Here is a 41,669-nt window from a genome sequence, read left to right as displayed (position 1 = left end):
CGATCAGTTGGGGACTGTCGGGCAGCTTGAGCTTGGGGTACTCGTCCATGAGGCGGAACCCGAGGCGAGGGGCCCTTCAGTGTAGACCAGTGCGCCCGGCTGCGACTGTGTCCGCGCTCGACGCGTCAGCCCCGCGTGCGACGCGTGTACGCAAAAAAAACCCCGCGGCGAGCGCGGGGCCTTCTTCACGCCCGGGTCGGGCGTGCCACTGTGTGCCGAGCCTTAGCTCAGCGCTTCCGTGCTGGTCTTGATGATCGCGGCTGCGACCTTGTACGGGTCCGCGTTGGACGCCGGACGGCGGTCTTCGAGGCGGCCTTTCCAGCCGTCTTCGATGGTACCAACCGGAATGCGGATGGACGCGCCGCGGTCCGAGACGCCGTAGCTGAACTGGTCGATCGCCTGGGTCTCGTGCTTGCCGGTCAGGCGCTGGTCGTTGTCCGCGCCATAGACGCTGATGTGGCGTTCGATGTTGCGTCCAAAGCCTTCACAGATCTTGTTGAACACGTCTTCGCTGCCCGCGGTGCGCATGGCGCCGTTCGAGAAGTTGGCGTGCATGCCCGAGCCGTTCCAGTCGGTGTCGCCGAGCGGTTTGGGGTGCCAGTCGACCGAGACGCCGTATTTCTCGGCGGTGCGCTCGATCAGGTAACGCGCGAGCCAGATTTCATCACCGGCGCGCTTCGCGCCCTTGGCGAAGATCTGGAATTCCCACTGGCCAGCGGCCACTTCGGCGTTGATGCCTTCGACGTTCAGGCCAGCCTCGAGGCACATGTCCAGGTGCTCTTCGATGATTTCACGGCCAAATGCGTTGGCGCCACCGACGGAGCAGTAGTAGGGACCTTGCGGCCCGGGGTAGCCATTGGCCGGGAAGCCGAGCGGCAGTTTGGTCTCGGTGTTCATCAGGAAATACTCCTGCTCGAAACCGAACCAGAAATCGTCGTCGTCTTCTTCGATGGTGGCGCGGCCGTTGGATTCGTGCGGTGTGCCATCGGCGTTGAGCACCTCGGTCATGACGAGGTAGCTGTTCTTGCGATCCGGGTCGGGAATGATCGCTACCGGCTTCAGCAGGCAGTCTGAATCGTTGCCCTCGGCCTGCTCGGTCGAGCTGCCGTCGAAGGACCACACGGGGCAGTCTTCGAGGTTTCCGCTGAAGTCATTTCTGACCATCGTCTTGCTGCGGAGGCTTTGAGTCGGCTTGTAGCCGTCGAGCCAGATGTACTCTAGCTTGCTTTTCATGATCGCGTTTCTCCAATGATCATCGAGTGAAATCCGGTATCCCGTCGCCAGCGAGCGCTGTCAGCCGTGTTCGGGGCTGCGCCGTCACCCGATTCGGGTGGCGGTCCGCTGGTGATGTGCGATACAGTCTGTGTGCGCTCTGCACCAAAATGAAGCAGCCCGTGGGCATTTCATTCAGGCACAACAGATCAAGTCTGCCAGATTCCGTCGGAATGCAGCAACCGCGTTGACGTGATGTGACGTGGCGCCGGTTTTCACGGCACGCTTTCTCTCGCACTCACCCGCGAATTTCCCGAAAAAACGCAGCTCCGTCCCCGGCCGGCTCGTCCTTCATTTGTGTTAACCCGGTACTGGTCTGTTTCTGGTACTGGTAGATAAAATGTTTTGATACAGAGACTTAGCGAAACTCTGGTGGCATGCGCTTCGTCACGCGCCCGGCGCAGTGCGGTGGTTCCCCCGTCCTCGTGCGTTCACACGTCGCCGTGCCCCGCCTCGTGTCGGCAACCGCGATTTCTCAGTGCAACTCGCTCTCGGAGGTGACAGGTGGGGCGGTAGACTTTTTTCTCGGGTCGTCGCCAACCGCGCCAATCGGCTGCCGGAGGGCCAGGTGAATCCGTTGAATTTACACGGATTGCACCAAAGAGGTGCATTTCAGACTTTTCCGCACAGCAGCAGTGCATGGCGCGTGTGCCAGTCAATAACGCATTGAAAAAGCAGAAAAAGCCGATTCAGAAAGCTGGTACACAACCTGCTCCGGCGTGTTGTGACGTCGTCTGGGCACTACGCTCCTCTGTGGTGCCCGCGCGACCCGCGCGTTACCACCACTTGCGTGGCGCGACTAACCGCCTTTCCCACGCTTCACGATTCAGGAGACAAGACCCCCATGGTTGAGATTGGTAGCGAGGTCATCGACCTCATACGTGACAACGACGTGCGCTTCGTTGATCTGCGGTTCACCGATACGCGGGGTAAGGAACAGCATGTGTCAGTGCCGGCCTCGGTGGTTGACGAGGACCTGTTCGAGGACGGGCAGATGTTTGACGGTTCTTCGATATCCGGCTGGAAAGGCATTCAGGCGTCGGACATGATCATGTTGCCGGACGCAAGCTCTGCGGTCATGGACCCGTTTACCGAGGAGCCGACGCTCAACTTGCGGTGCGACATCATCGAGCCGTCGACCTTGCAGGGGTACGAGCGGTGCCCCCGATCGGTGGCCAAGCGCGCCGAGGCGTACCTGCAGTCAACGGGCATCGCCGACACCGCTTACTTCGGGCCGGAGCCGGAATTTTTCGTGTTCGACGACGTGCGTTTCGGCACACGGATCGGCGACACCTTCGCGAAGATCGATTCTGTCGAGCTCTGCACCAACACGGCAAAGACCTACGAGGAAGGTAACTATGGGCACCGGCCTGGCATCAAGGGCGGTTATTTCCCGGTGCCACCCGTCGACTCGCTCTACGACATGCGCGCGGCGATGTGCGTGGTGCTCGAGCAGATGGGCCTGGATGTGGAAGTCCACCACCACGAAGTGGCGACCGGTGGGCAGTGCGAAATCGGCACCAAGTTCAACACACTGGTGCGGCGCGCTGACCAGAACCAGGTGCTGAAGTACGTTGTGCACAACGTGGCGCACCAGTACGGCAAGACCGCCACCTTCATGCCCAAGCCTCTGGTCGGCGACAACGGCAGTGGCATGCATGTGCACCAGTCGCTGTCGCTCGGTGGCGAGAACATCTTTGCCGGCGACCTCTACGGTGGCCTCTCGCAGACCGCGCTCTACTACATCGGCGGGGTGATCGCGCACGCCAAGGCCATCAACGCCTTTGCCAACGCATCGGTCAACAGCTACAAACGCCTGGTGCCGGGCTTCGAGGCCCCTGTGATGCTGGCCTACTCTGCACGCAACCGCTCGGCGTCGATTCGCATCCCCTACGTCTCCAGCCCGAAAGGCCGGCGCATCGAAGTCCGCTTCCCGGACCCCACGGCCAACCCCTATCTGTGCTTCACGGCCCTGATGATGGCGGGACTCGACGGGATCAAGAATCAGATCAATCCGGGCGACGCGATGGACAAGGACCTCTACGACCTGCCGCCCGAGGAGGAAAAGGCGATTCCCCAGGTGGCGCGCAGCCTCGGTGACGCGCTGGAGGCGCTTGACCAGGACCGCGGCTTTCTGACCGCCGGCGGCGTCATGAGCGACGACATGATCAACGCCTACATCGACCTCAAGCAGGAGGAGGTCACCGAGATGAGCTTGCAGGTGCACCCCAAAGAGTACGAGCTGTACTACAGCGTGTAAGCCGCCTGTTGCGGGCGGCGGCGTATGCGCTGCCCGCGCAGAAAAAGCGAACGCCCGCGACTGTGCGGGCGTTTTTTTTGCACCTAAAGTGGCAACACACCCGCGTAACCCGGAAGCCCTGCCCATGAAATTCAGCCTGATAGTGCTTGCAATGATCAGCGGGCAGGCGTTGGCCACCGTGTACAGCTACCGCGACGCCGACGGCAACCTGGTCTACACCGACGAGCCCCAGGGCACACAGGCGACGGAGGTGGTGCTGCCGGACAACCTCACCGTGTTGCCGGCGTTGCGTCAGGCTGAGCCCGACGTGTCCGACGAAGACGCGGCGTCAGACGGCACCTGGGTCAGTTGGGGGAGCGAGTCTGGCGCGACGGTTGCGCCCGAGGCTCAGGAGGTCTCGGCCGTGGTGCCCGATGTCGAAATCCTGTCACCGACCGCAGGCGAAGCCTATTGGAGTGGCGGCGGTGCGCTTCAGGTCACCGTCTCGGTGTCGCCCGGGCTCGGTGCGGATCAGGAATTGGCGGTGCTTCTGGACGGGCGCGAACTGGCGCGTGGACGTGCCAACGTGTTGACACTGCAGGGCGTCGACCGCGGCTCGCACACCTTGCGCGTGGATGTGCGGGATGGCGCCGACCAGCGCGTTGCCACCAGCGGAGAGCGCACGGTGCATGTCTTGCGGCCGAGCATCATCAACCGCCAGTCCGGACTGATGCACCCCAGCGTCACCGATGCCGTGCGACCGGAGACGGCCGTGCCCGCAGAAGCCTTCCCGAACACCGATTGACCTCAGCCTGACGGCCTTGATGCGCACCCTATTGGGGCGCAAAATGCACCTATAGAGTGCATCGCGAATCGTCTGAACGGCTGAAACACGCGAATTTCCGCGTTGGTTTTTCTACAACTCATTGAAATAGATATAAAAAATTCCAATTCGGCCAGACGGTCCAAAAATCGCACCATAACGGACATGCGATGATTGAATGGCTGGCAACGGATGGTTGACTTGCGTGAGTGGGACACGGTGGCGGTGCTCGATGCACTCGGCACGGCTGTGCTGCAGCTCTCGCACGACCTGGTCGTGGAATCGATGAATTCTGCGGCAGAAGAGCTGTTGTCGATCAGCATGCGTATGGCCATGGGCCAGCCTGTCATTGCGTTGCTCGGCATGCCGGACAAGGTGGTTGCCCACCTCGAAGAGTCGGCGGCAACCGGCCAACCGCTGACCGAGCGCGAAACCCCCCTCGAATTGCGCCACGGTGGCCGTGTGATTGCCGATGTGCGCGCTGCACCGCTGCTCGACAGCGGTGTGTTGCTCGAAATCAGCTCGCTCGATCGGCAATTGCGCATCGCGCGCGAGGATGCGTTGCTGGCGCAGTCCGAGTCGAGCCGGCTGTTGCTTCGCGGCCTCGCGCACGAGGTGAAGAACCCCCTCGGTGGGCTTCGCGGTGCGGCACAGTTGCTCGAGCGCGAGCTCGACGAAGACGGCCTGAAGGAATACACGCGCATCATCATCGACGAGGCAGACCGTCTGCAGCGCCTGATCGATCGGTTGTCGGGGCCGGCCGACCGGCCCAACCTCGCGCCGCTGAACCTGCATCAGGTCACCGAGTACGTGTTGCCGCTGCTCGAATCCGAAGCGTCCGAACAGGTCGAAATCGAACGCGACTACGACCCCTCGCTGCCGCCGTTGAACGGCGACCGCGAGTGGCTGGTGCAAGCCCTGCTGAACGTCGGACTCAACGCCCTGCAGGCGATCGGTGAGGCGGGCGTCCTGACCCTGCGAACCCGGGTGGTGCAGAACTTCACCATCGGGTCCTCGGTGCACCGGCTCGTCGGTGTCATCCAGGTGTGCGACACCGGCTCCGGCGTGCCGCCAGAGATCGCCGACACCTTGTTCTTGCCGTTGATCACCGGCCGTGCAGACGGCACCGGACTCGGGTTGCCCATAGCGCAGTCCTTGATCGGGCGACACGGTGGCCTGATCGAATGCCACTCCGTGCCCGGCAACACGGTCTTTTCACTATATTTACCTCTGGAGTCGGATGCATGAGCGCTGACACCGTTTGGGTCGTCGACGACGACCGGTCAATCCGTTGGGTGTTGTCGCGCGCACTGGAGAAGGCGGACATCAGTGTGCGCACATTCGAGCACGGTGAAGAAGTCATCGACCAGCTCGATGCGTCGCCGGCACTCCCGGACGCAATCATCACCGACGTGCGCATGCCCGGTATGGACGGGATCAGCTTCATGCGGACGGTGCAAGGTATGCACAGCGACCTGCCCGTGATTGTCATGACCGCCCACTCGGACCTCGACAGCGCGGTCAACGCCTACGAGGGCGGTGCCTTCGACTACTTACCCAAACCGTTCGACATCGACGCCGCGGTCGAGCTGGCGCAGCGCGCAGCGGCCCACAGCCGGTCCAGTCGGCACACGGCGGTGGCCGAAGATGCCACCCCTGACACGCTGACCGACATCATCGGCGCGGCGTCCGCCATGCAGGATGTCTTTCGTGCCATCGGGCGGCTGTCCCGCTCCAACATCACCGTGCTCATCAACGGTGAGTCGGGCACGGGCAAGGAGCTCATCGCCCGCGCCCTCCACCGTCACAGCCCGCGGGCTGCCAGCCCGTTTATCGCTTTGAACATGGCGGCCATTCCCCGCGAGTTGATGGAGTCCGAGCTGTTTGGGCACGAGCGGGGTGCCTTTACCGGTGCGCAAACCCAGCGCATTGGGCGTTTTGAACAGGCGAACGGCGGCACGCTGTTCCTCGATGAAATCGGCGATATGCCGAGTGATTTGCAGACCCGGCTCCTGCGTGTACTGTCCGACGGCGAGTTCTTTCGCGTGGGCGGGGCGCGGCCGCTGCAAGCGGACGTCCGGATCGTCGCGGCGACGCACCAGGACCTGGAAACCCGGGTTGCGAACGGCGAATTTCGCGAAGACCTGTTCCACCGGCTGAACGTGATCCGCTTGCGGGTCCCCCCCCTGCGTGAGCGGCGTGAGGACATCCCGCTGTTGCTCGAACACTTTCTCACGCACTCGGCCACCGAACTCGGCGTGACCCGGAAGCAACCGACGCAGGAGGTGTTGGATTACCTGTCCCGCTTGTCCTGGCCGGGCAATGTGCGCCAACTCGAAAACACCGCCCACTGGCTTACAGTGATGGCCAGCGGCCGTGAATTGCACATTTCCGACCTGCCGGACACCCTGCGCAACCCGGACACCGACGACACCACCACAGCCGGTGACTGGACAACCCTGCTCAGGCAGTGGGCCGATGGCGCGCTGTCCAACGGGCAGACCGGCCTGATGACCGACGCGACCAAGTCGCTCGAACGCACGCTGATCGGCGCGGCACTCACGGCGACCGGTGGCCGGCGCCAGGATGCCGCCCGCTTGTTGGGCTGGGGCCGTAACACCCTGACGCGAAAGATCAGCGAGCTCGATCTCTGAGGTCTGCGAGCCACCTCAGTGTGAACTGCGTCACAGTCTGCGCTTTGCCCACGTCGAATGCGCCCGACCGCGCTCAAAAAGCGCCCACGGCGACCGTTACATGCCCTGAGTGGCGGTCTTTCCACGGAAACACCGGCCACGGCGTGCAACCCGTTCGAATCGAGGCAGTTCCATGGACATTTCCACTCTGTTGATCGGCGCCATCGTCGCCGTTGCGTTGATCTGGCTGGTCCAGATCTACAACCGCTTGGTTCGCGTCAAGCACAATGTGTCGGAGGCCTGGAGCAACATCGACGTGCTGCTGCAACAGCGCCACGACGAGCTGCCGAACCTGGTGGCGACCTGTCAGCAATACATGGCGTACGAACGCGACACACTCGAAGCCGTGGTCAATGCGCGCGCGGGTGTGGAGCAGGCGCGTGAACGGGGCGATGTCGGCGCGCTCGGGGCCGCAGAGGCGCTGTTGGGCTCGAGTCTCGGCGGGCTGTTTGCGCTCGCTGAGAACTACCCGGAGTTGAAGGCCGACGAGTCCTTCACCCACTTGCAGAGTCGGGTCAGCACGCTCGAAGACAGCATCGCCGACCGGCGCGAGTTCTACAACGCGTCGGTGAACGCGAACAACATCGCCATCGCCGAGTTTCCGGCCGTGATCGTGGCGCGCGCTTTCGCGTTCGTCTCTGCCGACTTGCTGGTGGTGCCCGAGGCCAAGAAGGCCGATGTCAACGTGGCCACGCTCTTCAACCCGGTTGAGGACATTCGGCGCGCCTCATGAAGGAGCTGCTCGGTGTCGCCGGGGACGTCGATGTCGCGGCGGTTCTGCGGTCGGGTCAGTCGGCCTCGCGCATGCTGCGCCGTGAGGTCGCGCGGGTGGGCGGCAGCGCGGCGGTCGCCGCGGCGGTCTACGTAGCCCTGCAGGCCCGTGTGATGGTCATCCTGCCCTATGCAGGCTGGTCGGTTGTGGTCGGGCTGGTTGCGCTCGGTGTCGCTGGCTTCTACTTGCTGCGGGGCACGCAGCACCGTCGCAAAGCGCACCTCATCACCGACACCCCCACAACAGCAATTGCAACTGCGGCACAAGGCCACGTAGCGGTGCAGGGTGTAGCGCGGGCGCGGGAGGGTGTCCAGCACCGGCCATTTCGCGGCATGCCCGAGTGTGTGTGGTTTGCCGTGAGCGTGGTCGAGGTGCGTCGGAACCGCAGCGTGTTCGCGAGCCTCACGGAGTGGGTCGGCGGCTACGGCGACTTGCCCACCGCGTCGGACATGCCCGCCGGCTTCGTCATTGAAGACCCGAGCGGTCACTGCGTGGTTCGCACCGCGCCGGGACGCGTCCACTGCCTGAGCGCTGACGTCTGGGAGGAGCGCATCGGCAACAGCATCTACACCGTGCAGTACCTGCGCCCGGGTGCGCCGGTTTACGTGTTGGGTCGGTTTTCGAGCCACCGCCCGGACACGGGCGCCGAGGTGCGCAAGGCGCGCTGGCTGGACCGCTTGCGCGCGTTGAAGGCCAACCGTCGTGAGCTGCTTGCGCGCTTTGATGCGAATGCCGACGGCGACATCGACCAGCACGAGTGGCAGGCGGCGAAGGACGCGATCCAGCACGATGTCGACGCCGAGTTGCGCGAGGACTCGATTCGGTCGGCGCGTCACCGAATCGAGCCCTCTCACGACACACCGCTTGTGGTTTCCAACCGGCGGCCCGATGTCGCGGCGGGCCACCACGCCACGTTGTCGCTCGTCTACAAGGCCACGGCGATCGTGCATTTCGTCGGTGGAGCGAGCCTGTTGGCGGGGTGACGCCGGCGCCGGTTCGCGACGCGCCGGTGTGACCGGAGCCCATCAGAAGCCGATCCACGCACCACTGCAGCTTGCCGATGCGGCGTCCACTTTCCAGGCGCCGTCGCTGGTGCACGCGTCATCGGCGGGGAAGCTGATGAACGCCCCCGTGTCCGGGTCACCATCGTCGATTTTCAGATCCAGCTGCAGCAGAGCGGCGGGTGAGATGTTGGCGCCGGTGATGAGATGCACCGTACCCGTACCGTCGGTGCCACTGCTGAGTTTGAAGAAACCGCCGTAGGGGTTCTGTGGGCACGTGCTGGCGGCGCACTCGGTGTCTCCTGTTGTGCCCGCGCTCTCGGCATTGCCGTCGAAGCGACCGGAAATGAAGCCGCCGCTGGCGAGGTGTTGCCACACCAGCGCCACTTCCTGAGCGCTGTTGACCTTGCCGTTGCCGTCGCCATTTGCAAGGGCGGTATCGAGTTGGGTGCTGGCGGTGGTGAGATCGCCGGGGAGGGCGCGGTAGCGGTCAATGAAGGCATACCAGGCCGCGTTGATGCCGTGGATCTGGTTGGCCAGCGAGCGCACGCGCGCGTTTTCGATCACCGATTGCCCCTTGAGCACGCCGCCGAGGATGAGACCCACCACCACCAACACCAGTGCGATCTCGATCAAGGTGAATCCGCGTTGTGTTTTCATGTCAGTTCTCCGTTGTGGTGACTGAGCCTGCCCGGCCGCGCTGCACGGGGAAAGCACGCGGCGCCGACGCCGGTGGCAGAACAGGTTTGCTCTGCTTGGTGCTGTCGCTTTACTGCAACGCCAGCCCGTCTACTACACTTCGGCTCGCACGCCTTGCCGAGTTCACCGGTGTTCTTCCGACTGCTGATATCCCTGATGCTTCTCCACGCGCCGCTGACCCACGCCCAGGCGGCCTGCGACAGCGCGCACATTGCCGGCGGGCTCCGCGATGCCGTGGTCAAGGTGGCCGTGTCCGATGGCATTCAACAGTCCGGTGTGGTGGTTGCACACGACCGCGTGGTCACCGTCTGGCACGGGCTGGTCGGCAACCCGCAACCGCAGGTGCACATCGACGGCGCCTGGTACGCCGCGTCCCACGTGCAGTACGACGCCGAACGTGACCTGGCCTTGCTGACGGTGCCAACCTTGCGTGCGACACCGGTGACCCTGCTTGACCGCACGCTTCAGGCGGGTGAAGCCGTCTGGGCCTTCGGCTGGCCCGCGGGGCAGTTTCAGACCGTCGGCGAGGGCGTCTACCTCGGCGATTGGCGCGGCGCAGCGCGTATCACGCCGCTGGTCGAGGCCGGTCAATCCGGAGGCGCCCTGATCGCCTGTCACGCTGGCCGGGCGCTGCTTGCGGGCCTGGTGACCGGCTTCGGTGCGCGTGACTTCGAGGGCACCCTGCAGCGTGAACCGAACATGTCGCTGGCGGTCCCAGCCAGCGTGATGCTCGAGTTTTTCGAACAGTCGCACGCTGTGTCGGTAGCCCGCGAATCTGACGGCTGAGGGCCGGCGCCGCGCGCGTAACGCCGTGACCGACGGCGCTCTGCCGTCCTGCACCGGTGGTGCTGGCGATGGCCGGGTCTGTGGTCTCGGTCGTCTTTTGGCCGTGTGGGTGTTGGTACACTCACACCAGATGGGCTGAGGAGTCTCGCTATGTTCCCCTTTTCCAAGCAACGCATGATCTCGGCGACGTCAGCGCTGCCCGACCGGCCCACGCCCATCCGAATCGACCGGCTGCACGTGGTGCTCGGCACGGATCTCAACGACCCCTTTCCCTCGGACTGCGACGTCATCGATGTGGGTATGGGGTGTTTCTGGGGGGCGGAGCGGCGCTTCTGGCAACAGCCCGGTGTGCATGTGACCGCCGTCGGCTACGCAGGCGGATTCACGGCCAACCCGTCCTACCGGGACGTGTGTTCTGGTTCGACGGGCCACACCGAGGTGGTGCGCGTGGTGTTCGACCCGGCACAACTGCCGCTCACGTCACTGTTGAAAGTCTTTTGGGAAGCACACGATCCGACCCAGGGCATGCGACAGGGCAACGACGTCGGCACCCAGTACCGTTCGGCCATCTACTGCCAGGACAACGCGCAATGGGAAACGGTGCGTGCCTCCTGTGCGGCGTACGAGGCGGCGCTGCGCGGCAGTGGTATCCACGCTGCGATCACCACCGAGATCGGCCTGGCCGGTCCCTTCTACTACGCCGAGGACGAACACCAGCAGTACCTGGCGAAGAACCCCGGGGGCTACTGCGGCTTGCGTGGCACCGGTGTGAGCTGTGCGATCCCGGCGCCTGTGGAGTCGGGTGCATGAGCAGCCGGGTCAAGAGTGCCTGGCGCGTACCGCGGCAGGACGATTGGCGCCTGGCCGATCAGCCGACGCGCATCGCAGACGAGACGCTGGACCGCAAGGCGCTGAAGAAGAAGCTCAAGGGCGAGGTCAAACGTATCAGTGCGCTGCAGGAGAAGCTCTACGCGCACGATCATTTCGCGTTGTTGTGCGTGTTTCAGGCGATGGACGCGGCCGGCAAGGACAGCACCATCCGTGCGGTGTTCACCGGTGTCAATCCGGCGGGTTTCCAGGTCTCGAGTTTCAAGAAACCCAGCGACAACGAGCTCGAACACGATTTTCTCTGGCGCACTGCGCGCGCGCTGCCGCAGCGCGGTCGCATCGGTGTCTTCAATCGCAGCTACTACGAAGAGGTGCTCGTGGTCAGGGTGCACCCCGCTATCCTGTCCTCGCAACGGCTGCCGGCGGACAGCCTGGGCGATGACATCTGGCGCCGTCGTCTGCGTGCCATCGCAGACCACGAGCGGCATCTGGTCGAGAACGGCACACAGGTCATCAAGTTCTTTCTCAATGTCTCGCGTGAAGAGCAGGCCGCACGCTTTCTCTCGCGCCTCGAGGAGCCGGAAAAAAACTGGAAGTTCAGCGCCAACGACCTCAACGAGCGGCAGCACTGGGAGCGCTACATGTCGGCCTACGAGGCTGCGATGCAGCGCACGTCAACGCGGCGCGCGCCGTGGTATTCGATTCCCGCAGACGACAAGCCACGCATGCGCTACGAGGTGGCCAAGGTCATCCGCAAGCACCTCGAGGCCCTGCCGCTCGAGTGGCCGAAAGTCAGTGGCGCCAAGCGCCAGACGTTCCAGTCCTACGCAGATCAGCTGCGCTCCGGCGAGCTCTGACACCCTGCGGCTGATCGTCGCGAGTCCAGAACCAGGGGCCTGTTGGCGACAGCACGAGCGGGCGCAGCGCCCGGCGTAGAGGCGCTTCGAACAGCAGCGCGATGCCGGCGCACACCACCAGCAACGCCGCGAGCAACAGCACACCGAGGAGCGTGTCGTCGACCGAGGAACCCCAGCGGCTGAACACGGCGTAGCCGACGTTCTGGTGCAGCAGGTACAGCGGGTAGCTGAGGGCGCCGGCGAGGCCCGCGAGCGGCACAGCCACGTGACGACCGGATTGCACCACGGCGACAAAACCGACGAACGCGAGACCGGTCAGCACCCCGGACGCGGTTGTCGACACGGTGGCGTCGAGCAGCGAACTCATGTGTGCGGCAGCCGCCGTTGCCTGCCACAGGCACAGCATCAATGCCCAGCACCAGAGCGCCGCTGACACGCGGCGGTGGATTCGCGTCTGCCAACAGTAGAGTGTGCAGCCCGCGACGAAGTAGGGAGACCAGTCGGGCTGGGTCAGCAGGTAGATGGCGCGGGGCACGCCGAGGCTGTGGTGCACCGTCGCAGCGGCGAGCAGTGCGACCGCGAGGACGGGCAACCAGTCCAGCCGGCCGACCAGCAGCAAGCCGAACACCCAGGCGTAGAACATCAGCTCGACCGTCAGCGTCCAGTAGACGCCGTCGACGTGGGGTGTCGCCAGGTAGCCTTGCACCATGGTCAGGTTGATCGCCAGGGTTTGCAGGGACGGCGGGTCGATCGCCGGCACCGCGTGGGCCGCGATCGCCGCGATGGGCACAGCAAGCCAGTAGGCCGGGTAGAGACGCAGCGCCCGCAGTCCGGCGAATTGCAAGGCGGTGCAGCGTTGGGCCGACTGCAGGATCACGTAGCCGCTGATCAGGAAGAAGAACGGGACACCGAGGTAGCCGTAGCGGAACAGCGGTTCCAGCCCCGGGAACGCACTGCCGCCGGTCAGCCCGTTTGCGGGACCGTAGGCAGTGTAGTGGTAGCCCACGACGGCCAGCGCCGCGAGCAGCCGTGCCACGTCGAGCAAGGGGTTTCGGCCCGGTTGAACCGGGTGGGGCAGAGGCATGTTCCGGGGTGCCTGTGAGCGGGTTCCCCCTCAGCAGTCCACGGTTCATGCCACGGCGCGGGTCAGGCGTTTGAGTACCTCAGAGTGCCGCGCGCAGGGCTGCGCGCACGCGCGCCGTCTCGGGCCTCACACCGCGCCAGCGTTCGAAGCTCTCGGCCGCCTGCTCGACCAGCATGCCCAGGCCGTCGAACGCGGCGCGCGCGCCGTTCGTGCGACTCCAGGCCTGAAACGGCGTGGCCGCGTGGGCGTAGACCATGTCGTAGCTCACAGCGCCTCGCACGCACTGCGGTGCGAGCGCGGGCACGTCACCGGACAGCCCTGAAGAAGTGCCGTTGATGACAACGTCAAAATCCTGCGTTGCAGGCGCGTCCAGTGGGCAGGCCGTGATCGGACCGAGGTCCGCGAAGGCGGCGGCAAGCTTTTCCGCCTTGTCGGCGGAGCGGTTGGCGATCACCACCTGCGCGGGTTGCTGGGCGAGTATCGGTTGCAGCACGCCGCGCACCGCACCACCCGCGCCGAGCACGAGAACACGCGCCGCGCGCAGTGCCACGCCGCAGTGCGTGCCGAGGTCGCGCACGAGGCCGATGCCGTCGGTGTTGTCTCCGAGCAACCCGCGCTCGGTTCGGATCAGTGTGTTGACCGCGCCGGCGCGGCCGGCCGCATCCGTCAGATCGTCGGCGAAGGTGGCGGCGTCGAGCTTGAAAGGCACCGTGACATTGCAGCCGCGGCCCCCGTCGGCGAAGAAGCGCGCTGCGGCGTCGGCAAAGCCGTCCAGTGGCGCCGTTTCGGCGGTGTAGACGAGGTCCTGGGCGGTGTCCTCGGCAAAGCGCTGATGAATGAACGGCGAGCGGCTGTGTGCGATCGGGTTGCCGAACACGGCGTAGTGGTCGGTCACGGGACACGGGCTCTGGTGGGCGGTGCAGCGCAGTGTAGCAGGCGTGGGTTCCCAGCCCGCTTCGTGCCACGCGGGCCACCGGTCGACGCCGCTGCCGCAACGCGCACGCTGCGCGGTACACTTCGCGCTCACCGAGCCCAGCTGGCCACACAGAGCGAGTGCAATCCCATGGCCCCCGTGTTTCCCGGTCGCTACCCGACTACTCGCATGCGCCGCATGCGCCGTGACACGTTCTCGCGCGATCTCATGCGCGAGAACACCCTCCTGGCCGAGGATCTGATCCTCCCGGTTTTCGTGCAGGAAGGCGCCGGGCGACGGGACACGATTGCCACCTTGCCCGGTGTCGAGCGTGTGTCCGTGGACCTGCTGCTGGAGCAGCTTCACACGCTGGTGCCACTGGGCCTGCGCGCGATCGCGCCGTTTCCCGTGGTCGGGCCCGAGGGCAAGAGCGATTGTGCGTCCACGGCTTGGGACCCTGAGGGGTTGTTGCAGCGGGCCGTCCGCGCCGTCAAGGCCGAACTGCCCGAGCTCGGTGTGATGACTGACGTCGCACTCGACCCCTACACCTCGCACGGTCAGGACGGTCTGCTCGGTGCCGATGGCGACATCGAGAACGACCCCACCGTGGCCGCGTTGGTCAAGCAGGGTCTCTCGCACGCGGCGGCGGGTGCCGACGTCCTCGCGCCCTCGGACATGATGGATGGCCGGGTCGGCGCGCTGCGAGCCGCACTCGAGGCCGAGGGCCATGTCAACGTGCGCATCCTGAGTTACGCGGCCAAGTACGCGAGCAGTTTCTACGGCCCGTTTCGCGACGCAGTGGGGTCGAGCGGGAACCTCGGGTGGGGCAACAAGCACACCTATCAGATGGACCCTGGCAACGGCGACGAAGCGCTCAGGGAAGTCGCGTTGGACCTCGACGAGGGGGCCGACATGGTCATGGTCAAGCCGGGCATGCCGTACCTTGACGTCGCGCGGCGTGTGAAAGACACCTTCGGGGTGCCGACCTTCGCCTACCAGGTCTCCGGGGAGTACGCCATGCTGGCATGCGCGGCCGAGGCCGGCGCGCTCGAACTCAGGCCGTGTGTGCTCGAGGCGCTGCTCGGGTTTAAACGCGCGGGTTGTGACGCCATATTGACGTATTTCACCCCCAGCGTGTTGCGCTGGTTGGCGGAGGATCGACCGTGAAAACAACGCTCTACCAAACCCAGTTGTGCGGCTTTTGCGGCATGGTCAGGCGCGCTGTTGCGCAGCTCGGCCTGAGCGATGTGGTGGCAGAACGCTACCTCGAGTCGGACGCTGATGGCGTCAGGGAGCTGTCCGAGGGCGGTGGCCTGGTTCAGGTGCCGTGTCTCAAGATCGAACGCGACAACGAGCCCGTTCAGTGGCTCTATGAATCGATGGATATCGTTGATTTCATAAAGGAAAACGCGGAAAAATTGCGCGTTTGAGTATGCCTGTGGGCGGAGATGACATCAGGCAGACCGGACACACCCCTGGTGCAGTCGGCCAAAAAACCTTGAACCATACGGTTCAGGTGGGAGGCGAAGGGACTGATTTAGGCTTTCCGCCGTGGCGGACGTGCTCACTGTCAGTCGCACACTGCTTCCCTGGGTAGTGAATTAAGGCTCAAGGGTATACCCAGCCGACCGTGATTCACCAGGGGGTGTCCTTGAGACCGATAGTAGCAGTTTGCTGGCCAACCACGCCGGCCGGCGCCTCAGGAGGCCGGGGTGGCTGGCGTGCTGTGATCGACGTCTTCGACCGGGTCGGTGCTCGCTTCAGCAACCCCCTCGGCGTCGGTGCTCAGTGCGGTCTCCACGGTGGACTCGATGCTGCCGAGGATGTCGACCACGGTGTCGATGTCAGGCCCGCCGTGCTGTGCCCTCAGCAGCTGGCTGGTCATGTTCATGGCAGCGACCAGCGCGAGCTTTTCGGGTGAGCTGGACGCGGCGCGCTTGCGCAGGTCTCGCAGGTGCGCGTCGAGGTGCTTGGCGGCGGCGTGCAGGTTGTCGACTTCCTCGGGGGGGCAGGCGAGCTTGATGTCGCGTTCGAGCAGCTTGACAGTGACAGCCGTGTTGTCGCTCACGAGTTTGACTCCAGTGAGCGCAGGCGCGAGATCATCGCATCGACGCGGACCTTGGCGAGCTCGTTCTTCTCTTTCAGCTTCGCGCGTTCATCGAGCAGGCCTTCGCGCTGCGTCAGTAACGAGCGGTTTTCTCGCCGCAGGCGTTCGAGTTCACGGGCCATGTCGTCGACGCGAGACGCCAGGCGCGAGAGCCGCGTGTTGAGAGGATGAGAGGGGTCCATAAGCAGAGCGTCGCCGTACCGATCACGATTTGCCAAATCGGGCACAATCCTACCAGATGACACAAAGCGGTAAACGGCAATTCGGGTCGAGTAGAATGCACGCATGAACACAGCCGCCGATTACGCAGAATTGATTCAGGCCGCCGACGAGCTCGAGTGCAACGTCAGCGTGGCGGAGAGCCACGGTGTGTTGGTCGGTCTCGCGTGTGGTGAGGCCGCGCCCGGGTTCGAGCGCTGGTTCGACGAGCTCTTTGTCGTGCCGGAGGACGACGACGCGCTCGGCCAACGGCTCAAAGGCAGCTTGCGCGCCTTGTACGACCGCACGCTCTCGTCGCTCGCCGGTGACGAACTTGACTTCAGCCCCTTGCTGCCGGACGACAGCAGCAGCCTCATCGAACGGGCAGATGCGCTGGCGGACTGGTGCCGGGGCTACGCCTACGCCCTCTCGCTCAGTGCGCTGCAACCCGATCGGGTCCTGAGCGAGGAGGCGCGCGAGCTGCTCAACGACGTCGGCGCCATCGCGGCCGCCGGCCACGGTGCCGACGACGACGATGCCGAGGCCGAGGATGCCCTGATCGAACTCGAAGAGTACGTGCGTGTCGGTGTCATGCTCGTGTTCGAGGAAATGCAACCGGTGCTCGCCGCCAGTCGGAACAGCGTCCACTGACGCCTGCACCGGCTGCGTGGCTTCACCCCCACAGACCCCGTCGAAATGCTTCAACCATGGCTTCAACGCAAACCCTACTGAACGAACGCGCGCGCCGTCGGCGCCACCTGTTGCGCGCTGTGGGCACCGGCGGCATCGCCATTCTGCCCGCGGCCGCCGAGCAGGTGCGCAGCCGTGACACGCACCACAGCTACCGACAGAACAGCGACTTTTTCTACTTCACCGGTTTCGAGGAGCCGCACGCGGTGGCGGTGTTCATTCCCGGCCGCAAACAGGGTGAGTACCTGATCTTCTGCCGCGACCGCGACCCGCAGCGCGAGCAATGGGATGGCAAGCGCGTCGGCGTGATGCTCGCGCCGCAGGTGCTCGAGTGCGACGACGCTTTTCCGATCGACGATATCGACGAGATCCTCCCGGGCCTGATCGAGGGCTGCGATCAGGTCTACCACACCTTCGGGCTGGACAGTGAGTTCGACGCGCAACTGATGAGCTGGATCAACCAGGTCCACGCCAAGACCCGGGGTTGGCAAAACACGCCAACGGAGTTCGTCGCACTCGACCCACTCATGCACGAGATGCGCACAGGCAAATCGCGCACCGAGATTGCCCAGATGCGTCGGGCAGGGCAGCTGTCGGCGGGCGCGCACGTGCGTGCGATGCAGTGTTGCGAACCCGGCATGATGGAGTACGCGCTCGAGGCCGAACTCGGCTACCACTACCGCCGTGCGGGTGGGACCCACGCCTTCGAGCCAATCGTGGCCGGTGGTGAGAACGCCTGCACCCTCCACTATGTCAGCAACCACCAGCCGCTGGAAGACGGCGACCTGGTGTTGATCGATTCCGGGGCGGAGCTGGACGGATACGCCGGCGACATCAGCCGCACCTTTCCCGTCAACGGCCGCTTCACCGACCCGCAACGCGAGGTGTACGAAGTGGTGCTCTCGGCCTACCGTGCCGCCATGGACGCGGTGCAGCCGGGCAACGCCTTCTGTGACCCACACGATGCCGCCGTCACGGAGCTGACCCGCGGCCTCGTCAAGCTCGGTATCCTCAAGGGCCGCGCGAACAGCCTCATCCGGGCCGGCGAACACACACGGTACTTCCCGCACCGCACGAGCCACTGGCTGGGCCTCGATGTGCACGACGTGGGCGAGTACAAGACGGACAAGGCCTGGCGCGAGCTCGATGTGGGCAACGTGCTCACGATTGAACCGGGCCTGTACATTCCCTCCGGCCCGGGTGTGCCGAAGGCGTACCGCGGAATCGGCATTCGCGTGGAAGACGATGTTGCGGTGGCGCGCGACGGCGCGGATGTCATCTCGGCAGGGGCGCCGCTCACGGTCGAGGACATCGAGCGCACCATGGCGACGTCCGTTGGCGAGTGAGCCTTTCGACGTCGCCGTGGTCGGCGGCGGGCTGGTTGGTGCCAGTCTGGTACACGCGCTGTCCGCGACCGCACTGCGGATGGTGTGGATCGACCGTCGTGCCCTGTCGAGCAGTGTCGAGGACCCCCGCAGCACGGCACTGGCACTGGCCTCGCAGCGGTTGCTCGACGCCCTGGGTCTCTGGGACGAGATCGCCGACGACACCTGCGCCATCCGCTCCGTGCACGTGTCTCAGCAGCACCACTTTGGCTCCGTCCTGCTGACCGCTGAGGACATGGCGGTGCCGGCGCTGGGCTACGTCGCGCCCAACCGAGCCCTGGCGGCGGCATTTGGCGACCGGATCGCCGGGGCCGATCGGGTGACCGTCATGAGCCCGGACACCGTTCGTGCCTTCACTCAATCCGAAGACGGTACCCGGCTCGAACTCGACAGCGGCGAAACCGTGTACAGCCGTCTCGTGGTGGCGGCCGACGGGGCGCAGTCCGCGCTGCGGGAGGCTGCCGGCATCGGTCTCAAGCGCGATATCCGTTTCGATCAACACGCCGTGGTGACCGAGGTGACCGGCCGGGGTTGGCCCGCCGGCCGCGCCTGGGAGCGTTTCTGCAATTTCGGTCCCCTGGCGTTGTTGCCGCTCGACGCAGACACGCTGTCAGTCGTCTACACCGTGCCGGATACCCAGCTCGACGGCGTGCTCTCGGCGAGCGACGACGCGTTTCTCGCCGATATCCAGGCGCGTGCCGGCTTCGTCGGCCGCTTCGAGGCGGTGTCGCAGCGCGCGCATTTCCCACTGGTCTCGGTCGAGGCCGAAGCGAGCTGGCGGCAGCGCCTGGTGTTGCTTGGCAACGCCGTGCGTACCCTGCACCCGGTCGCCGGGCAGGGCTTCAACCTGGCGCTGCGCGACGCCCTGACCCTCGCGGAGCTGCTCGGCGAATTCGCGCCGGGCCAGGACCCGGCAGCAGAGCACATCGCCCGGCGTTACCAGGGGCTGCGCCGGGTGGACCAAGTGGCCACGCGCGCGGGTACCGAGGCCTTTGCCCGGCTGTTTCGGGGTGACTCGACGCTGCTTGGGCACCTGCGGGGTGCGGGCCTGGTGCTCACCGACCGGGCCGCGCCACTGCGACGTCGGCTGGCCAGGCAGTTCATGGGACTTGCCGGGCGGCTGCCGCGGGTGCCGGATCCGGTCTGAATCGACTGCCTTGGGCGCCAACGGATTGGCTCGGTTGATTTATCATAGAGGGTTGTCGCAACGAACACTGGCCCTCTCCGATGCAAGCCGAAATCAACGTCCGCGCGGTCGAGCGCGACGCGCAGGCCTACTGGCACACCCACGCGTCCTTCGCCGTCAGCGAGGACTCGAACAAGCCGAAGTACTATTGCCTGAGCATGTTGCCCTATCCCAGCGGCAAGCTGCACATGGGCCACGTCCGCAACTACACCATCGGCGACGTCATCAGCCGGTACCGTCGGATGAACGGCTACAACGTGCTCCAGCCGATGGGCTGGGACGCGTTCGGCATGCCGGCAGAGAACGCCGCCATCGAGCGGGGCCGACAGCCCGCCGAGTGGACCTACGCCAACATCGACTACATGAAGCAGCAGATGCAGGCACTCGGTTTCGGTTTCGACTGGGCGCGCGAGGTCACCACCTGCAAACCCGACTACTACCGCTGGGAGCAATGGTTCTTCACCGAGCTGCTCAAGCGGGGAGACGCCTACCGCAAGAACGGTGAGGTGAATTGGTGCGAGACCGACCAGACCGTGCTTGCCAACGAGCAGGTCGAGGACGGCTGCTGCTGGCGCTGTGGCAACCCGGTCGAGCGCCGCGAGATTGCCCAGTGGTACCTGCGCATCACCGATTACGCACAGGAACTGCTCGACGGACTCGACACGATCGATTGGCCCGACATGGTCAAGACGATGCAGCGCAACTGGATCGGCCGTTCCGAAGGCGTCGAGTTCGATTGGTCCCTGCCGGCGCAGGACGCTACCGTGCGCGTCTACACGACCCGCCCCGACACCATCATGGGTGTCACCTTCATGGCGGTGGCCGCCGAGCACCCGGTTGCCCAGGCGGTCGCCGAGCAGAACCCGGCCGTGGCCGCGTTCATTGCCGAGTGCAAGCGCACCGGCACATCAGAGGCGGTGATCGAAAAACTGGAAAAGAAAGGCATGGCACTGGGAGTCGATGTGACACACCCGGTGTCCGGCCAACCGGTGCCGGTCTGGGTCGGCAACTACGTGTTGATGAGCTACGGTGGCGGTGCCGTGATGGGGGTGCCCGGGCACGACCAGCGCGACCACGACTTTGCCCGCACGTACGGCATCCCGATCGTGCAGGTGGTCGATGCGGCCGACGGCTCGGTGAACGTGGAAGACGAGGCCTTTATCACCAAGGGTGACACGGTGCTGGTCAACTCCGGCGCGTTCGACGGACTGGACCACGACGCCGCCCTCGCGGCGACCGCGGACTACCTTGTGGAACACGCCAACGGCGAGCGCAAGGTCAACTACCGCATGCGCGATTGGCTGGTGTCACGCCAGCGCTATTGGGGCACGCCGATCCCGGTCGTGTACGACGCGGCGGGCGAAGCCTACCCGGTGCCGGCGGAAGACTTGCCGGTGGTCTTGCCCGAAGACGTGCACTTCGAGGGTGTGACCTCGCCGCTGCAGAAGGACGAGGCCTTTCTCGGTGCCACGCTGCCCGACGGCACGCCGGGCCGCCGCGAAACCGACACCTTCGACACCTTCTTTCAGTCGAGCTGGTACTACGCCCGCTATTGTTGTCCCGGTGCCAACGGGATGCTCGACGAGCGCGCGAACCACTGGCTTTCGATCGACCAGTACATCGGTGGTATCGAGCACGCGGTGATGCACCTGCTGTACTTCCGCTACTTCCACAAACTCATGCGAGACATGGGTCTGGTTGATTCCGACGAACCGGCCTTGCGCTACCTGCCACAGGGTATGGTGGTGTCCGAAACCTTCTACCGCGAGGACACGGCTGGCAAGAAGACCTACTTCGCGCCGAACGAAGTGGCGTTGTCACGCGACAGCCGTGGTGCCATCGTCGGCGCGACCTTGCTCGAAGACGGTGACGCGGTCACCGTGGGCAAGATCCAGAAGATGTCGAAGTCGAAGAACAATGGCGTTGACCCGCAGGAGATGATCGACCGCTATGGCGCCGACACCGTACGGCTCTTCACCATGTTTGCCTCGCCCCCGGACCAATCGCTCGAATGGAAAGAAGCGGGCGTGGAGGGCATGCACCGGTTCATCAAGCGGCTCTGGCGGGCGGTGCACAACCATGTGACAGAGGGCGGGGAGCAGCCGGTGGCTGCGCTCGACGTCAACCTGTGTTCGGACGACGACAGGGCTTTGCGCGCAAAGACGCACAGCACCATCAAGAAAGTGTCCGACGACATCGGCCGACGCTACACCTTCAACACCGCGATTGCCGCCGTCATGGAGCTGGTCAACGAGATCGGGCGCTTCAAGGGCGAGGGCGCCCAGGCCCACGCGGTCGTGCGCGAGGCTCTGCAAACGGCCGTCGCACTGCTGTCGCCGATCACACCGCACACCGCTCACGCGCTGTGGCCGGCCATCGGCGGCGAGGGCGCAGCGGTGGACATCGCGTGGCCCGAAGCCGACGAATCGGCGCTCGTGGCCGACACGGTCAGCATGGTTGTGCAGGTCAACGGCAAGGTGCGTGGGCAGATCGAAGTGCCCACTGACACCGACAACGACACCATCGAGCAGACCGCCAAGGCCGAGGAGGGGGTGCAACGCCACCTCGAGGGCAAGACGGTGCGCAAGGTCATTGTCGTGAAGGGTCGGCTGGTCAATATCGTCGTCGGCTAGACCTGGCCACGCGCAGAGCGGCCACAGGCCAGGTGCGTTCGGCGGGCTGCCTTGACACCCTGCGGGTTCGCTGTTACGTTAGCTTACTAACGATAAAGCTGTGCGGATTGTCGTGATGAGAGTGGACTTCCGAAAACCTGGGGCAGTGACGAGATCAGCGAACGCGACGGGGACAGGGCGGCCTCAGCTCCGATGCGCAAGGCCGTGGCGGTGATCGACAGCGTCCGGCCGCGGCTCCGGGTCGGTGGCCTCGACGCCGCTTGGGTGAAGGGCGAGCACGGACTGCGTTGGTGCTCGGCGCGGTGACAGGGCGCGGTGCGCCGTGTGCACCGCTGAATCCACCCGGGTCCAGCAGAATGCGGACACGACAGAGCAAAGGTTGAGTGCGTCATGACGGAACATACGGCGTTGATCATTGTGGATATGCAAAACGATTTCTGTCCGGGCGGCGCATTGGCCGTGGCCGGTGGCGACGAGATCGTCGACGAGATCAACAGTCTGCAGGCGGACTATGCAACCGTGGTAGCGACCCAGGACTGGCATCCGGCAGGCCACGGCTCCTTTGCCAGCAGCCACGGTGCCGACCCGTTCTCGACGACCACGCTTTTTTACGGCGAACAGGTGCTCTGGCCTGACCACTGCGTGATCGGAACGGAGGGCGCGGCGTTTCACGCCGGACTCGACCTCGACCGTGTCGGGGCCATCATCCGCAAGGGCAGCAACCCTGCGATCGACAGCTATTCAGCCTTCTTCGAAAACGACAAACGCACGCCGACCGGTCTGCACGGCTTCTTGCAGGAGCGTTCGGTGTCGTCGTTGGTGATGGTGGGCCTCGCGACGGATTTCTGTGTCGCCTACTCGGCGCTCGATGCGGCTCGGTTGGGCTACGCGGTCACTGTGCGAACCAGCGCTTGCCGTGCCATCGACATGAACGGCGAAACGCTGGCCAGTGCCACCGTGCAGATGCATCAAGCAGGTGTTTCGGTCATCTGACTGTCGTGTCCCGATCGCAAGATCCGACCGGCGTTCAGTCAGCGGGCAGCGCAGCCAGATACGGTCTGACACGCCACCGTCTCTGTACCGGGGGAGGCGGATCACCAGCCGGTCAACAGCAGACGGCAACGGGTTCAGGAGATCTTCTTCAGCAGCGCGAGTAAGGTGGCCCGCTCACTGTTGTCGAGCGGCTCGAGCGTTTGGCGGGTGATTTCCTTGCCGCGCCGTTTGAGTCGATTGACCAGCACCGCGCCCTCGTCCGTGAGTTGAATCTTCCGGCGGCGCACGTCGGTCTCGTCGACGACACTCGAGATCAGGTTCTTTTTGCGCAAGCGGTCTACCACACCTTTGGTCGTGGCGACGTCCATACCCACCAGGCGCCCCAAGTGGTTCTGCGAGCTGGCACCGACTTCACTCAAACGGATCAGCGTCGAGAATTGAGTGGGCGTCAGTTCATCCTCGATTATCTCCTGGAAAATCGCGGTGTGCCGCTGACCCGCCAGTCGGAGTGCAAAGCCGATTTGCTCGTCGAGTAGGTAGCTTCCGCTCATGGTGCGCGCGCCGAAGATCCGAGGGCGACAGTATACGGTCGCAGCCGGACTCGCAGGGTGTGCGGTGGGCATTATTGACAAACCGAAAACCTGTTCGACGCTGCGACTCAGACGCCGAGATAGGTGTCGAGCAGGGAGCGGTCGTTCTGCAAGACTGAAGCGTCGACGGTGTCACGGCTGTAGCCGTTCTCGATGAACACGACGCGGTCGGCAGTGGTCAGGACCGCGTCGAAGCGCTGCTCCACCATCAGGATGCCGACGCCTTCACCGGCAAGCTGTTTCACCACGTCGCGGATCAGCGCCACCATCGACGGTTGCAGGCCCTCGGTGGGCTCGTCAAGCAACAGGTAGCGAGGCTGGGTGCACAGAGCCCGGCCGATCGCAGCCATCTGCTGCTCGCCGCCCGACAGCGTGTTGGCCAGCTGATCGAGACGTTCGCTCAGCTGCGGGAACAGCTCGAGCACCCAATCGAGTGTGTCGGCATCCCGCTTGCGCGCCATCAGGCCGATCTCGAGGTTCTCGCGCACCGTGAGTTCCGGGAAGAGACGCCGTCCCTGCGGTGTGTAGGCGACTCGGTGTTGTACCACCTGATCGGCCGAGAGCGTGTCCATGCGCGTGCCATCGACCGAGATCGCACCGTCGACCAGCGGCAGCAGACCCATGATGGCTTTCATCGTCGACGTCTTACCAGCACCGTTGCGGCCGAGCACACAGACGACTTCGCCGGCGTCCAGCGCCACCGACACGTCGTGCAACACCCGGACGCGACCGTAGGCCGCGGCGATACCGTCGAGCGTCAACACCTCAGCCTCCGAGGTACGCTGCCTGTACAGCGTCGTTGGATTGAATGCTCGCCGGATCACCGCTGGCGATCACGGCGCCGAATTGCAACACCGTGATCGTGTCTGCGCAGGCCATGACAACGTCCATATTGTGCTCGATCAGCAGCAGCGTGGTGTCGCCGCGGAGCTGCTTCAGCAAGTCGACAAACCACGCCACTTCGGCGTCGCCGAGGCCCTGCGTCGGCTCGTCGAGAATCAGCAGTGCCGGTTCCTGCACGATGCCGAGTGCGATCTCGAGCAGGCGCTGGTGCCCGTAGGCGAGGTCGCCGGCGAGCTGGTCGCGTCGCTCGAGCAACCCGACCGTGTCCAGCGCCTTGAACACGGCGGCCTCGACGGCCCGGTCGTCGGGCTGGTGCACCAGGGCGGCGATCTCGACGTTGGCGGCGAGCGTCATGTTAGGGAACACCGAGGTGATCTGAAAGGTGTAGGCTAAGCCGCGCTGGACGCGTTGGTGCGCGGGCAGGTGGGTGATGTCGTCGCCCTGCAGGTGCACGGTACCGCTGTCGGGCGCGATGCGCCCGCTCAACTGATTGACCAGCGTGGATTTGCCTGCGCCGTTCGGGCCAATCAGCGCGTGGATCGTGCCGGGCTCGACCGACAGGTCGACGTTGTCGGTGGCCCTGAGGCCGCCAAAGGCTTTGTTCAATCCCCGGGCTTCAAGCAATGCCATCGTCAGGGTCTCACTGAATCCACGGGGCGACGCGCCGACGCAACGTGCCGACGATACCCTCGGGCACGAACAGGGTGAGCAGCACGAGCGTCACGCCGGCGATCAGCATGTAGGCCGATGTCAGCCCGCTGCTGATGTCGATCAGGTAGAACATCAGCGTGGTGCCGACCAGTGGCCCGAGCAGGGTGCCGGCGCCGCCGAGCAACACCCACAACAGTGGAAAGATCGAGTATTGCACCGACGCGAAGGTGGCGCCGGCGTAGCCGAACAGGAGGGCGTAGGCCGCACCTGCAAGCGCCGAGAGCGTGCCGGAGATGCACACCGCGTGGAGTTTGGCGCGGAACACGTCGTAACCCAACATGCGGGTCCGCTCCTCGTTTTCGCGGATCGCAATCAGCACCTTGCCGAGTCGGCTGCGAACACACCATTGGCAGAGCAGCACACACACACTCAGCAGCAGCCAGGCGCACACCACGCGGGTGCCGTCGTTCGACAAGTCGACGCCGAACAACTGCCGGCGTTCGCGCGCGATCACGAAGCCCTCGTCGCCGCGCGTGTACTCGCCAAACAGCAGGACGGTGAGGAAAAACGCCTGCGAGAACATCAGCGTCACGATCATGAACGAGACACCTGTGGTGCGCAGGGCCAACAGGCCAACCGCCAGCGACAAGCCGAGTCCGCAGAGCAGGCCAAGCACCAGCCCGCCGCCGGCGGACGCGCCCCAGACCTGCACGCCAAGCCCCAGACCGTACAGGCCGGCGGCAAAGAACATCGCGTGTCCGAGGCTCAACAGGCCGGTGTAGCCGAAGGTGATGTTGTAGGCGCACGCGAAGCAGGCGAGCACCATGATGCGGGCGAAGTTGCCCTGGTGGTATTCGGGCAGGAGCATGACCAGCGCGAACAGTGCGAGCAACGTGCCCACGGTGAACACGACTGAGCGGCGCGAGTTCATCGGCTCGCCCTCGCGAACAACCCGTGCGGGCGCCAGATCAGCACCATGGCGACCAACAACGTGGCCAGGATCTTGGCCAGCGTGGGGGAGAAAAACACCGCGATCATGCCATTGCCCAGGCCGATGATGGCCGCGGCGAGCAGGGTGCCCGAGAGGCTCCCGAGCCCACCGAGAATCACGACGATGAACGACAGCAGCAAGGGGTCGCCGCCCATCAGGTAGTGGGCTTGCTGGATCGGCACGATCAAGACCGCACCGAGCGCGGCGAGTGCACCGCCACTGGCAAACACCAGGGCATACACGCGTTCGATGCGGATGCCGAACGCCTGGGCGATGTCCTTGTCCTGCTGTGTCGCCCGCATGATCAAGCCAAGCTTGGTCCGTGTCAGCACGAGCCACACGCCGATCAGGAGCACAACCGCGGTCGCGATCACTGCCAGTTTGTAGCTGGTGATGCTGAGCCCCCAGGGCCAGTAGATGCTCCAACCGGACTCGGTGTGTTCGAACCACGGGATCGCGAGTCGCGTGTTGAACGGCGGCTCGACCGGCCGCGCATCGGGGCCGAAGGTCATCAACGAGACCTGTTGAAAGATGTAGAGCAGGCCGACGGTGGCGACGATGGTGCGCTCGGGGTCGTACTGCACGCGGCTGATCACGATGCGATCGGAGGCGTAGGCCACGGCGCCGACGATCACCGGGCTGAACAGCAGCGCCAGCACGAAGCCGACGGCCGGCGACCAGCCGGTGAGCGTGTCGGCGATCCACCAGGCGAACACGGCGCCGAGCATGAAGAATTCGCCGTGCGCCACATTGACCACGCGCATGATGCCGAACACCAGTGCCAGCCCGATGGCGGTCAGCGCAAGCACGGCCGTCGACACGGCACTTTCGAGCAGCGCGAGAACCAGGTGCGGTCCAAGTTCCATCAGGGGCGTGTCCAGCTATCGTCGTCGCGCCATGAGCTCAAAACGGCGGATGGGACAGGTTGAAGGGCGGCTACAGCGCTTGGGTGTTGGCGCCGCCGGCTCGGCGACGCCAACCCTCGCTCGATGGACGTCAGAGCGGGTGCGAGGTGTAGTCGACTTCGTCTTCGTAGAAGCCGTCTTCCATGCCGGTGGTGTGCACGCGGTTGAGCCGACCGTTTTCAACCTTCGAGATGTACTGGTAGCCGAAAGCCTGGTGCGTCTTCCCGTTGAACACCTTCGGGCCTTGCGGGAACTGCATCGATTCCTCGAAGCCGCTCATCGCTTCGACTGCTTCGATCAATTTGGCGCGGTCCGCGGGGCCTTTGTAGTCGCAGGCCTCCATGCCACGCTTGATCACGAAGAGTGTTTCCCAGCAGCCGAACATGTGGGCGTAGGTTGACACGTCGCGGCCATCCGAGATCGAGGCGCCGTTGTCGTCGACGCCGACCGCTGCGCGGAAGGCCTTGTCGAAGTCGGTCTGGTCGCTCTGCGCGTAGCGCGGGTTGCCCTCCCAGAAGTAGCTGCCTTCGAGAAACTCAAGGCCCGGCGACTGGATGTCAACGGCTTCCAGGCTGTCGATGAAGCCGAACATCTGCGGCCCGCGGCCACCGAAGAACTCGCCCATCTCCTTGACGAAGGTCAACACTGCGGGGCCGACCATCACGTGGTAGATCACCTCGGTGTCGCGCGGGATGCGCGGGAAGTAGCGCGTGAAACTCGTCTCGGTCGGCGGGATTGCGATCTTCTCGATTACCGTGCCTCCCTGCGCCTCGATTGCGGCGGAGAAGTAATCGCGGTGGTCGTGGCCGAACGCGAAGTCGGGGTAGATCATCGTGACTTTCTTGCCGAGCGTGTCAGCAACGTAAGGGGCCATCGCCTGAACCTGGCTTTTCACGTCTGTGATGGCCGGTTGCAGGGTGTAGCGGTTCAGCATACCCGACGCCACGTGGTGGCCCTCGGACACGACGAAGTAGGGCAGCTTCAGCTCGCCCGCGCGCGGTGCCGAGCCGATGACGACGTGACTGAACAGGGTGCCGAAGCCCACGTCGCAGTTGCGCTGCTTGGCAAATTTCTCGACCACCTCAGCGCCGCGTTTGGGGTCGGTGCCGTCGTCCTCGGCGACCAGCTCGACCGGGCGGCCGTTGATGCCCCCCATCTCGTTGATCGCAGCCACGGCGGCCTCGCTGGTGCGACCGTACCAGCGCCCGTAGGCCGCGCCGATGCCGGTGCTGTGTTGCTGAAAGCCGATACGGATGGGTTCGGCGCTCTGGGCCTGGACGTAGTGTCCCAGCGACGCGCCGGTCGCCAAGGCCAGCGCCGACGTGCCGGCCGTGGTCAGAAAGCCGCGTCGCGAGATGTCGGCGGCAGTCGATTTGGATGTGCTCATGCTGTGTCTCTCGGCCCGCATTCCGGACCGCGTGTCTTCGGTTCTGACATGCGTGCGGCGGGGCGGCAGTTCAAGTAGACGGTACCACAGCAGCACTGGCACCGATCGCCTTCGCGGTGGTGCATCGAACGGCCTGTTAGCCGGCTGTGGACGCGTGTTCGCTGATCAAAAGCGGCCCGCCAACGCAAAAAGCCCCGCGTGTGCGGGGCTTTGAGCTGGTGTGTGTTGCAGGCTGGTAAGTTTGGCTACCGTGTGCCGTAGATCACCATGGTCTTGCCACGTGCGTGGATCATGTTCTGCTCTTCGAGGTCCTTGAGCACCCGGCCGACCATCTCGCGAGAGCACCCGACGATGCGGGCGATTTCCTGACGTGTGATGCGGATCTGCATGCCGTCGGGGTGGGTGATTGCGTCGGGCTGCTTGGCGAGGTCGAGCAGGGTGGCCGCGACACGGCCGGTGACGTCCAGAAACGCCAGGTCCTTGACCTTGCTCGATGTCTTGCGCAGGCGGGACGCGATCTGGCGGGTCAGTGCGAAGAGAATCTCGGGCTCTTGCTTCGCCAGTCGCTTGAACTGTTCGTAGTTGATTTCTGCGAACTCGCATTTGGAGCGCGCGACGACCCACGCCGAGCGGTTGGCTGCTTCCTCGAAGAGTCCCATCTCACCGAAAAAGTCGCCCTTGTTCAGGTAGGCCAGGATGATCTCCCGACCGTCGTCGTCTTCGACCACCACACTGACCGACCCGTCGACGATGTAGTACAGCGTCTCCGGCTGGTCACCGTGGTGGATGATGGTGGTTTTGTTCGCGTACTGCCGGCGGTGGCTGTGGCGAAGGAGTGTCTGCAGCCAGGCTTCCGGCTGGGCCAAGTTTCGCGGCGGAATCATTATCCTTGACGCTCCATTCATTCCTGTGCTCTCAAGTGGTGCTCGTGGCCGACGGTTGGGCAGAATCGCTAGAAGCCACGCTGCAGGGGGTGCATTTGCACGCCCGTTTCCGGGGTATCGGCCCGAACGGGTAGAATTTGAATCCTTATCGACAGTTCCTCTGAGCAAACACCATGCAAACCCGCGTCAAATGGCTGGAAAAAAAGTCTTTTGTGGCACACACCGGCAGTGGTCATACGGTTGCGATGGACGGTTCGCCGGACTCAGGTGGCCGGAACCTCGCGGGCCGGCCGATGGAGATGGTGCTGGTCGGGCTTGGCGGGTGTTCGGCCTTTGACGTGGTGGTGATGCTGGAGAAGTCCCGACAGTTGCCGTTGGCTTTCGAGGTGACCATGGAGGCGGTCAGGGCGGACGCGGTGCCGGCCGTGTTCGAGTCGATTCACCTGGTGTTCCGATTCGAGGGCGACGGGCTCAATGAGAAGGCGCTGAACCGGGCTGTCTCGTTGTCGATGGAGAAATACTGTTCGGTCACCAAGATGCTCGAACCGACGGTGGACATCACCTGGGCGCTGGAGCTCGAGACCGGCGCTGCCTGACGCGGCAGGGGCGTCTCCGATCGAATCCGGCGATGCGCCTTTTTTGCTTTGAAAACAAAAGTTTGGGCTGTTTTCTTACGGCTGGAAGGGGTGTCCGGGGAGGTCGGGTACCGTCGCTGGGGCCTGATTGCACGGCTCGGACTTGTGCACCACAGTAGCGTCCCTTACAATTGACGGTTTCTCTGCGCCACATTCAGGTCGAACGTGGCTGCCAAGGCCCACGTGGCCACTCTGGAGCAAGTGATGAAAACCTTCAGCGCCAAACCGGCCGAGGTGAAGCGACAGTGGTTCCTGGTCGACGCCGAGGGCAAAACCCTGGGGCGGCTCGCCAGCGAGATCGCGCGTCGACTGCGCGGCAAGCACAAGCCGGAATACACACCGCATGTTGACACCGGCGACTACATCGTCGTGATCAACGCGGAAAAGATCGCTGTGACCGGCAGCAAGGAGAGCGACAAGCTCTACCACCACCACACCGGCTACATCGGTGGGCTCAAGACAGTGAACCTGGCCAAGCAGCGCGCCGAGCACCCCGAGCGCATCCTGCAGACCGCCGTGAAAGGCATGCTGCCGAAAAACCCGCTGGGACGCGCCATGTTGAAGAAACTGCGCGTGTTTGCCGGCTCCAACCACTCGCACGTCGCGCAGCAGCCGACGCCGCTGGACATCTGAGATTCCGACTATGCCCGAACAGTACTACGGCACCGGCCGCCGCAAGACCTCCAGCGCCCGCGTGTTCATGCGTGCCGGCGGTGGTTCGATCACCGTCAACAGCAAGCCGCTGGAGGATTTCTTTGGCCGTGAGACCTCGCGCATGATCGTCCGTCAGCCGCTCGAAGCCCTTTCGGTGGCAGACAAGTTCGATTTCAGCATCACCGTCAATGGCGGTGGCAGCAGTGGCCAGGCGGGCGCCATTCGCCTCGGCATCGCACGCGCGCTGCTCTCCTACAACGAAGAATTGCGGGCAGACCTGCGTCGCCACGGCTTCCTGACGCGCGACGCGCGCAAGGTTGAGCGCAAGAAAGTCGGCCTTCGCAAGGCCCGTCGCGCCACGCAGTTCAGCAAGCGCTGATTGCACCCTGGCGTCGAAAGAAGCCCCGTCACGCGGGGCTTTTTTTGTGCCTGCTCCGGTACCATTCTGTCGCATTTGATTAAATACAAGTCGGGTTAAGTTGCTTTGTGTCCGGTGGTGCGCTTAAATACTGGGCTTCTGCTCTTTCCTGCCCAGCGGCTGTCACCCGATGCCCATCGCCTGCACTTCGACCGATATCGCACACGCGGCCCGTCCGCTGAGCGCCGCCGTCGCGTCGGGCTGCGGCGCATCGTCCTGTGCCCGTTCGTCAGGTTCATCTGCCTGATCCCATCCCCGACCTGAGGCGCGACGTGATCACCAGCCTTCGGGTTGGAGAACACCACTCACGCTTCACACTCTGTCGAGGATCCCATGACTGCCCCGCCCAAACCGCACCGCCGGCCTGCCAACCCGCATTTGTCCTCTGGCCCCTGTGCCAAGCGTCCCGGGTACAGCGTGAACGCGCTCGACCTTGCGGCGCTCGGCCGGTCGCACCGGGCCGAGCCGGGCAAGGGACAGCTCGCGGAGGTGTGTGCTCGCACCGCAGGCATCCTCGGCTTGCCCGAGGGCTACCGGGTCGGTGTCGTACCGGGGTCCGACACCGGCGCCTTCGAGATGGCGATGTGGACTCTGCTCGGACAGCGCCCCATCGACATCCTGGCCTGGGAATCCTTCGGCTCGGGCTGGGTCAGCGATGTCGTCAATCAACTCAAGCTGCCCGATGTGCGACGTCTGGAAGCCGACTACGGCGACCTGCCGGCCCTGTCCGAGGTGCGGCCTGATGCAGACACGGTGTTCACCTGGAACGGCACGACCTCCGGTGTGCGAGTGCCCAATGGCGACTGGATCGACGACCAGCGCAGCGGCCTGACGCTGTGCGACGCGACCTCGGCGGTGTTTGCCATGGACATCCCCTGGGCAAAGATCGACGTTGCCACCTTTTCCTGGCAAAAGGCGCTGGGCGGCGAGGGCGCGCACGGTGTGTTGATTCTCAGCCCCCGCGCAGTGGAACGACTCGAAACCTACACCCCGAGCTGGCCTGTGCCCAAGGTGTTTCGCCTGACCAAGGGCGGCAAGCTGATCGACGGGATCTTCCGCGGTGCAACGATCAACACACCGTCGATGTTGTGTGTGGCCGATTGCCTGGACGCGCTCACGTGGGTCGAGGACATCGGTGGTGTCGGGGAAACGCAATCCCGGACGCGACGCAATGCGGCCGTGCTCGAGGCTGCCGTGGCCGAACGGCCGTGGTTGAGCCACCTCGCGCGTGACCCGGCCACCCGCTCGACCACCAGTGTGTGCCTGGCGGTCGATGCCGACCCGACCGCCGTCAAATCCATGGTTCAGCTGCTCGCCGCCGAAGCGGCCGCGTTTGATGTGGGTGCCTACCGCGATGCACCGGCTGGACTCCGTATCTGGTGCGGCCCGACGGTGGAAACGGCCGACCTCGAGGCACTGGTCCCCTGGTTGGACTGGGCCTTTTACACCGCCACCGCCACCGCCACTGCCCCTGCCACTTCTGATGCTTGAGAAAAACCCGATGTTCACTGTCAAAACCTACAACGCCATTTCCGATGTCGGGCTCTCGCGCTTCAACACCGACCGCTACACCGTTGGACCGGAGGTCGACACACCCGAGGCGATCCTGCTTCGCAGCCAGAAGCTCCACGGCCTCGACGTGCCGGAGTCACTGCTGGCCGTGGCGCGCGCCGGCGCCGGCGTCAACAACATTCCGGTGGAGGATTACACTGCCAATGGCGTGGTGGTCTTCAACACGCCGGGCGCAAACGCCAACTCGGTCAAGGAGCTGGTGCTTGCCGGCATGTTGTTGGCGTCGCGCGGGATCGTGCCGGGCCTGGCATACAGCCAGAGTCTGGTAGACCTCGAGGATGGCGCCACCATGAATGCGTTGCTCGAGAAGCAGAAGAAGCAGTTTGCCGGCAGCGAGCTCCGCGGCAAGACGCTGGGTGTGATCGGCCTCGGCGCAATTGGCTCACTCGTGGCGGACACGGCGCTTGCGCTCGACATGGACGTGATCGGCTACGACCCAGCCATTTCCGTCGAAGCGGCCTGGCGCCTCCAGAGTCGTGTTCAGCGCGCGGAGAACATCAATGCCCTGATCGCGCGGTCCGATTACATCACGCTGCACGTGCCGGCGATCGAAGCAACCAAGCACATGATCAACGCCGACACGTTGGCGCAGGCCAAATCGGGTGCGGTGCTGCTGAACTTCGCCCGCGGTGGTGTGGTCGATGCGGCTGCGGTGGTGCGTGCGCTCGACAGCGGCGCGCTGCGCACCTACGTCTGCGATTTTCCGGAGCCAGGCCTGCTCGGGCGTGACGATGTGCTGGCGATGCCGCACATCGGCGCATCGACGCGCGAGGCCGAGGAGAACTGCGCGCGAATGGCCGTCGATCAGCTCATGGACTACCTCGAAAACGGCAACATCCGCAACAGCGTGAACTTTCCTGCGATCGCCATGCACCGGGAGAGTTGCTGCCGTTTGACCTTCGCCAACACCAACGTTGCGGGTGTCCTTGGGGACGTGCTGTCCGTACTCAAGCGCTTCGAGGTCAACGTGGCGGACATGATGAACAAGAGCCGAGGGGATGTCGCGTACAATATCCTGGACATCGACTCGGATCCGCCGAGCGACATGCTGGACGAGCTGCGCGCCTTGCCGCATGTGTTTGCCTTGCGCGTGATTTGCGATTGTTAGATCGGTGAACCGCTCGACCTGACACGCACGCTGTGTGTCGGGTCTGCACGGGCAACGCGTGTGGGTGTCTGGCCGGAGTACCCGGATCGGGCGTCGCCGCCGACGCACAACGGAAAAGCGAAACGTGGTCGCGCTGTCTGATCAATCTCGTGGTTTGGCCTGGATCGCTCTGGGCGGTCTGTTGTTCGTTGCCTTCATGGTGCTCGTCCGTCTCGTGTCGCTCTCGTTGCACCCGATTCAGGCGGCGTTCATTCGCTATGCTCTCGGCCTGGTGTTGATCCTGCCGCTGGTCTGGCGCCAAGGGGCCCGGTTGTTCCAGAGTCAGCGGGTGTCGGGGCATGCGGTGCGCGGCGTGTCGCACGGGGTCGGTGTGCTGCTGTGGTTCTTCGCCATCTCGCGCCTGCCGCTCGCCGACATCACGGCGTTGAGCTTCACGTCACCGCTTTACGTGCTGCTCGGCGCCTGGCTGTTTCTCGGCGAGCGCCTGACCGGTGTGCGGATCGCTTCGGTGCTGATCGGGCTGGTTGGTGTGATGTTGATCCTTCGACCGGGCTGGGTGCCGATCGGCGCTGCCACTGTCGCCATGCTGCTGGCGGCGCCGCTCTTTGCGGTGTCGAAACTGCTGACCAAATCGCTCGTGCGCCGCGACAGCAGCGAGACCGTGATTGCCTATCTCGCGGTGTTCTGTACGCTGACGATGGCACCGTTTGCGGTGTTTGTGTGGGAAACCCCGGCACCCTGGCAGCTCGCCGTCTTGTTTGGCACCGCCGTGTTTGCCACCTTGAGCCACTGGTGCGTTGCGCAGGGGTTGAAGACCGTTGACGTGACCGCTGCGCAGCCGGTTGAATTCCTGCAACTGGTCTGGAGCGCGTTGGCGGGCTTTGCGCTGTTCGCCGAGCAGCCGAGTGTGCTGGTTGCGCTCGGTGCGCTGTTGATCGTCGGCGGTGCGAGCTGGGTCACCCACCAGGAGGCAAACGCGTCCGCGCGGAACACAGCATGAACGAGTATGACCACGACGAAGACCGTGACAGCGATGACGCGTTCGACCCGACAGACCTCGGGCCCAGTCGCTCACAGCGCAAGCGGGACCACAAGGCCCTGCAGGCCACCGTACGTGACCTGGTGGCGTTGCCGCGCCCGCTGATCGACAGCCTGCCGGTGGCCGCACCGTTGCGCGAGGCGCTTGACGCAGCGAAACGCCTGGTCCCGAAGGCGCTCAATCGGGAGGTGCGACACCTCGCCCGTCAATTGGCTGACGTCGACCCGGACGCACTGCGGGCCGTGCTGGCCCGCCACCGTGCGCCGCATCGCGAGGGCGTGCAGGCCTTGCACCGTGCCGAGCGGCTACGCGATCGCCTGCTGGCCAACGACGCCGACGCCGTGGGCGAACTCTTTGCGCGCCACCCCGAGATCGATCGACAGCAGGTGAGGCAGTGGGTGCGAAGCGCAGCGCAGGAAGCCGCCGTCGACGCCCCGCCCAAGTCGGCGCGCAAGCTGTTTAAGCTGATCCACAGCCTCGAGCTGGCGCGATCCCACGGCGGAGATGACGCGTCATAACGCAACTCCGGTGAAGGGGTGTTCGAACGCGATTGAACCTGTGAGTTGGTACACTGTCGCAGTGTCTTTCCGTCCCCAACACCATGAACAGTCCCCTTCAGTTGCCCCCAAGCCACCCCGCTGTACCCTCGCCAAAGGTGGGGATACTGCTCGTGAACCTGGGCACACCTGACGCGACCGATTACTGGTCGATGCGACGCTATCTGTCGGAGTTTCTCAGCGACACGCGCGTCATTGAAACCTCGAAATGGCTCTGGCAGCCGATCCTGCAGGGCATCATCCTGACGATTCGGCCGAGCAAGAGTGGCGAGGCCTATAAGTCGATCTGGATCGAAGAAACGGACGAATCCCCGCTGCGCAAGTACACCCGCGACCAGGCGGCGGCGCTCGTTGAACGGGTGGACAACCCGAATGTGGTTGTCGACTGGGCGATGCGCTACGGCAACCCCTCGATTGCGTCGCGGCTCGAAGCGCTGCGGGAGCAGGGCTGTCAGCGGATCCTGGTGATGGCGCTCTACCCGCAGTACAGCGCCACCACCATGGCCACGGTGTACGACAAGACCTTCCTCGCGCTCAATGACATGCGCTGGCAGCCGTCGATACGCACCTTGCCCGCTTTCCACGACCACCCGATCTACATCGATCGCCTCGCCAGAAGCATCGAGAATGGCGTGGCGGCTGCCGACTTCGACCCGGAGGTGGTGTTGCTGTCGTACCACGGCATCCCGAAGAAATACTTCGACAAGGGTGACCCGTACCACTGCCACTGTTGCAAAACGACACGGCTGGTGCGTGAGCGCCTCGGCTGGAGCGAAGACCGTTTGCGCATGAGCTTCCAATCCCGCTTCGGGCCCGCCGAATGGTTGCAGCCCTACACCGACAAGACACTGGAATCCCTCGGCGAAAAAGGCATCAAACGGGTCATGGTGGCGGCCCCGGCCTTCATCTCCGACTGTGTCGAAACGCTCGAGGAGATCGCGCTCGAGGGGCGTGACACGTTCCTCGAAGCCGGTGGCGAGCACTTCGCGACCATCCCCTGCCTGAATGCGAGTGAGGAGTGTATCGACGTACTCGAAACCCTGGCCAGCAACGAGTTGTCAGGGTGGTGTAGTCTGAACTGATGCAACGCACGTCCGCGCGGCGCGTATCGGGGACCCATCCCATGACGAGCACCTGGATCACCCGCCTTCTCGATCTGCCACGGCGTGGCCTGCTTGCGCGATTCCGGCGCTGCGCAATGGCGGCTGGCGCTGCACTGTTCTGTCAGCTTGGCTTGGCCGCGCCCGCACTGGATTGGCATGGCGCGGTCGCCCGCGTGAACCTGGACGTTCAGCGCTACACGCTCAGCGAGTCGGATTTCGACATACCTGTGCTCAGCGTCGGTGTCGGTGTACCGGTGGGCGACGGCCTGCTGTTTGAACTCACCGCCGGCAGCGGCCTTGACGAGGACACGCTTGGCGACTTGCGGCTGGGCCTCGGGCACTACGCGTCGGCGTCTTTGCGCATGGTGGCGCCCCCCGGGCCGAGCGGCTACCGGTTGCTCTCGCGCGTCGGTGCGAGTTTCGCCGGGCTCGAGCAACGCGGCAACACCAACACCGACATCGATAGGTCTGGCTTGCATTTCAGTCTGGGGGTGCAGCGCGCCCTGTCGGCGCGTTGGGACTGGTCGATCGAGGCGGTCTACCTGCGGCTCGATGAAGACATCACCTCGGGTGCGCTGCGCGGCAGCCTCTCGTGGACGGTACGCCCGTGAGGCTCCGGTGTCGGCATGTGGCGCTGTGCACGGCTGTGCTGGTCGCGGGGTGCAACGACAGCGTTGGCCCGCTCCTCGATGCGGTCGAGCAGCGCGAGCAGGGGGTGGTCTCGATTGCATTCGAGTCGCACTCCGCCCGGCTCCCTGTGGGGGCAGCGCAGCGTTTGACGCTGCTCGCCACGGATTTCGAGGGCCAGCAGTCCGTGTTCACCGGTGACGTCACCTGGCAATCGAGCGAGGGCAGCGTCATCAGCGTGAACAGCGGGCTGCTCGACAGTCTGGCCGTCGGCACGAGCACCGTGACGGCGCGTGTCGGTGCCGCCGAGGCGAGCACAACGCTCGAGGCCTACGCCAGTCCGCTGGCCTCGTTTGCCTTCAACCCGGACCCGCTCTCGGTGGACGAGTGCCGAACCGGCAACGCCACGGCGACCGGCAGCTTCGCCGACGGTAGCAGCTTCCTGCTGTTGCCGCCGTTCCTGGTCAGCGCACCGAGCAACGTCGTCGTCACCAACGGCGACGACAGCCTCGGCGTGCACGCACAGGCGTCGGGCAGTTACGCCGTGCAGGTGTCGGACAGCGGCGTGCCAGCAACGCTGAACCTGGTTGCCGCCGACACCCTCGCGAGCCTCGCGCTCGACGCGACGAGTGTGTCGCTGGCAGTGGGCGCCACTCGGCAGTTTGTCGCCACGGCCACCTTTTCCGACAGCAGCACACTCGACGTCAGCAACCTCGGCACCTGGACGCTGGTCGATGAGACACCCACCACGGCGTTGACCCTGTCCACGACGACGAACGGTCTCGTCCAGGCCGATGCGACCGGCTCGGGCACGGTGCGGTTCGCGTGCGGCGGTCTGCAGGCAGATGCCTCGGTGGTGGTCGATCCGGGCGCTGTGCTGCAGCGGATCGAAATCGGCAGCGGCGCGGGCGACATCGACCTCGCCTCCGGTGCAACGCAAGCCCTGGTGCTCACGGCGCATTTCGCAGACGGCAGCAGCGTCATCGTCACCGAGCAGGCTGAGTGGACCGTGACATTGGGGGACACCAGTGCGTTGTCGGTCAACAACACCGCCGGCAGCAAGGGCACGGTGGCCGCCGCGAGCGGCATCACCACGCAGACGTCCGCGATTGTCGAGGCGAGCTACAGCGGCCTCAGCACACTGGTGCGGGTGTTCGTTGCGCGCACGAGCTGACGCCCCGGCCCTGCCGGCGCGAACCGGTGCTGTGTGTCGGTGCCCGGTCAAGCCGGCAATGTCGTGAGATAATAGAGAGTTACGTCTTGATCCGTGTGGCCGGAGGTCGCCATGCACACCGCCAAACCCCTGTTCTCCTACCGCAAACACTGGGCACACAAGTTCGGCAGCGCGCCGTTTCTGCCCATGAGTCGGGCGGAGATGGACGAACTGGGTTGGGATGCCTGCGACATCATCATCGTCACCGGGGACGCCTACTGCGATCACCCGAGTTTCGGCATGGCAGTGATCGGCCGCTTTCTCGAGGCCCAGGGCTTCCGCGTGGGCATCATTGCGCAGCCGGATTGGCAGTCCGTCGACGCGTTCATGGCGCTCGGCAAACCGGAGCTCTTTTTCGGCGTGACGGCCGGCAACATGGATTCGCTGGTCAACCACTACACGTCGGACCGCCGCCTCCGACACAACGACGCCTATACGCCCAACAACGCACACGGTAAACGCCCCGACCGCGCGGCGACTGTCTACAGCCACCGCTGCCGGGAGGCGTACAAAAGCGTGCCGATTGTCGTCGGTGGCATCGAGGGCAGCCTCCGCCGGATTGCGCACTACGACTACTGGAGCGATCGGGTGCGCCGTTCGGTGCTGCTCGACAGCAAGGCGGATATTCTGCTGTACGGCAACGCCGAGCGTGCACTGGGCGAGGTGGCACACCGTCTGGCCAGTGGCGAGGCGGTTGGTGAGCTGACGGACATCCGCGGCACTGCCTTCATCCGCACTGCCGTGCCGGCGGGGTTTCTGGAGGTGGACTCCACCTCTGTCGACACACCTGGCAAGGTGGATGCGCACCCCGACCCCTACGCGATGGAGGGTATGGAGGGGGCCTCGCGCACCTCACGCGCCGGCAGCGAGCCGGCCTGCGGCACCGTGACGCCGTCTGCCACGGGCGGCGATGCAACGAACGACGCACTGGACACACCCACGCGATCGACCGTGTTGCGGTTCGACCGCAACGCCCGTGTGCCGCGGGACCGACAGGTCATCCGACTGCCATCCTACGAACAGGTGCGGCGAGACGACGTGCTCTACGCACACGCCTCGCGCGTCATGCACCTCGAGACGAATCCGGGCAACGCGCGTGCGCTGGTGCAGCGACACGGCAACCGCGATGTCTGGCTGAACCCGCCACCGGTGCCGTTGAGCACGCCGGAAATGGACGCGATTTTTGATCTGCCCTACCAACGCGTGCCGCACCCGGTCTACGGTGACGCGAAGATCCCTGCATACAACATGATTCGTTTTTCGGTGAACATCATGCGCGGCTGTTTCGGTGGCTGCACCTTCTGCTCGATCACCGAGCACGAGGGGCGTGTGATTCAGAGTCGTTCGGAAGACTCGATCGTGCGGGAAGTCGAGGCGATGCAGGACGTGCCGGGTTTTACCGGCATCGTCTCCGATCTCGGTGGGCCAACGGCGAACATGTACCGTTTGGCCTGCAAATCACCGAAGATCGAAAAGGTCTGCCGCCGCTTGTCTTGCGTGTACCCGGACGTCTGCAAGAATCTCAACACCGACCACGCGCCGCTGATCAAGCTCTACCGCCGCGTCCGCGAGTTGCCAGGTGTGAAGAAGGTACTGATTGCGTCAGGCTTGCGTTACGACCTCGCTGTACGCGACAAGGCCTACGTCAAGGAACTTGTCACTCACCACGTTGGCGGTTACCTGAAGATCGCGCCGGAGCACACCGAAGGCGGGCCGCTGTCGAAGATGATGAAGCCCGGCATGGGCACCTACGACGAATTCAAACGGCTTTTCGACCAATACTCCAAGGAGGCGGGCAAGGAACAGTACCTGATCCCGTATTTCATCGCCGCGCACCCGGGCACCACGACCGAGGACATGGTCAACCTTGCGCTCTGGCTCAAGCGAAACAACTTTCGCGCGGACCAGGTACAGGCATTTCTGCCCACACCCATGGCCTTGGCCACGACCATGTACCACTCGGAAAAGAACCCGCTGAAGGGCGTCAAGCGCGGCACCGGTGAGAGTGTGTCCAGTGCGCGCGGGTTGAAGCAGCGCCGGCTACACAAAGCCTTTCTGCGCTACCACGACCCTGAAAACTGGCCGATTCTGCGCCAGGCTCTCAAGGACATGGGGCGCGCCGACCTGATCGGCAACGGCAAGCGGCACCTGATTCCGTCCTACCAGCCCAAGGGCACCGGTAAATCGGGCGGGGAGGGCTCGCGCTCAGGACGCAAGCATGGCACGCAGACCTTCATGACCAAGCATGTTCACGCGGGTGACACCGGAAACCGCATGCGCCACCGTCGCGGGCGCTGACGCGGCGACACTCGGGTGGCAGCCACTGGGCTGTAGCGATGGGCACGCGATTTGCGCGAAGCGGCCTGTCGCTCCAACCGGCCTTTCGGTCTTGCCATGAGCTCTAAACGCTTCGCAGTCATCATGTTTGGTGTGTTTTTCACGCTCTTCTTCGTGTTGCCTTTTGCCTGGCCCGGGTTCACGCAAGGCGATCAGGTCGACATCATCGTGCCGCTCGTGTTCGGGGCGGCCATCGTCTTGCCGATCGTGCCATTTTCGCGATCGAACACCCGTGCCAAACGTGCCCAACTCAGCACGCTGGCCACACGGTTTGCGCTCGCCGAGGTGCCACGGCAGTCCCGGTCCTGGTTTGCTCCGTGGACTGAGGCCATCGAGACAAACGACAAGGTGGAAGGGCGTTACCGAGGCTTCCACACGACGATCACCACGGTCTGTGTATCCGGAGGCAAGCGTTCAGTGGACTACAGCCTGGTTGTCCTCCGTCTGCCGACCGCAACGGGCAGACGTTTTCGGGTTGGTCGCAAAGGCAATCGCATCGGTATCGCGGATTTCGACGTGTGGTGTGAACACCCGACGGGCAGTGCTGAGTTCGACAGCCACTTTACAGTGGGCCACGCCCGGCAGTCCCGCGCGACGCGGTCACTGGATGATGGGTTCCAGCGCATTCTGCTCGAACAGCAAGACGCTGTTGGCGGTGCGATTGTGTTGCGGGACGACCGCCTGTTCTACATCGAACGCGACGAATTGATTGCAGACGACGTGCGCCTGCGTTTGGAGATGGCCGTCGAGCTGTTGTGTGATCTCGCCAGCGAGCTTGACGACCCGTACGCCCTGCCGAAAGCGGCCTAGGGCGTATACCCCCCTTTGTCGGTGTCCAACGCGGTTGTCACAGGCAGCCGAGCGCGGTGCCGCAGCGCTGGGCTGGTCAGTTTTCGCTCATCAGCGACATCACGGCCGACATGAACTCCGGGTTCATCATTTTTTCCCGCATCAAGCGGGTCATGCCGCATTCGCTGTTGATGGCGTCGGCCTCGG

General features: G+C 64.5%; 41 protein-coding genes. 28 read left to right on the top strand and 13 right to left on the bottom strand.

The annotated features are described in order from the left end of the window. Window positions 1-222: 222 nt before the first annotated feature. A complete protein-coding gene (locus AAGA11_13960) occupies window positions 223-1,236 on the bottom strand; it encodes a glutamine synthetase beta-grasp domain-containing protein (GenBank protein MEM9603966.1) in 1,014 nt (337 codons plus the stop codon). Window positions 1,237-2,116: 880 nt separating this feature from the next. Between AAGA11_13960 and glnA the strand changes: the two genes are divergently transcribed. From glnA to AAGA11_13930, 6 genes are all read left to right on the top strand, one after another. Beyond that, window positions 2,117-3,532, top strand: coding sequence for a glutamate--ammonia ligase (gene glnA / locus AAGA11_13955; GenBank protein ID MEM9603965.1), 1,416 nt, complete (start codon window positions 2,117-2,119; stop codon window positions 3,530-3,532). Window positions 3,533-3,656: 124 nt separating this feature from the next. Continuing rightward, entirely contained in the window at window positions 3,657-4,316 is a 660-nt protein-coding gene (locus AAGA11_13950; GenBank protein ID MEM9603964.1) for a DUF4124 domain-containing protein, read from the top strand. Between the two features lie 210 nt (window positions 4,317-4,526). After that, window positions 4,527-5,582 (top strand): nitrogen regulation protein NR(II), encoded by a 1,056-nt coding sequence (gene glnL / locus AAGA11_13945; GenBank protein MEM9603963.1) that lies wholly within the window; start codon window positions 4,527-4,529, stop codon window positions 5,580-5,582. Next, entirely contained in the window at window positions 5,579-6,988 is a 1,410-nt protein-coding gene (gene ntrC, locus AAGA11_13940; protein ID MEM9603962.1) for a nitrogen regulation protein NR(I), read from the top strand. Before glnL ends, ntrC begins: the two co-directional genes overlap by 4 nt. Window positions 6,989-7,160: 172 nt before the next feature. Further along, complete coding sequence (locus tag AAGA11_13935; GenBank protein MEM9603961.1) at window positions 7,161-7,760, top strand: LemA family protein; 600 nt, start codon at window positions 7,161-7,163, stop codon at window positions 7,758-7,760. Then, window positions 7,757-8,782: a hypothetical protein gene (locus tag AAGA11_13930; GenBank protein MEM9603960.1), complete on the top strand. Its 1,026-nt coding sequence runs from the start codon at window positions 7,757-7,759 to the stop codon at window positions 8,780-8,782. Before AAGA11_13935 ends, AAGA11_13930 begins: the two co-directional genes overlap by 4 nt. A gap of 42 nt (window positions 8,783-8,824) precedes the next feature. Here AAGA11_13930 and AAGA11_13925 read toward each other — a convergent pair whose 3' ends face one another. Continuing rightward, window positions 8,825-9,460 carry a prepilin-type N-terminal cleavage/methylation domain-containing protein gene (locus AAGA11_13925; GenBank protein MEM9603959.1) on the bottom strand — a complete coding sequence of 212 codons (636 nt, stop codon included), beginning with the start codon at window positions 9,458-9,460 and terminating at the stop codon, window positions 8,825-8,827. Window positions 9,461-9,655: 195 nt separating this feature from the next. On the opposite strand from AAGA11_13925, the gene AAGA11_13920 reads away from it, so the two are divergent. The 3 genes from AAGA11_13920 to AAGA11_13910 all read left to right on the top strand — a co-directional run bounded on the left by AAGA11_13920 (window position 9,656) and on the right by AAGA11_13910 (window position 11,970). Further along, on the top strand, window positions 9,656-10,285 hold the full coding sequence (locus AAGA11_13920; GenBank protein ID MEM9603958.1) for a serine protease: 630 nt from the start codon (window positions 9,656-9,658) through the stop codon (window positions 10,283-10,285). 150 nt (window positions 10,286-10,435) lie between these two features. Beyond that, window positions 10,436-11,095 (top strand): peptide-methionine (S)-S-oxide reductase MsrA, encoded by a 660-nt coding sequence (msrA, locus tag AAGA11_13915; GenBank protein ID MEM9603957.1) that lies wholly within the window; start codon window positions 10,436-10,438, stop codon window positions 11,093-11,095. Then, window positions 11,092-11,970: a PPK2 family polyphosphate kinase gene (locus AAGA11_13910; protein MEM9603956.1), complete on the top strand. Its 879-nt coding sequence runs from the start codon at window positions 11,092-11,094 to the stop codon at window positions 11,968-11,970. Before msrA ends, AAGA11_13910 begins: the two co-directional genes overlap by 4 nt. Here AAGA11_13910 and AAGA11_13905 read toward each other — a convergent pair. Together AAGA11_13905 and aroE are read right to left on the bottom strand one after the other, a co-directional pair. Beyond that, window positions 11,906-13,054, bottom strand: coding sequence for an acyltransferase (locus tag AAGA11_13905; protein MEM9603955.1), 1,149 nt, complete (start codon window positions 13,052-13,054; stop codon window positions 11,906-11,908). The two genes, AAGA11_13910 and AAGA11_13905, sit on opposite strands and share 65 nt — an antisense overlap. Window positions 13,055-13,133: 79 nt before the next feature. Next, window positions 13,134-13,949, bottom strand: coding sequence for a shikimate dehydrogenase (aroE, locus tag AAGA11_13900; protein ID MEM9603954.1), 816 nt, complete (start codon window positions 13,947-13,949; stop codon window positions 13,134-13,136). Window positions 13,950-14,117: 168 nt separating this feature from the next. Between aroE and hemB the strand changes: the two genes are divergently transcribed. Next, window positions 14,118-15,134, top strand: coding sequence for a porphobilinogen synthase (hemB, locus tag AAGA11_13895; protein ID MEM9603953.1), 1,017 nt, complete (start codon window positions 14,118-14,120; stop codon window positions 15,132-15,134). After that, window positions 15,131-15,397: a glutaredoxin domain-containing protein gene (locus tag AAGA11_13890; GenBank protein MEM9603952.1), complete on the top strand. Its 267-nt coding sequence runs from the start codon at window positions 15,131-15,133 to the stop codon at window positions 15,395-15,397. Before hemB ends, AAGA11_13890 begins: the two co-directional genes overlap by 4 nt. Before the next feature lie 269 nt (window positions 15,398-15,666). On the opposite strand, the gene AAGA11_13885 is transcribed toward AAGA11_13890, so the two are convergent. Together AAGA11_13885 and AAGA11_13880 are read right to left on the bottom strand one after the other, a co-directional pair. Next, the gene (locus AAGA11_13885) at window positions 15,667-16,035 is read right to left on the bottom strand and encodes a cell division protein ZapA (GenBank protein ID MEM9603951.1); all 369 of its coding nucleotides are present in this window, start codon (window positions 16,033-16,035) and stop codon (window positions 15,667-15,669) included. Continuing rightward, window positions 16,032-16,256 carry a TIGR02449 family protein gene (locus tag AAGA11_13880; GenBank protein MEM9603950.1) on the bottom strand — a complete coding sequence of 75 codons (225 nt, stop codon included), beginning with the start codon at window positions 16,254-16,256 and terminating at the stop codon, window positions 16,032-16,034. Before AAGA11_13880 ends, AAGA11_13885 begins: the two co-directional genes overlap by 4 nt. A gap of 103 nt (window positions 16,257-16,359) precedes the next feature. Here AAGA11_13880 and AAGA11_13875 point away from each other — a divergent pair, with 103 nt between their 5' ends. From AAGA11_13875 to pncA, 5 genes are all read left to right on the top strand, one after another. Beyond that, window positions 16,360-16,923 (top strand): UPF0149 family protein, encoded by a 564-nt coding sequence (locus AAGA11_13875; GenBank protein ID MEM9603949.1) that lies wholly within the window; start codon window positions 16,360-16,362, stop codon window positions 16,921-16,923. Window positions 16,924-16,979: 56 nt separating this feature from the next. Beyond that, window positions 16,980-18,308 carry an aminopeptidase P N-terminal domain-containing protein gene (locus AAGA11_13870; protein ID MEM9603948.1) on the top strand — a complete coding sequence of 443 codons (1,329 nt, stop codon included), beginning with the start codon at window positions 16,980-16,982 and terminating at the stop codon, window positions 18,306-18,308. Further along, window positions 18,298-19,494 carry an FAD-dependent monooxygenase gene (locus AAGA11_13865; protein ID MEM9603947.1) on the top strand — a complete coding sequence of 399 codons (1,197 nt, stop codon included), beginning with the start codon at window positions 18,298-18,300 and terminating at the stop codon, window positions 19,492-19,494. The genes AAGA11_13870 and AAGA11_13865 overlap by 11 nt, the downstream gene beginning before the upstream one ends. A gap of 80 nt (window positions 19,495-19,574) precedes the next feature. Then, window positions 19,575-22,166: a leucine--tRNA ligase gene (gene leuS, locus AAGA11_13860; protein MEM9603946.1), complete on the top strand. Its 2,592-nt coding sequence runs from the start codon at window positions 19,575-19,577 to the stop codon at window positions 22,164-22,166. 390 nt (window positions 22,167-22,556) lie between these two features. Beyond that, window positions 22,557-23,159 carry a bifunctional nicotinamidase/pyrazinamidase gene (gene pncA / locus AAGA11_13855; protein MEM9603945.1) on the top strand — a complete coding sequence of 201 codons (603 nt, stop codon included), beginning with the start codon at window positions 22,557-22,559 and terminating at the stop codon, window positions 23,157-23,159. Between the two features lie 134 nt (window positions 23,160-23,293). On the opposite strand, the gene AAGA11_13850 is transcribed toward pncA, so the two are convergent. The 7 genes from AAGA11_13850 to crp all read right to left on the bottom strand — a co-directional run bounded on the left by AAGA11_13850 (window position 23,294) and on the right by crp (window position 29,410). Continuing rightward, the gene (locus AAGA11_13850) at window positions 23,294-23,710 is read right to left on the bottom strand and encodes a MarR family transcriptional regulator (protein ID MEM9603944.1); all 417 of its coding nucleotides are present in this window, start codon (window positions 23,708-23,710) and stop codon (window positions 23,294-23,296) included. A gap of 107 nt (window positions 23,711-23,817) precedes the next feature. Continuing rightward, window positions 23,818-24,513: an ABC transporter ATP-binding protein gene (locus AAGA11_13845; GenBank protein MEM9603943.1), complete on the bottom strand. Its 696-nt coding sequence runs from the start codon at window positions 24,511-24,513 to the stop codon at window positions 23,818-23,820. 1 nt (window position 24,514) lies between these two features. Then, window positions 24,515-25,222, bottom strand: coding sequence for an ABC transporter ATP-binding protein (locus AAGA11_13840; GenBank protein ID MEM9603942.1), 708 nt, complete (start codon window positions 25,220-25,222; stop codon window positions 24,515-24,517). 10 nt (window positions 25,223-25,232) lie between these two features. Continuing rightward, window positions 25,233-26,174, bottom strand: coding sequence for a branched-chain amino acid ABC transporter permease (locus AAGA11_13835; GenBank protein MEM9603941.1), 942 nt, complete (start codon window positions 26,172-26,174; stop codon window positions 25,233-25,235). Continuing rightward, on the bottom strand, window positions 26,171-27,100 hold the full coding sequence (locus tag AAGA11_13830) for a branched-chain amino acid ABC transporter permease (GenBank protein ID MEM9603940.1): 930 nt from the start codon (window positions 27,098-27,100) through the stop codon (window positions 26,171-26,173). The genes AAGA11_13835 and AAGA11_13830 overlap by 4 nt, the downstream gene beginning before the upstream one ends. A 130-nt stretch (window positions 27,101-27,230) precedes the next feature. Then, window positions 27,231-28,526, bottom strand: coding sequence for an ABC transporter substrate-binding protein (locus AAGA11_13825; GenBank protein MEM9603939.1), 1,296 nt, complete (start codon window positions 28,524-28,526; stop codon window positions 27,231-27,233). Between the two features lie 245 nt (window positions 28,527-28,771). Next, window positions 28,772-29,410: a cAMP-activated global transcriptional regulator CRP gene (crp, locus tag AAGA11_13820; protein MEM9603938.1), complete on the bottom strand. Its 639-nt coding sequence runs from the start codon at window positions 29,408-29,410 to the stop codon at window positions 28,772-28,774. Between the two features lie 173 nt (window positions 29,411-29,583). Between crp and AAGA11_13815 the strand changes: the two genes are divergently transcribed. The 12 genes from AAGA11_13815 to AAGA11_13760 all read left to right on the top strand — a co-directional run bounded on the left by AAGA11_13815 (window position 29,584) and on the right by AAGA11_13760 (window position 41,483). Then, window positions 29,584-30,006, top strand: coding sequence for an OsmC family protein (locus AAGA11_13815; protein ID MEM9603937.1), 423 nt, complete (start codon window positions 29,584-29,586; stop codon window positions 30,004-30,006). Window positions 30,007-30,249: 243 nt separating this feature from the next. Further along, window positions 30,250-30,678, top strand: a complete 429-nt coding sequence (rplM, locus tag AAGA11_13810; GenBank protein MEM9603936.1) for a 50S ribosomal protein L13 — start codon at window positions 30,250-30,252, stop codon at window positions 30,676-30,678. A gap of 10 nt (window positions 30,679-30,688) precedes the next feature. Continuing rightward, window positions 30,689-31,078 (top strand): 30S ribosomal protein S9, encoded by a 390-nt coding sequence (gene rpsI, locus AAGA11_13805; GenBank protein MEM9603935.1) that lies wholly within the window; start codon window positions 30,689-30,691, stop codon window positions 31,076-31,078. Between the two features lie 372 nt (window positions 31,079-31,450). Then, a complete protein-coding gene (locus AAGA11_13800; GenBank protein ID MEM9603934.1) occupies window positions 31,451-32,608 on the top strand; it encodes a phosphoserine transaminase in 1,158 nt (385 codons plus the stop codon). Between the two features lie 10 nt (window positions 32,609-32,618). Next, the gene (locus AAGA11_13795) at window positions 32,619-33,797 is read left to right on the top strand and encodes a phosphoglycerate dehydrogenase (GenBank protein ID MEM9603933.1); all 1,179 of its coding nucleotides are present in this window, start codon (window positions 32,619-32,621) and stop codon (window positions 33,795-33,797) included. 34 nt (window positions 33,798-33,831) lie between these two features. Next, window positions 33,832-34,797: a DMT family transporter gene (locus AAGA11_13790; GenBank protein ID MEM9603932.1), complete on the top strand. Its 966-nt coding sequence runs from the start codon at window positions 33,832-33,834 to the stop codon at window positions 34,795-34,797. Then, complete coding sequence (gene yjgA, locus AAGA11_13785; GenBank protein ID MEM9603931.1) at window positions 34,794-35,354, top strand: ribosome biogenesis factor YjgA; 561 nt, start codon at window positions 34,794-34,796, stop codon at window positions 35,352-35,354. Before AAGA11_13790 ends, yjgA begins: the two co-directional genes overlap by 4 nt. An 83-nt stretch (window positions 35,355-35,437) precedes the next feature. Next, on the top strand, window positions 35,438-36,475 hold the full coding sequence (gene hemH, locus AAGA11_13780) for a ferrochelatase (protein ID MEM9603930.1): 1,038 nt from the start codon (window positions 35,438-35,440) through the stop codon (window positions 36,473-36,475). Window positions 36,476-36,516: 41 nt separating this feature from the next. Continuing rightward, on the top strand, window positions 36,517-37,107 hold the full coding sequence (locus AAGA11_13775) for a hypothetical protein (protein ID MEM9603929.1): 591 nt from the start codon (window positions 36,517-36,519) through the stop codon (window positions 37,105-37,107). After that, window positions 37,104-38,297 carry a hypothetical protein gene (locus AAGA11_13770; GenBank protein MEM9603928.1) on the top strand — a complete coding sequence of 398 codons (1,194 nt, stop codon included), beginning with the start codon at window positions 37,104-37,106 and terminating at the stop codon, window positions 38,295-38,297. Before AAGA11_13775 ends, AAGA11_13770 begins: the two co-directional genes overlap by 4 nt. A gap of 111 nt (window positions 38,298-38,408) precedes the next feature. Next, complete coding sequence (locus AAGA11_13765; protein MEM9603927.1) at window positions 38,409-40,634, top strand: YgiQ family radical SAM protein; 2,226 nt, start codon at window positions 38,409-38,411, stop codon at window positions 40,632-40,634. Window positions 40,635-40,730: 96 nt separating this feature from the next. Continuing rightward, window positions 40,731-41,483, top strand: coding sequence for a hypothetical protein (locus AAGA11_13760; GenBank protein MEM9603926.1), 753 nt, complete (start codon window positions 40,731-40,733; stop codon window positions 41,481-41,483). The last annotated feature ends 186 nt before the right edge of the window (window positions 41,484-41,669 follow it).

This window comes from Pseudomonadota bacterium (assembly GCA_039196715.1).
Taxonomy (GTDB): Bacteria; Pseudomonadota; Gammaproteobacteria; order CALCKW01; family CALCKW01; genus CALCKW01.
Note: the sequence above shows the minus strand (reverse complement) of the source record. Positions and strands in the feature narration are given on the sequence as shown.

Excerpts from the sequence above, each read along its gene's own strand:
- glnA (MEM9603965.1), top strand. The coding sequence starts at position 2,117 with ATGGTTGAGATTGGTAGCGAGGTCATCGACCTCATACGTGACAACGAC.
- AAGA11_13950 (MEM9603964.1), top strand. The coding sequence starts at position 3,657 with ATGAAATTCAGCCTGATAGTGCTTGCAATGATCAGCGGGCAGGCGTTG.
- glnL (MEM9603963.1), top strand. The coding sequence starts at position 4,527 with ATGGTTGACTTGCGTGAGTGGGACACGGTGGCGGTGCTCGATGCACTC.
- ntrC (MEM9603962.1), top strand. The coding sequence starts at position 5,579 with ATGAGCGCTGACACCGTTTGGGTCGTCGACGACGACCGGTCAATCCGT.
- AAGA11_13935 (MEM9603961.1), top strand. The coding sequence starts at position 7,161 with ATGGACATTTCCACTCTGTTGATCGGCGCCATCGTCGCCGTTGCGTTG.
- AAGA11_13930 (MEM9603960.1), top strand. The coding sequence starts at position 7,757 with ATGAAGGAGCTGCTCGGTGTCGCCGGGGACGTCGATGTCGCGGCGGTT.
- AAGA11_13925 (MEM9603959.1), bottom strand. The coding sequence starts at position 9,460 with ATGAAAACACAACGCGGATTCACCTTGATCGAGATCGCACTGGTGTTG.
- AAGA11_13920 (MEM9603958.1), top strand. The coding sequence starts at position 9,656 with ATGCTTCTCCACGCGCCGCTGACCCACGCCCAGGCGGCCTGCGACAGC.
- msrA (MEM9603957.1), top strand. The coding sequence starts at position 10,436 with ATGTTCCCCTTTTCCAAGCAACGCATGATCTCGGCGACGTCAGCGCTG.
- AAGA11_13910 (MEM9603956.1), top strand. The coding sequence starts at position 11,092 with ATGAGCAGCCGGGTCAAGAGTGCCTGGCGCGTACCGCGGCAGGACGAT.
- AAGA11_13905 (MEM9603955.1), bottom strand. The coding sequence starts at position 13,054 with ATGCCTCTGCCCCACCCGGTTCAACCGGGCCGAAACCCCTTGCTCGAC.
- hemB (MEM9603953.1), top strand. The coding sequence starts at position 14,118 with ATGGCCCCCGTGTTTCCCGGTCGCTACCCGACTACTCGCATGCGCCGC.
- AAGA11_13880 (MEM9603950.1), bottom strand. The coding sequence starts at position 16,256 with ATGGACCCCTCTCATCCTCTCAACACGCGGCTCTCGCGCCTGGCGTCT.
- AAGA11_13875 (MEM9603949.1), top strand. The coding sequence starts at position 16,360 with ATGAACACAGCCGCCGATTACGCAGAATTGATTCAGGCCGCCGACGAG.
- AAGA11_13870 (MEM9603948.1), top strand. The coding sequence starts at position 16,980 with ATGGCTTCAACGCAAACCCTACTGAACGAACGCGCGCGCCGTCGGCGC.
- leuS (MEM9603946.1), top strand. The coding sequence starts at position 19,575 with ATGCAAGCCGAAATCAACGTCCGCGCGGTCGAGCGCGACGCGCAGGCC.
- pncA (MEM9603945.1), top strand. The coding sequence starts at position 22,557 with ATGACGGAACATACGGCGTTGATCATTGTGGATATGCAAAACGATTTC.
- AAGA11_13850 (MEM9603944.1), bottom strand. The coding sequence starts at position 23,710 with ATGAGCGGAAGCTACCTACTCGACGAGCAAATCGGCTTTGCACTCCGA.
- AAGA11_13840 (MEM9603942.1), bottom strand. The coding sequence starts at position 25,222 with ATGGCATTGCTTGAAGCCCGGGGATTGAACAAAGCCTTTGGCGGCCTC.
- AAGA11_13835 (MEM9603941.1), bottom strand. The coding sequence starts at position 26,174 with ATGAACTCGCGCCGCTCAGTCGTGTTCACCGTGGGCACGTTGCTCGCA.
- AAGA11_13830 (MEM9603940.1), bottom strand. The coding sequence starts at position 27,100 with ATGGAACTTGGACCGCACCTGGTTCTCGCGCTGCTCGAAAGTGCCGTG.
- AAGA11_13825 (MEM9603939.1), bottom strand. The coding sequence starts at position 28,526 with ATGAGCACATCCAAATCGACTGCCGCCGACATCTCGCGACGCGGCTTT.
- crp (MEM9603938.1), bottom strand. The coding sequence starts at position 29,410 with ATGATTCCGCCGCGAAACTTGGCCCAGCCGGAAGCCTGGCTGCAGACA.
- AAGA11_13815 (MEM9603937.1), top strand. The coding sequence starts at position 29,584 with ATGCAAACCCGCGTCAAATGGCTGGAAAAAAAGTCTTTTGTGGCACAC.
- rplM (MEM9603936.1), top strand. The coding sequence starts at position 30,250 with ATGAAAACCTTCAGCGCCAAACCGGCCGAGGTGAAGCGACAGTGGTTC.
- rpsI (MEM9603935.1), top strand. The coding sequence starts at position 30,689 with ATGCCCGAACAGTACTACGGCACCGGCCGCCGCAAGACCTCCAGCGCC.
- AAGA11_13800 (MEM9603934.1), top strand. The coding sequence starts at position 31,451 with ATGACTGCCCCGCCCAAACCGCACCGCCGGCCTGCCAACCCGCATTTG.
- AAGA11_13795 (MEM9603933.1), top strand. The coding sequence starts at position 32,619 with ATGTTCACTGTCAAAACCTACAACGCCATTTCCGATGTCGGGCTCTCG.
- yjgA (MEM9603931.1), top strand. The coding sequence starts at position 34,794 with ATGAACGAGTATGACCACGACGAAGACCGTGACAGCGATGACGCGTTC.
- hemH (MEM9603930.1), top strand. The coding sequence starts at position 35,438 with ATGAACAGTCCCCTTCAGTTGCCCCCAAGCCACCCCGCTGTACCCTCG.
- AAGA11_13775 (MEM9603929.1), top strand. The coding sequence starts at position 36,517 with ATGACGAGCACCTGGATCACCCGCCTTCTCGATCTGCCACGGCGTGGC.
- AAGA11_13765 (MEM9603927.1), top strand. The coding sequence starts at position 38,409 with ATGCACACCGCCAAACCCCTGTTCTCCTACCGCAAACACTGGGCACAC.
- AAGA11_13760 (MEM9603926.1), top strand. The coding sequence starts at position 40,731 with ATGAGCTCTAAACGCTTCGCAGTCATCATGTTTGGTGTGTTTTTCACG.